Below are 56,806 nucleotides of genomic sequence, written 5' to 3' on the forward strand. Positions count from 1 at the left end.
CTATTATGGTGCGCCATCCCCTGACAAAATGCTGCGCTAGAGAAGTTTTTGGCCAAATATTGTCCAAATAATGACGTTATTAAGCGAAAGTGTTGCCTGAAGCACTGAAGATGTTGCCCTGCACAGGTGCGCCCCTCATGCGTCGAAAGCCAGTCGAAATGTACGATGATTACGCCCCTGCATCGGAAAATAACGCTCTGGTCAGATTTATCTAATCCATCCTGGAGCTCAGAAGACTGCTTTCTATTCCAGGGTTTCCACATTAACCTCATCTGACCGACCCCGGTGAAACTGTATGCCGAGATTGCTGGCTCTGCCAAATGACGAGACCATGAACGACCAAAAGCTGTTGATTGTAGACCTCGAGGCGACCTGCTGGGGCAGCCGGCACGCCCCGGACGGCGCGCCCCAGAGCATTCACAACATGGAGATCATCGAGCTTGGATGTGTGTTGGCGAGCAGACGAGGCGAAATATTGGATGCCCGCTCGTTTCTTGTCAGACCCACTCGTAATCCTTTGCTGAGCGATTTCTGCACCGAGCTGACAAGTATTACCCAGTCGATGGTGGATGCAGCACCGGCGTTTCCGGAGGTGATTCAGACAATGAACCTTTGGCTTGGCGATCTTTCCAGCGAATTCGTATGGTGTAGTTGGGGCAATTACGATCGCCTGCACCTGGAAGCGCAGAGCCAGCTGGATGGGGCTCAACCGGCGATGTTGGCTTACCCACATTTGAACTTGAAACGTATCTGGCGGCGCACCACTGGCCAGAAGAAAAAGAATGGGCTGGCCCATGCCCTCGCATTTCATGAACTCGCGTTTGTGGGCGCCCACCATCGAGGCATTGATGATGCCCGCAACATTTCAAGGCTGATGCCCTTTATGGATTGGTCTCTCGAGCGCGAGTTGCGGACACCGCCCTCGCAGTTTCCCCTTAATCAGTGAGTTAACCCTGGCTCCGCCGCTCGAGGAAGCGCAATGAAAGTGAATTACACATCGTCCGTTACCGGAAAAAGAGCGACCGTACACGTGGACCAAAGCACCTGGTCGATATTCAAAAAAACACTGGAGATCACCTGCGGTGCCAGGGCATCAACAGATCAGAGGCTATCCGTTTATTACTGGGTCACTGCTTTAGACACGGAATACCGCACTTGGGCGAAAGACGAAACACTGACGTTCGACGCCTACGTCTCAAAGCGCCTCGCTGAGGAAATTCTCATGGATCTGGATGCTATTGGTCGGCATCACCGGAAAGTTGTCTAACCGACGGGCTCTATCGTGACGGCACCAGCACAGTCCAGCCCGTTATTTACGAGTAATGTGAAGTCATCGCCCGGGTGGATTCCCTGGGAGGATGTCTGCACTTTCCGTAACCACCCTTCTGAGCAAAGACCGCTGAAATAGGCCGGCAAGCCTGTCTCTGATACATACGGCTCAGAACGTAATGGCATACTCCAGCTCAGCGGCTGGCCAGCCATGTCCAGATATTCTTCTGCGTACTGAAACTGTGATCCGCTGCCGACCCGCTCCAGGTAACCAGCCAACCGGCCGTACATATACACAACCGCTTTCGTGTGTGTTATGGCCATCGGAGTTACCTTATCGTTAGGGAATGAGTTAAAAAGTTAGAGTTCCATATTAGGCGACGAGGCATACGCAGTGAAGCTGATCTGTATTTCAGACACCCACAGTCTGCACCGGCGAATTCCGGAGATCCTGGATGGTGATGTGTTGATCCATGCGGGTGACTGTCTTGGTCAGGGCACACTGGAGAACATCACAGACTTCAACGACTGGCTGGGAACGTTGCCGCACCGATATAAAATCGTGATTGCCGGGAACCACGACTGGGCCTTCCAGGAAACGCCGCAGCATGCTCGGCAGGCCCTCACCAATGCTATTTATCTGGAGGACAGTGGTGTCGAAATCGAAGGCGTTCGTTTCTGGGGTTCACCCTGGACGCCCACGTTCCTGGATTGGGCGTTTATGCTGGATCGCGGAGAGCCGCTGCAGGAGAAATGGCAGCTCATCCCGGATAGTACCGACGTGCTGATCACCCACGGACCACCAAAAGGCATTGGCGACGAAGCTAATATGGGGTTCAAAAGCCAGAACGTTGGTTGTGCTGACTTGCTTGCCCGCATTCAGGAGCTTGCGCTCAAAGCACACATTTTTGGCCATATCCATGAAGGCTACGGGGAATACCAGCAGGGACAGGCAACGTTGATCAATGCCAGCACCTGCAACGCACGGTATGAGCCGCGGAATGCGCCGATCGTGATTGATCTTTGAGGTGGCCAACGTTGAATAGGGGTAAGTGATATGACAGCCGAAGAACTGATCGCACAGCTACAAAAGCTACCGTCAGAAACACCGGTGCTGGTTGAGGGCTACGAAACCGGCTTTGATGACATTGTCGAGCTCACCCCCGAACAGGTTGTCCGTTACCGGCATGCTCAGGAGTGGGATGGCGAATATCAGACGCTGGACCGGTTCTCCAATACAGAGACCGAAAGGCTGAAAGCTGTGGTGATCCATGGTCGTCGAGGTCACCGGAGGTAACGTCATGACAGAGAAAAAGACCTATCACCTGAATGACCTGGTAGCTCAGTGTGATCCCAGCGCGCCCATGCCAGAGGCAGTTCGGGAGTGGGACCAGGCCTTCTCGGTTGGCCTGGAACAAACCGTGATGGGTGACCAGGTGGATATTCGGGAGGCGGTGCTGGTTTTTGGCGAAAAACTGGCTGGCCGGTTCGATGCAGTTCAGCTGATCCTGTTTGGTAGCCGGGCCCGTGGTGATTATCACGACGAAAGCGATGCCGATGTAGCCGTTGTTTTGGCCGGACAGCCTGGGGACTTTGTGGACACCAAGCTGGAGATGGCGGGTCTGGCGTTTGAGGTGCTTTTGGATACCGGCGTGTTGATTCAGGCCTTGCCGGTCTGGGAGCGTGAATGGGCCAACCCGCAGGGCTACTCCAACCCAGAACTACTCGAAAACATTGTCAGGGACGGCATTGTGCTTTGGCGTGCCGGATAACTGCGCCGCAAACCTCGCATACTGATACTGTCGTAAAAATTAACCACCTCGCTGTACTTGCGCCACTCTTTCCAGCACACGATGAGCCGGCATCAACGGCACCTGACCGGTTCTCGCCAGAACGTCAATCCAGACCTGATTCCCGCGTTGAATGATCTCGGCAGTCCCGATGTGGCCTGACACCACGGCCGAGATACCCGTAATGGTTTGATCCGCACCCTGCGCGCGGTTCCAGGGCCAGGTGCACTCAATGGCAAAACGCTCTGAGAAAGGTGCCTCCTGAACGGTTCGCCAATCATCGAAAGGGCTTTGGGCATGCACCAGCCCGAGCTGTCCGCTCTCGCATTCCAGCGTCATGGTGAGCGGCAGCTGGTAGCGACACTGGGTAGCCAGATTTTTGTAAGAGGTCTCGTCCAGGCTCGCGGCCCAGTCACCGCCCATCCCCCGGTGCTTGTATCGGTTGCGGTTATCTTCAGCGCCGGCGATAAACATCAGCTCATGGTTGCCCATCACGCTGTATACCCAGTCGGTGTCCAGAACCCACTCCAGGAGAGCCCGAGATTCTGGACCACGATCAATGGTGTCTCCCAGTAGAAACAGACGATCAGCTGCTTTGTTGAATCCGGCAGCCGACAACGCTGCTTGCAGGGCGTCGAACTCGCCATGCAGGTCACCACAAACCCAGTCCACCCCGACCGGATTGGCCGCAAAAAACCGGTGTGGAGTCAGTCGCATACTCATCGAATGGGATCTCCCGCGCCTAATGGTTCACTCACCGTCAACCTCCGGCAGAACCACCACGACCCGCCCATCGACATTCAAAACCTGCCCCTCACCCAGAGGAATCAGCCAGGGCCAGTCCCATCGAGTATGGCCGAACACGGTGAGCCCTTGAAAGCCGGTTTCAAGTGACAATGCGACACCGGGATCACCCCGACGAGTCGCCCGTTCCGGGTCGGTTGGGCCTTGATGGAGCAGCAGGATATCCGGGGCTTGATCGGTCACCGATTCCAGTGCGGCCAGAAAATCGTCCTCGGCTCGCCGTTGGTTGCGATTCGGATTGCCCACGATACCGCTGACGCCACCGACGTTCAGGTTGCCCAACACCCCAACCACCTCGCCATCCAGGAGGGTGGTGTTGTCTGGAAGCGCCTCGGGGTACTCTATCTGGTCGTGGTTCCCCAGAACGCCGACGACCTCCGGCGTGATCGCAGAAAACGCCTGAAACACCTCGTCCACCGGCCCAGTACCGCCGCGTTTTCGGCAGTCGGGATAGTCGTACAGGTCACCGCACAGAAACACCGCGTCGGGCGCCGGAATGACGCCTTCCCGAGACAATGCCAAAAGTGCTTCAGCAACAGGCACGCCGAGCAGCCGATTCTGACCGCCGGCTTCTCGCCCCTGGAGGTCGGAGGTCAGCACAAGGCTCTTCGCATGACCTGGCAGGCCGGTGGCATAGGTTCGGTAAAACGGCAGCCGATTATGCAGCGGCGCACCGGCCGGGCCGCTGGTGCGGTGTGGCAAGGTGAAAAAGGGCTCCTGGTCCATCCGGGTGATCCTTAGCATGGAAAGCCTCTCGAACTGGCTCCGTATTTCCTACCACTCAAACAAAAAAGGTGACCAAACTGACCGCCCAAAATCTTGGTCGACGGGGGCTGGTTACCCCGCCCGCTTTGCATCAAAGTAGCGTCGAGTTTCCATGAGATGTTCCAAGGAGCCTCGCGTCATAAAGTCCAGGGCTGACGCCCCAAGGAAGGGAGGCTCACTGATTTCCAGTCGAACCCGGCGATTGGCGCGTTCGGCCGTTGGATATATGACCATCAAGGCTTTGTAGATGCCCAGGATGTAGCTGATGCGCTCCAGGGTATCCCGCGAGAGCTTTACGTGTGGCAGCTTCTGGTACTTGGCCAGAGTGCTCCGGGACACACCGCCGAGCATCTGCATCATCTCTTCCTGGGCGCAGTCCCACTCACGGCAGATGTTGAAGAATCCTTTGAGAGCCACCTGACCTTTGGCTTTTTCGTCATCGATAGCCATTATTCTCGTCATTTCTTGGGCTGCTCTCGATCCTCCATGAAATCGTCTGTTACGCCTTCATCGGATTCAAAGAACTCGTCCCAGACAGGATCGGTTGGCCGCTCGTAACGTTTGACTGAGCCCTTGAGGCGGTCCAGAGGTGTAAGCTCCTGAGGGAGCGGTTCAGCCAGCTCGTCGGCATGGGCAGTGTGGGCATCGAGGCCTTCAAGCAGCTCTTTTTCCGTCATGAGTTTGGTGGACATAGATCCTCCTGCAGAGTCAGATACACCTTGGTTAGTACCAATTAGTAACTGAATTTACTAATTAGTAAGTCTCGTTACTAATTGGCACTAACTGCTATCGACCTGTGTGCTGTTTGGGTAAAAACACTATCACCGTGGTTGTTCGTGGCGTGGGGCGGCTGAATCATCGACGACACTCCTCCAGAAAAGCCTGAAACCAGGTCGACTCCCGCGCCGAGGGCTGTAGATCATACAATCGTACCACCCGGACGAACCTGGCTACATAGCCACACTGGCCAGCCGGGGGCAGCCATTCATCCGGACCTTTGGCGCCCTTACTCCGGTTCAGCGAAGCCTCGACCGGCAGCAAATTCACAGGGTCATTGGCAAACCGCAACCGCTTCTCATCCGTCCACTCGCTGGCCCCGCGACCCCATGACCAGGCAAGCGGTACCAAGTGATCGATGTCGATGTTCGAAGCATTCTGGATGACGTTGCCGGTAAAGGAGCTTATCCACCGGCCGGTGACCACCCGGCAACTCCGATCGCTAGCAAAGCGGACCTGGGTGGTGGAACTGGCAACCAGGGCTTCGGCCCGGCTGTCCCGGCAATCACCGTTCGCGTCGTCCCAGCCATGACCAAAGGCCGACCGCCGATAGTTGCTCAGAGTCCCTGAGGGCGCGTGTGCAGGCTTTTTGGCCTCACCTAGGGAGTTTATCGATATTCCTTTAGGCAGCCGTCCTCCCGCACCCAGACACGCCTCAATGGTATCGAACGGTGTGTAGTTCTGAGTACGGTCATACCAGCCGCTTTCCTGGGGATGACACAAACCGCTTGTCGATTGCTTTACGATGCCGGCGGTGGCCGTTCCGCTGACACACAAGAAAGCTACGAAGACCGTAAGATGAAAACAGACAACAACGTGTTTCATAGATCCGTTGAGCTCAGCTACGTGATAGGTTATTAAACACAGCAACGCGCCAGATTCTGAACGTTTTCGCAATTCATAGCCATCCGCATTGAGCGGCCACCCAAAGCTTCAACCCTGCCGGCACGCTGAACTACGTGAGGATTATGCCAAAGGGTCGTAAGATGGGGATGAACCACGACACTCGCGCGATTTAGAGGGCCGGTTATGAATCTCTTGGCAGGCTTGTTGGGTTACTCCGCGTTCGTGCTGACGACGCTTGCCATCGGCGGTCTGGGTTACATTTACGCCGATAATCTGGAGCGCTGGGCGAAACGCAAATTGAGAATGAGTGATGCCCGGCAAAAGCCGCCCGCTTGCAGTCTTTTCCCGCTGCCTGCTTTTTTAAACAAAAGCGGACATTCTAGCCACAAGCTGTTTGGGCTAGCTCAAGAGATACTTCGTGACTGTGAATTTGCCGCGTTTTTACTATGAACCGGTCGGATCACGGATGAGAGATGGGTGAAAGAGTGGTTCTGTGATGACTCTCCTGTGTTTCTGATTATACTGGTCGCATGAAGCACTCTGAGATCGGCTTGCATATACGAACCTACGAAGACGAGGGAAAAAGCCACTCCCACGACCATCACCAACTGGTATTGCCGTTGGTGGGAACTTTATCTCTGTCAGTAGATGCCAAGGAAGGGGAGGTTGCACAGCATCGAGCGGCAATCATTCCCGCAGGAATTGGCCATGGATATGCTGCGACCGACGATAATCGGTTTTTGGTTGCAGATGTCCCCGAAGGCTTGGCCCCGGCGCTAGACAAGCTACCTTGTTTCGTAGACCTCGATCCGGCATTGCTCCATTACGTCCAGTTCCTTCACGCACAGCTCCAACATGGGACTGAGTCGGATTTTACCCAGCATCAAATGCTGCTTCTGCTGATTCAGTTGCTTCAGGAGCGCCATGGAAGTCAGCTGAAACTGGACCGCAGAGTCCTCGCCGCGAAACAATTGCTGGACGAACACTTCAGCCGACCGCTGTCCTTGGCTGAGGCGGCTGCAGTGGCACATCTGAGCATTCGGCAGTTGAACGATCTGTTTCGGCGCCAGGTCGGCATGACGCCGCATCAATACCTCACAGAGTTACGAATGAAAGAAGCTTGGCGGCTTCTGGAGCAGTCGGGGCTCAGCGTCCAGCGAGTTGCCGACGCTGTCGGCTATTCATCGTTATCGGCCTTTAGCGACAGGTTCAGAGCCCACTTTGGCAAAGCGCCCAGCCACTTCCGCCGTATTTCGAAATAGTTCCGCCAGGATTTGAAAGTTCCTACCCTTCGCACTGGATACCCTTCTGCAATCATTCACACATGAGAGTTTCGGGAGGGTTTCATGGCATCCGTTACCGCCGCAACCTGGATCGGGTCAATTTCGGTTCTGTTATGGGGCACTTTGGCATTGCTGACCAAGCTTTCCGGTGGTGAGATTCCTGAGTTCCAGCTCATGGCCATGACCTTCGGTATCGCTTTCCTGCTGATGTGCGGTCGCTGGGTCTTCTCGGGACATTCCGGTGTGCATTATTTACGGCAATCGCCGCTTGCATGGTGCATCGGCATCGTTGGTTTGTTCGGGTATCACTTTGCCTACTTCAAGGCCATGACACTGGCCCCGGCCGTTGAAGTCAGCCTTCTGGCTTACCTATGGCCGCTGCTAATCGTCCTGCTGTCGGCCTTCCTGCCGGGTGAGAAACTACGAGGTCAGTACATCGTTGGGGCCCTGGTTGCCTTGGCAGGTTGTTGGTTGTTGATCAGCCGTAATGCCGATGGATTTTCCTGGGAGAACCTGCCGGGTTACATGGTGGCTCTGTCCTGCGCTCTGATCTGGTCATCCTATTCCGTTCTCAGCAGACTGGTTCGCTCGGTACCGACCGATGCGGTGGGCTGGTTCTGCGGTGTCACGGCTTTTCTGGCGTTGATTTGTCACCTTTTATGGGAGGAAACAGTGTGGCCAGAAGGCGCACTTCAATGGATTGGCGTGGTGGGGCTCGGCCTCGGACCGGTGGGCATAGCATTCTTCACCTGGGACCATGGTGTAAAGCACGGAAACATCCAGTTACTGGGAACCCTGGCATACAGTGCGCCACTGATTTCAGTGATCCTGTTGATCATTGCCGGATTCGGGGAGGCTACAGTTGCCGTGTTGAGTGCCAGCATCCTGATCGTCATTGGTTCCTTGATCGCGGGTCGTGCGAAGAGCCGAAAGTTCGCCGAGCCAGATTTGTTAACAGACTAACTACGTCAGAGGAGCAGTGAGATGATTACCTGGGACGATTTCGATAAGGTTGAACTACGGATCGGGACCATCATTGAAGTGATGGATTTTCCTGAAGCGCGCAAACCGGCTTATAAATTGCGAGTGGATTTCGGGCCGGACATTGGTGTTCGTAAATCGAGTGCACAGATTACAAACCTCTATGGCAAGGAGGAGCTCATCGGCAAGCAGATTCTGGCCGTCACCAATTTTCCGCCTAAACAGATCGGCCCTTTTCTGTCTGAGTGCCTGGTCACTGGCGTGCAAACGGAGAAGGGCGCAGTTACCTTGGTGAGACCGGATGCGCAGGTGGATAACGGGGAGCGCTTGTTCTGAGTTTCGACGGCTTACACATCACGGGCCAACTGGTATTTAAGTCCAAGTGAGGGCGATGAACGGGACAAAGTCTCCTGTGCTGGCTATGGTGAGCGGAAAGCTCACCGTTGCAGCGCTCTAATGCACTTTCCTCCGATTCGTTGCTCCAAAATAGCCGCAAAGCTCCGCGTAATCGTCCAATGCAAATGTTCGCTTTGCGACCGAAGCAAATACTCACAGTTACTGAGCTGAAGCTCAATCCAACAAAACTCACAAAATTTTGGGTGCGCAACTTTTTTCTTAACGTAACGCCGATTATGCGCAGCCGGTTTTGAGCACTATCACAAGCATCTACCCTCCGAAAATTTCCCGCGACGACTCACCTCACCTGCAGCGTCAGAATCATAGATACTCCTGAAATCGGCACCGCTGATCATCAAAAACAGGCAGAGGCAGAGCCGATCTTCAGAAACTAATCTATATAGGTGAGCATTATGGCTAAACCAGAAAACGCACCCAGTACAACAGGCAATCCCTCTGGCGGCGGTCGCGGGAATAACCCTCCCAAGGGTAAGTAGTAGTATGCTTCTCAAGCCGCGAGAATCTTCGCGGCTTGAGACCTGTATTTTGCCCAGTACGTTGGGTAGCTTTCAAAAGCTGGCAAGGTATCGTTCAGCGCATTTATCAGGCCGCATTTCTGAAAATTGCTCAGTTCATCCAATATAAAGGCCCCGTAAATACACGCGATATCTAATTTCATCTCTGCCAAAGGCACATCGTCTTCTCTTGGGGTAAGGTTTCGAACAAATTCGCTTAGTTGCTCTGGTTTGGGTCGAGTCCCGTTACGCCACTCCAAAAGCCTCGATTTTTTGTTCTCGCGCACCCTCTCCCTCCGCTCCTCAACCGTCTGATTTCGAGCCAAGGATTCAGTGGCATCTAAGCCGTAGGGATCCGGTAAGTGCTCCGCGATCTGGCCCCAAGATAGATCTTGACCGTCGGCACCGGCACCCTTCCGCCAAGTATCGAGTAGTCTCTCGAAGGGTAAGGTCAGCCTTTCGCCATCGAACACTGGCAACATATCCCCAAAAAAGCTGTTGTCGACCAGCCATTGTTTCTCATGGCTCCGGAGAGTGTCTTGCTCGGCATACCAGCGTATGAGGTCTAGGGAGATATTGCTCAATAGGTGGTAATAGAAGTCAATTCTAATGCGGGTGTATAAACCTAACAGCTGGCCTAGCTGTTCGCGTCTAGCATAACCTGCACTGGCTTTGATGGTTCCGGCGGCCTGTAGGCCTTTTTCAATATGGCAGAAGTCCACAAGGGTATTCGCTTTCAGGAAGCCTTTTACCCTGTCCCGCCACCTCTCTTCGCACCCCGAGCACGAGATATTGCTTTCCCTAAGCTCCAAGCCGGACCGAAGTAACTCCATCTCCAGTTCGGCCCGCCTTCGAACAAATTGTTCGATAAAGGTATCGGGGCTATCGGCCGGGAAGGTCTGCAAGCTCGCGCCTTTGGTTAAGCAAAGCCAGGCCAGCCCATTGTTATTCAGCGAGGTCTCGATCCAGGGCGCTAATTCTGAGCTATTTATGTAATCGCGCAGTTCAGGCGATGGGACAGCTTCCAGCATGTTGGTAATTTTTGCAGCACTTCTAGGCGAAACTCCCTCTTTAACCGCCTTTCGTACGGTTTTGGGATCCGGTAAAGGATGGTTCAAGTGCTTTCCTAGTGCATTGATTAACCCTGCCATCCCCCCGGGCTTACCGAGATATTCCAGAAATTTATCTGCCGAAGGAATGAAAGGGAACGCAGTTTCAGTTGATCCTATACGGATTCTTTCAGCCATATCCGGTCATGGTCCTGGAACGAAATAGGTGCGAGCCGCTTCTATTGGATGATACTAAGGCTAGGCGGTGCTGAGTAGCGCTTTGGTATGCGCGAAGGCTACCGCGTCTCTAGCACTCTTTGGTCAACGAACCGAATCTTGAGTCCTTCCATTCTCCGAAAACTGTTTTTAATCATCTGCCAACGACGCAACTTGTCGCTCGTTTTAACAATAATTAGAGCACGTAGTCGTTAATTTAAGATTTGCATCTTGCAGAATGATGCATTCATGCCTAACCTGATCAACATGAAATGCATCATTGAGCATACTGCATGAGTGAACAGCCTAAACACCAGCTGCTACTGCGCAGCCTGGCCACCATCCACCCCGGCTACCCCTTCCGTGGCAAGCTGCCGGTGGACAAAGATGGCAATGCGTTCGTGGTGCAGTTTCGTCATCTGGCTGTGGGAGAGTCCCTGGACGACAAAGACGGCAAAACTCTGGATCGTGTGACCCTCCCCGGCCGGCGTCGCCCGGATTACCTCTGGCCCGGCGACATCCTGTTCATGGCCCGGGGCACCCGGAATGACGCCGCGGTGATCAAGGCACTGCCTCATAACACCGTCTGCACCCCGAACTTCTTTCATCTGCGCCTGAAACCCGAGGCCTTCAACGTGATGCCCGAGTTTCTGGCCTGGCAACTTAACCATGTGGATGCCCAGCGATACTTCGCCATGTGCTCACAGGGTTCTGCAGCTCCCAATGTGACCAAGACCCAGCTGGGCGACCTGCCCGTTGTGGTACCGTCCCCCGAACAGCAAAAGCTGATGATGAAGGTGGTCGGTGCCGCGCAGCGGGAACAAGCCCTCTTGGAACAACTCATCGAGAACCGGCAACGCATGACCGATGCGGTTGCCCGACACATACTTCGTCCGGATACGACAACAGGGAAATAACTTCTATGAGCAACGATTCGATCAAGCAGGATCAGATCAACAAAGCGGTCTGGAACGCCTGCGACACCTTCCGGGGCACCGTAGATCCCAGCATCTACAAGGACTACGTGCTGACGATGCTGTTCGTGAAGTACCTGTCCGATGTGTACCAGGATCACTACGACAACTACGTGGCCGAATACGGCGATACGCCGGAGCTGATCGAAGAGCTGATGAAGAACGAGCGTTTTGTGCTGCCCCGGGACTCCGGCTTCTACGCGCTGTATGACCAGCGCCATGAGCCAGGCAACGGTGAGCGGATCGACAAGGCCCTGCACGCCATTGAAGAGGCCAACATCGTCAAGCTGGCCGACGTATTCCAGGACATCAGCTTTAACTCCAACAAACTGGGGGATGAGAAGCAGAAGAACGACATCCTGCGCCACCTGCTGGAAGACTTCGCCCGGCCGGAGCTGAACCTGCGTCCGAGTCGGATCGGGAAGCTGGATGTCATCGGCAACGCCTACGAATACCTGATCAAGAACTTTGCGGCCACCTCCGGTAAGAAAGCCGGTGAGTTCTATACCCCGCCAGAAGTCTCCGAGCTGATGGCGGAGATCGTCGAGCCGAAAGAAGGCGATGAGATCTGTGACCCGGCCTGCGGTTCGGCCTCCCTGTTGCTCAAATGCGCCAACCAGATCCGTAAGGGCAACGACGGCTCCAAGAACTTCGCCCTGTTCGGTCAGGAGGCCATCGGCAGCACCTGGGCCCTGGCCAAGATGAACATGTTTCTGCACGGCATCGACAACCACAAGCTGGAATGGGGCGACACCATCCGCAACCCCAAGCTGCTCGATGAGAACGGCGGCCTGAAGCACTTCGACATCGTGGTGGCCAATCCTCCCTTCTCACTGGAGAAGTGGGGCTTTGAGGGCGCAGACAGCGATCCGTATAGCCGGTTCCGGCGCGGGGTACCGCCCAAGTCCAAGGGCGACTACGCCTTTATCCTGCACATGATCGAGACGCTGAAGCCGAAGACCGGCCGCATGGCGGTGGTCGTGCCTCACGGCGTCCTGTTCCGAGGCTCAGCGGAAGGCAAGATCCGGCAAAAGCTGATCGAAGAAAACCTGCTGGATGCCGTCATTGGCCTGCCCGAGAAGCTGTTCTACGGTACCGGCATCCCGGCAGCGGTACTGGTGTTCCGCAAGGACAAAACCGACAACAACGTGCTGTTCATCGACGCCAGCCGTGAGTTCCAAGCTGGCAAGAACCAGAACCAGTTGTCCGATGAGAACATCGCCAAAGTGGTCGACACCTACAAGCAGCGCGAGAACCTCGACAAGTACGCCTACTTGGCCACTCTGGAGGAAATCCAGGAAAACGACTTCAACCTCAACATCCCCCGCTACGTGGACACCTTCGAGGAAGAGGAAGAGATCGACCTGATGGCCGTGCAAGCGGAACGAAAAGAGATCGAGGCCGAGATTGCGAAGCTAAACGAGCAGATGGATGGGTATCTGAAGGAGTTGGGTTATGGTGCCTGAGGGGTGGGAAGAAGGCCGCGTTGGCGACTTACTCGAAAAGTTGGAATCTGGGGTTAGCGTCAACGGCGAGGATCGGCCTTTACAGCCGGGTGAGTTTGGCGTACTGAGAGTTAGCTCAGTGACCTACGGCACATTCAAGCCTAGCGCCGCTAAAGCTATAGTCCCAAAAGATATCTCCAGGGCGAAGTGTCACCCCCGTGCTGGGCAGATAATCATTAGCCGCAGCAATACCGATGAGCTTGTGGGTGCCAGCGCTTTTGTCGAGAAGGACTATCCGAACCTCTACTTGTCTGACAAGCTCTGGCAAACCGTTCCAAAACCTCACGCCAACATGAAATGGCTAAGCTATGTGCTTGCCTCAAAGCACACTCGATACCTTCTGTCGAACTTGGCTACGGGAACGAGCGGTTCGATGAAGAACATCACTAAAGATGAGTTGCTCACACTGAAAGCTTCCATCCCGCCCGTTCAGGAACAAAAAAAGATCGCCCAGATCCTCTCCACCTGGGATCAGGCCATCACCGCCACCGAGCGCCTGCTTGAGAACAGCCGGCAGCGGAAGAAAGGGTTGATGCAGCAGTTGCTGACCGGGAAGAAGCGGTTGCCGGGGTTTGAGGGGGAGTGGGAGAGCTCAATACTCACAGAACACTGCTCTGTCACTACTGGCAACAAGGATCTTCAAAACAAAGTAGAAAACGGTGAATACCCGTTTTTTGTTCGCTCTAGCAATATTGAGCGGATCGATAGCTATTCGTTCGACGGTGAAGCAATCCTGATTCCTGGAGATGGTCGAGTTGGGGAGATTTTCCACTACATTGACGGGAAATTCGATTTCCACCAACGAGTCTACAAGCTCAGTGATTTTGAGGGAGCGTTGGGCCTTTTCATCTACTACTACCTAAAACGCTTTTTCAAAGCTGAAGTCATAAAGCACTCGGTGAAAGCAACCGTGGATTCTTTGCGCATGCCGGTATTTACAGGTATGCGTATCAAATTGCCTTCTCTGGAAGAGCAACGACAAATTGTGAATGTTTTGTCTTGTTCCGATAAAGAGATTCAAGCGATAACCCAACGCCTATATCTTCTCAAGCAGGAGAAGAAAGCCCTGATGCAACAACTCCTGACCGGCAAGCGTCGGGTGCAGGTGGACACGGAGGCCGCATGAACACCACCCCTCAAGGGAATGAGCAGCATTCCAGCCACATCCCGGCCTTGGCCACGCTGATCAATCTTGGCTGGACGTTTCTGCCGGCCACGGAGTGTCAGGCCCTTCGGGGCAGCCAGCGGGATGTGGTGATGAAGCCGGTGCTGGAGCGGGTGTTGCGCCGTCGCAAGTTCGAGTTCAAAGGCGAGTGGTACCCGTTGTCTGAGCAGGCCGTGGATCAGGTGATCCGGGAAATCACGACACCCTCCATGGCCCAGGGGCTGATGGACGCCAACCAGTCCGTGTACGACATGCTGACCCTTGGCATCACCGTGACCGAGTTCATCGGCGGCAAAAAGGCCCAGCCCACGATCCACCTGATCGACTGGGAGAGCCCGGACAACAACGAGTTCCATGTCACCGAGGAAATGGAAGTGCTGTCCACCCAGGGCACCCACACCCGCCGGCCGGATGTGATGGCGTTCGTGAACGGCATTCCCCTGGCGGTGATCGAGGCCAAGAAAGCCGCCTCCGGCAATCCCAACAAGAACATGGTGGAGGAAGGCATCAGCCAGCACCTCCGCAACCAGAAGAACGACGAAGTGCCGTACCTCTACGCCTTCGCCCAGTTGCTCTTTGCGATCAGTCGCAACGACGGGCGCTACGGCACCACGCACACCCCGCTGAAGTTCTGGTCGAAGTGGACGGACGAGGAGTTCGACGATCGGTACGTGCAGGACATCAAGAATCGCTCATTGTCCGTGTCCGACAAGGACGCCCTGTTCAAGTACAAACCCGCGAAGATCCGGGCCTACTTCGAGCAACTCTGGTCACAGTCGGTCATGCCCACAGAACAGGATCGGCTCCTGGTCGGCCTGCTCGACCGGTACCGGTTCCTGGAATTTCTGCGCCTGTTCATCTTGTTTGACCGGAAGATCGGCAAAATCGCCGCCCGGTACCCGCAGGCCTTCGGCATCAAGGCCCTGCTGGAGCGGATCTCCGAGTTCAAACCCAGCGGCGAGCGCAAAGGCGGCGTCCTCTGGCACACGACCGGCTCCGGCAAGTCCTTCACCATGGTTTACCTGTGCCGGGCCCTGCTGCTCAGCGACGCCCTGAAGAACTGCCGTATCATCGTGGTCACCGACCGGGTGGACCTGGAGAAGCAGTTGTCCAAGACGTTCCTGACGGGCGGGGCCTTCGGTTCCGACATCGCCGGCAAGAAAAGCGGCGACTCGCTGGCCAAGACCCGCTCCGGCAAGGATCTGGCCAGACGCATCGGCCAGGGCACCGAGCGGATCATCTTCACCATCATCAACAAGTTCGCCTCGGCCGCCAAACAGCCGGAGTGCTACAACCCGTCCGAGAACATTATCGTCATTGTCGACGAAGGACACCGGAGCCAGGGGGGCGAGAACCATCAACGGATGCGCCAGGCCCTGCCCAACGCCTCGTTCATCGCCTTCACCGGCACCCCGCTGCTGAAAAAAGAGAAGAGCGAAACCGCCGAGAAGTTCGGGGCCATCATCCACGCCTACACCATGAAACGGGCGGTCGAAGACGGGACGATCACCCCACTGCTGTACGAAGAGCGCAAACCGTTGCTGGATGTGAATCAGAAGGCCGTGGATACCTGGTTCGAGAAGGTCACCGCGTCCTTGTCGGACGACCAGAAAGCGGATCTCAAGCGTAAGTACGCCAAACAGGGCCAGATCTACACCGCCCAGGATCGCATCAAGCTCAACGCCTTCGACATCAGCGTGCATTTCAGCGAGAACTTCAAGAAAGCCGGCCTGGAGCTCAAGGGCCAGCTGGCCACCGACAGCAAACTGAGTGCGATCCGCTACAAGCAGCACCTCGACGAGATGGGCCGGGTCACCAGCGCCATCGTCATCTCCGCCCCGGATACCCGCGAGGGCCACACCGACGCGGACGAGTCCAACCTGCCGCTGGTACAGGAGTGGTGGAAGAAAAACGTCACAGGCGACCCTCAGGACTATGAGAAGCAGATCATTGAGCATTTCGGTACCGACGGGCCGCCGGATATCCTGATTGTCGTGGACAAACTCCTGACCGGCTTTGACGAACCCCGTAACGCGGTGCTCTACATCGACAAGCAGCTCAAGGGCCACAACCTGATCCAGGCCATCGCCCGTGTGAACCGGCTACACCCCCAGAAGCCCTTCGGCTACCTGATCGACTACCGGGGTATCCTCAAGGAACTGGATACGGCCATCACCGATTACCAGAACTACGAGGAGCAGACCCAGGGTGGCTTTGCCATCGAGGACATCGACGGGCTGTATTCCAACGTGGACACCGAATACAAGAAACTGCCGGCGCTGCACGACAAGCTCTGGAGTTTCTTCGGCGAGGTCCGCAATGTGCTGGACCAGGAGCAATACCGGCAGATCTTCATGCCGAAATACGAGTCCGATGAGGACGGCGTGGAGATGGATACCCGGCAGGCGCTTCGAGAGGATTTCTACGAGGCCCTGACCGAGTTCGGCATGTGCCTGAAGACCGCCCTCTCCACTCAGAGCTTCTTCCAGGATAAGGCCTTCACCGAACAGGACATCCGCCGTTACAAATCCGACCTGAAATGGTTCTCCGATCTGCGCAAGGTCATCCGTCTGGATGCTCAGGAAACCGTCGACTACTCCGAATACGAGGGCCAGATCCGGGATCTGATCGACCGGTACGTAACCGGTGTAGACGTAGCACCCGGGGAACAGCCGGTCCTGATCGACGCCGTGGAGGACAACCCGGAAGACTGGTCAGAGGAAAAGACCAAGAACGAAACCGACAAAATCAAAACCCGCACCAAGAAGACGATTGAGGAAAAACTCGGCGACGATCCCTATGCCAGGAAGGTGTTCTCCGCCCTGCTGAAGGATGCCATCGAGAAAGCGGAGTCCATGTTCGACTACAAGGCCCAGTTCAAACTGTTCAGTGACCTGGAAGCCATGGTGGAAGACCGGGACGTACCGGACCTGCCCACGGATCGGTTCGAGGGCAATAAGCACGCCCAAGCCTACTACGGGGCTTTCAAGCTGGTACTGGGTGAGGCCTTCGCCGAGCTGGAAGCCGACAAAGGCGAGCAACTGATTCAGGAGGCCTTCGAGATCGACCAGGTGGTGAACCGGGCGGTGGCCGAAAACTCCCTGAACCCCGTGGGCATTGAGCAGGATGTCCGCAAAAGCCTGCTACCCCGCCTGTTCGCCCTGATTGGGCTGGACAAGGCCAAAGCCATGCTGGATGAGGTGGTGCAGATTCTTCGCAATGGAGTCGCCCGTTGATGACCTCGGTAGAGTCCCATCAGGACGAGCAACCACTGGAGTACCTGGCCCGGTACGGTGACCGGGAGTTCCGGTACCACCTTTGCTACGTGCCCGAACACAAGAAGGCAACCATAAGGGTGCATGTGCATCCCAATGGCATGGTGCAGGTCGACGCCCCGGAGAATGCCCAGCTGCCGGATATCAAATCCGCGGTTCAGCGCCGGGCGCGGTGGATACTCAAGCACCTGGACGACATCGCCGAGCGCCACCGGGATGTCCGACCGCGACAATGGGTGAGCGGCGAGAGCCAGCTGTACCTGGGCCGGCGGTACGTTCTGAAGGTCATCCAGGCCCCGGAACAGCGCAAGGTAACCTGTAAAATGATTGGCGGCCAGCTGCGCGTGCAGGGCAAGGAGCTGAATCCAGATCGGATACAGAAAGCCGTGCGCCAGTGGTACCGGGATCGAGCCGTCGAGGTATTCCAGCGCCGGCTCGACCTGATGGTTGAGAGTCTGCCCTGGACAACGACGGCACCGGCCTGGCGCATGATGGAGATGCAGACTCAGTGGGGCAGCTGTTCACCGGAAGGGGCCATCCTGCTGAACCCTCACCTGATCAAAGCACCAACGCGGGCCATCGACTACGTGCTGCTGCACGAGCTGTGTCATCTGGTGGAGCATAACCACAGCATCCGCTTTTATGGGCTGCTGGATCGGTTTATGCCGGAATGGCGGTCGGTGAAGGAACGGCTGGATAATCAATCCGAAACTATTTTATTACCGGGTTGCGGGCAAAGTGATGAATAGCCCAGACCCCATCTGTAGGGCAAACAGAGTCTGGGTTTAGCTAGCATGAGGTCGCGTTCAAAATAGAAGCAGGCTCTAGTTGGTCAGTAGTCGTAACCTTCCTGCCAATCCTCGTGCTCAGCATAAGACGAAAAAATTTCATCCTCTACGCCAGAATAGTTATGAAGACCACCGGTATCATCGTGTTCAAAGTTCTCGCCACCCTCACAGCCATAACCTGAGTGGTTAGAGATGACCCGATATTCGTTTGGGTGCTGTTCATTTATGCGCATCCTATCTTCACGCTCGAAAAACACCGACTTATCGTAAACGGGATCAATTTTCATAATGCCAAGGCTCCAATTTGTTGAACACTGACCTGCAAAGCTGACTCCCGCAGCGTTTCAAAGTGCAATTTCGCCGTATTCTCATCATCTAAGAGATGCCGATGTTCAGGGAGAATCCGTTGAGGCTCTGCCATCCATCGATCAACCCAGGACTTTACCGCTGCCTCTGCCCGAGGATCCGCTGTCTCCTCATCAATCTTAGCGGCGAAGGTGTCGAGGTATTCGAGCGCGACATCACTTCCAAGGGCGTCCAGAGGGCATAAGCTTTCTTTTTTTGCAGAATCAAAAGGTGTTATAAGCCACTTATCTAGAGATTCCGGACCTTCGAAGTCCGAAGAATAGCGTATGCACTCATGAACTAGCTTGATAAGCAGAAGCACAGCATCAACGCGCTGTTGGCCCTCTCGATAAAACCATGATGCGTCATGCAAACTTATCGGGCCATCTCTGCCAGCTACTTGAAACTGGTAGTGCAGGATCCTTGTCTGCGTGTGAGGGGGGAGCCCTGACAGAAGCATGCCCATTTGCTCCGTTGCCTGGTCCTCCTCAAATTGGTCAATATGCTCATCAATAAAAGCATCGACGGCCGCTTCATTGAGCGCATTTTGTCTCTCAAAAGCCTCGTGATCGGCTTTCATGCACTCTAAGTGCGCCCGCTCAATGGCATCATAGAGCTTTTGCGGTGACTCGTTTTTCAGGTCGGAGTAAATTTCGCCAATAGCTGACTGACTTGCACCGCGCAGCTTTGACAGCAACCGGTTCACGAGAGAGGTAGGGCCTAAGTGTTCCCAAAGCACAATCACCATTTTTAGATGACGCTTTTCGCGAGAGCCGTCGAAAAACTCTCGCAAGAGATCTTCGGCTGACTCTGTTGCAGCTCGCTCAGCAATCGAAGATTGAAGATGAGACCAAGCATTGTACCCATATTGCTGAGCCACTTGATCGAGTGCTTCTGAATGTAAGATACCCTGATCACGCTTGATGGCCTTGGCCAGGCGCTTTAGGGTGGGGATATGACTTTTGGATAGACGTTGATTCGACATTGTAATCTCCACAAAGCCGACACAGTTTCCACCTTAACTGATTGGCTGAAGATTAGAGTCAATCAACAGAGCTTGAAGAGTAATCTGCTTTCGATGAGGTTACGTTTGTTTCGCCACGGTGGGAGGCCGGCTTACCTCTAGCCTTTTTTGATTAATTCATAAATTAACCAGACTGTCAAGGATCAAGGCCGCGCCACCAGCACCCTTAGCTACACCCTCGCTTTTATTATGAGCGACATACGTTTCCTTACGGTCTGGTCTCACGATTTGCAATACGCCGAAGTGAAGCATTCAGGGTAGTTCTGGATATACCAAAGTGCTCAGCCACTTCTGTTTTAGTGATTTTCGGGTCTAAAAGCATTGCGGCGGCCTTCTTAGTGTCAGCATCGGACATTGCTGGTTTCCGACCGCCCTTACGCCCCCTGGCCCGGGCAGCCTGCAGCCCAGCTATCGTCCGTTCCCGAATAAGATCACGCTCAAACTCAGCCAGAGCCCCGAAAATATGGAATACCAGGCGACCTCCTGAGCTAGTGGTATCGATGGACTCCGTGAGGGACTTAAATCCAATACCCCGGTCCTGGAGATCTTGAACAATCTCCACCAAGTCTTTCAGAGATCGAGCTAGGCGGTCCAGCTTCCACACGATCAGGACATCGCCCTGCCGGAGCATACGGAGGCATTGAGACAACTCAGGTCGCTCGCGCAGGGTGCCGGTAAATTTTTCCTGGAAGATCTGTTCCGCTCCGGCTTTTTTCAGGGCATCGACCTGAAGTTCCGGATTTTGGTCGTTAGTGCTGACGCGTGCATAACCTATGATCATTAAAGGTACCTTTTCTGCTCATAGATTGTTGTACGTGATTGTTGGACACGAAACAAGCCGAAATTGGGTATTTTTGAGCGGTAACCGAGAGCGTCCAACAAACGACCGTTTTCATACTAGATGTATCGCTCGCAGTAGTCGTCCTGCTTCAAACTGAATGAATGAGATTTTAAGCAGCAAACAGCATGTAGCCCTCCTGTTGCATCCTAAGCGAACACGCTTATACTGATCAAAAATACAGTATCAGAGCGTTAAGAGTGGAATTTATCCTAGCTACATCAGATTTCCAAATCAGAAATCACTCTTACGAAGGTTTCCCGATCCTTTTGCAAAACAATCACAATGTGTTTGTAGAGGGGATGGAGTTTTTGGTTCATCACTGCTTAAGGCGTGGAAGTGTTCAAAGCCGACGTAGCTGGGAAACGTTTGGAAGAGATCTGTGTGACTATTTCGAGTTCATTGAAGCCAATGGGTTTGACTGGAGGGAGCTTGATCGCCGAAGTCACGAAACCCTGTTAGTCTTGTATCGGGACGTTTCATTTGATCGATTTAACCTCAGCGCTTCAACTGTAAACCGACGACTCCATCTTGTGGTTAAGTTCTATCAGTTTGCTCTCAAACAAGGCTGGGTCAGTACATTGCCATATGACCTTGAGACCGTAAGAGTCAGACAGCCCAAGGGGTTTCTCGCGCACACGGACACCTCAGGCGGTTATGTGGTGAAGCCTGATGTGCTCCTCAAAACCACGCCAACCAAGATAAAAGTTCTCAACAAAGAGCAAGTTGATGAGTTGCTCAAAACCATCGAGAACAAGACACTTCGCTTGATCGTTCGGTTGGCCTTGCTGACGGGTTTACGAAAAGAAGAGCTGCTGACCTTGCCAGTTACCTGTGTGTCGGCACCCCAATCAATCTCGACTCGGAGTCATGTGGTTTTGGAACTTGATCCTCAAAAGATGAGGACAAAGGGAAATAAGCCGAGAAGCATCCATGTCCCGGTTTCATTGATGGCAGATCTGTGGGATTACGTCATTCACGAGCGTCACGCCACAGTTCGACATTACGGGACAGAACCAAAAACCCTTTTCGTGACCGCTAAGGGCGCAACCTGGAGCATTAGGACCTCGCTGAACAATCAGCTCAACAGGTTGGATTTATCGTTTTCCTGCCATCCACATATTCTACGTCATACCTATGCGACGCATACTCTGAAATCGCTGATGTCCCGCAAAAGCATTACGTTCAATCCGTTGATTTATGTGAGGGATCGACTGGGGCACAGTAGCATCACGACCACTGAAAAATACCTGCACTTTCTGGATGACATTGAAGACGATCTCCGCACCAGCTATCAGGAGGAAATCGAGGAAACTGCTAAGGAGGCAGCAGCCTGCGCATGAAAAAAGACTTTACGTTGGGCAGTAAAGAGGCTTCGAGTCAGATTGCTGGCAAGCCTGCGGGTGCAGAGAAGGTTTGCACAACCGACCAGCTGATACCCTCAAAACCGAAAAGCACTTTAGTAGCCTTTCCCGAAAACACGACTGGTCTCAGAAAAACTAATTTTGAGCCTTTTTACGGTCAAGGGTATGACAACATCACCGATGCCTGCCAACGCACGATCGAAAAATTAGTCGCCGAGAGCGTCAAGACCAAGGGGAAATCCTTGGCGATAACCACAATTGCAAAATACTGGCTTAACGGCTTTCGTAATTTTGCGCCATTCTTGAGGTTGCTCTATATAGCCAGTGGCGAACGCCTCTCTATGAAGGATCTCAACGCCGAAAGCATCAAACAATTCCTCCAGTATCTGAGAAACGAGTCCATCGGATACGGTGCGCAGAAAACCAACTTCGCTAGCACCAAAGCTCTGCTTATGGCTTGTCATCGGTTCGGGTTCTGGCCAGAGGTGGATGTCAAAGCGATCTGGCCTGCCAATCCGTTCCCGAACTCAAACAAGCGAGCTAAGAGTGAAAAGGCGCTCAGCAAGAATGAAAAGCGCTTTCTAATTAAAGCCCTGCGCAGCGAAATGGAACGCATTGTGGCCCACTCGGAGCTGCTGAGCAGCTTCGATTTGGCCGTATGTGTCCTGTCCATTGCGCTGTCTACCGGTATGAATCCCACGCCCATTCTGGAGCTGACCACAGACTGTGTTCAGCCCCACCCGCTCAAATCCAATCTACGGCTGCTGGTAAGCTTTAAACGTCGCGGGAAAAACACGCAAGTTGTCGCCTTGAGAAAGTCTGTGGAAGTGTCCGAGATGGCAAGTATCCATCTGTATGCAGCTAATGCCATTGATCTGATCGTCAAGAGGAATGCCAATTTACGCACCCAGTTTGATGACACAAATCGGCTGCTGGTTTACAAAGGAAACGGTGGCAATAACTTGGGTAAACCATGTCGGCTGTCGAAGGCAATGTTGGACTACAACATCAAAACGTTCATTGAAAAACATCAACTGAAAACGGACGACGGTAAGGTGCTCAAATTAAACGTCAGTCGGTTGCGTCAGACGCTCCTGAATCGAGTTTGGGAAATGTCGGGTCAAGACCCTCTCGTTGCAGCCAGAACAGGACGACATACCGTTGGAACCGGCAACGCGCACTACTGGGAAGCACCACCGGAAGCAGAAACCAACATGCGTTTCATGGGCGAGGCCCTAGTGGCAGAGTTACTCAGCACACGTGCGATCATTGCCCGTGATCAAACGCCCGTCGCGTCCTGCAAAGATGTGCGCCAAGGGTATCGAGCCCCTAAAAATGGCCAATCCTGTCAGGACTATCTAGGCTGCTTCCGATGCAAGAGCTTCGTGGTGACTGGCGATGACCTTCATCGTTTGTTCAGCTTTTACTGGGCAACCCTGCGCAACTACGACACCTTCGGTGGCAAGCGCTGGACCAAATACCTCAAACAAGTTATCCGGCTGATTGATGAAGAGATCGCACCTCGCTTCGATGAAGCGCTTGTGAACGATCAACGACAAAAAGCCAAAGACAATCCACACCCTTTCTGGCGGGACTTGAGCATGGCAAGGATGGCTATATGAGCGAGATTACGGGCGCAGAGGTGCTGGCCGACCGTGAGCGTCTGCTGCGATCTATGCCCAGTGGTGAAGGACTCCACGGCATCATAACCACGGATCGAGCCGCCAAGGTGCTGTACGTACTCTCTCGGTATGAAGATCCAGTGTGGTGGTTGCCCAAATCCAACAGCCCAGACTCTGGAGTCGACAGCGCTCGAAAATTGGATTTTACTCGGATCAACGGCGAGCAACTGCGATGCGAAGCCAAAATGGTTATGGCACGCAAAATTTGGGGGGAGGGGGCGCTAAGGAACGGCTCGATCATAAATTTTTTCATCCAGATGAAGCTTTGGCTGAACTGGTTGCACGATCAGGGTATTGTTACCCAGGTGAAGGTCACGCCCCTGATGGCAGCCCGCTATGTGCATTACGTCAACAGCCTTATTTCTTCACAAAGCCCAGGGAAGCTATTAGTCAGCAAGTCGAGGATGCATAGGCTATCGGCCGTTGAGCAATGCTGGCAATTTTTGCGAGATACGCCCTTCAGTTTTGATCACCCTTGGCCTGAAAGCTCTGCCTACGCGCTATCCGGGCATAGGCGGCCAATCAATGCAAAGACCGATATCATTCCCGATCACATTCTTCGGCACCTGTTCCAGCACGCTGAATCTTTGCTCAACCGAGCCGACGAATTGTTGCAACACCGGGATGCCATAGCCTCTTTTCAATGTCTCTCTAAAAACCAAAATGATCAATGGGAAGAACAGGTCGAGTTCTTGAGAACCCGAGGATGGGATCTGGGAATACGGGTGCTTGACAAAATGCTGCAAGACCTGCGTGACGGCTGCTTCGTTATCATTCTGGCCACGACCGGCATACGAGCCCATGAGCTCGGCAATATCCGTCGAGGCGAGTGGTATAGCGAGATTCGGGATTCGGATGAGCGGTTCTACTTCCTCGGTTCACGCTCCGATAAAACTCATGCGGGCAAGACCTCATGGCTCTGTCCCGAGATCGCGATTCAAGCAGTCAAAGTACTGGAGCGGCTATCGGAACCCCTGCAGGTTGAGCTTGAGGAGGCGCTACAAGAAGCCGAAACAGCCGGAGACTTCAAGGAAGTTACGCGCCTTCAGCATTGCTCTAGGTGCATTGGGTTGGCCAAAATAAAAGCCAAGAAAAATAGCATCTATCTGCTGAGCAGCAACGGTCTATACAGAACTCTCGGGAAGTTTGCAAAGAAACTCGGGATAGATTGGAACCTCACAACACACCAATTCCGGCGTACGTTTGCCAACTATGTGGTCCATCACAAACTGGGCGATCTTCGCTATCTGAGGGATCACTTCAAACACTGGAGCCTCGACATGACTATCTTGTATGCGATGAACGAGGCACAGGACCTAGAACTCTACGATGAGATCTATGCTGCATTTGACCAAAAGCGACAAGCGATTGTCGGTCACTGGCTGGAGCCTGATACGCCGCTTTCCGGTGGCATGGCTGGTCACATCCGCCAAATGCGTAGTCGAGGAGAACAAGTCCGCACATACAAGGATCGCCGAGAGATGATTGAGGCGATCAGCGAACTGGTGTATTTGCGGTCCACCGGTATTGCCTGGTGTACCAACGATACCGGCGTGGACTGTGCGGGTGGCCAATGCGATGATTGCGCGCACGGCTGTATTGACGACAGTCACACACCGTTCTGGAAAGGACTTTACCTTCAACAGATTGAGCTACGACGAATCGATGATCTGGATGATTCGGGATCAAAGACTGTCGAACGCACCATGGAACGCTGCGAGAGGGTGCTGGCTGATCTCGGCGTAGACATCAACTGCCTCAAGGAGCAAATGGCCGATGTCGGAGCTTTCTGAGTCAGAGACTCACAAACGGATCCGCATGGCCGTCGTGCGACTCGAAAAAGGCAAGCCTATGGTAGTTGAGAAGGGGCGGAAAGTCTCGGTCGCCGCTGTTGCGGAAGAGGCCGGAGTCAGTCGAGCTCTGATTCACAGAGACTACCCCGACTTGATGGAACGCATCAGGGGCAATGCCAATAAGGTGATCCAGAAGCAGCGTGATGACAAGCAGCTCAGGCTCAAGCAAGAGCGTTTCAAGAACCGTCAGCTAAGACAAAAGATTGTGGAACTAACCGAACAGCGCAATGAACTCGCCTCAAAAAACGCGACCTTACAGCTCGAAAATCGTCGTCTGTCGGCCATATTAGAGAGCAAAAGCGTGACTATGTTTCGAGACAAATCAGGCAAAAAAACCTGATAAAGTGTAACTCACAATCTATTCAATAAATTCAGGAGCCTATGAATATGTTGCATGTAACTAGAGGGCTAATCCAATGACGGATCAGAAAAAGTCTGACCAGACCACATCCTCCGAAAAACCCTGGGGCGGCCGTTTCAGCGAGCCAACGGATGCGTTCGTTGAGCGTTTTACGGCCTCCGTCGGGTTCGACCAGCGCCTTTACCATCATGATATAACCGGCTCGATCGCTCACGCCACCATGCTGGCCAGGGTGGGTGTGCTGACCGACGCCGAGCGGGACCAGATTATTGAAGGTCTCAAAGGCGTAAAGGAAGACATCGAAGCTGGTCGTTTCGAATGGTCCGTCAGCCTGGAAGATGTGCACATGAACATCGAGGCCCGGCTGACCGACCGCATCGGCATCACCGGGAAGAAGCTTCATACCGGTCGCAGCCGGAATGATCAGGTAGCTACAGATATCCGCCTGTACCTGCGGGACGAAATCGATGTGATTGCCGAGGAGCTGGCGCGCCTGCAGGCGGGCCTGCTGGATCTGGCCGAGCGGGAGGCGGACACCATTATGCCCGGCTTCACGCATCTGCAAACGGCCCAGCCGGTGACGTTCGGCCATCACCTGCTGGCGTGGTACGAAATGCTGGTGCGCGATGCCGATCGTCTGCAGGATTGCCGCAAGCGGGTCAACGTGATGCCGCTGGGTGCCGCCGCGCTGGCGGGAACCACTTATCCGATTGACCGCAACCTCACGGCCGAATTGTTGGGGTTCGACCGGCCGACCGAGAATTCGCTGGATTCCGTCTCGGATCGGGATTTTGCCATTGAATTTTGCAGTTTCGCCGCGTTGCTGCTGACGCACCTGTCCCGGTTCAGTGAAGAGCTGGTGTTGTGGACCTCGGCACAGTTCGATTTCATCGATTTACCAGACCGCTTCTGCACCGGCTCGTCGATCATGCCCCAGAAGAAAAACCCGGATGTGCCCGAGTTGGTGCGTGGTAAGACCGGCCGAGTTAATGGCCATCTGATCAGTCTGCTGACCCTGATGAAGAGCCAGCCGCTGGCTTACAACAAGGACAATCAGGAAGACAAGGAGCCGTTGTTCGACACCGTGGATACGGTGAAAGGTTGTCTCAAGGCCTATGCCGACATGATTCCTGCCATCGAGGCCAAGGCGGACAATATGCGGGTAGCGGCAAAGCGGGGCTTTTCGACGGCTACCGATCTGGCGGACTATCTGGTCAAGAAGGGGGTGCCGTTCCGGGATGCCCACGAGATTGTCGGGAAGTCCGTGGCTTTTGGTGTGGCGGAAGGGCGTGACCTGTCTGACATGACGCTGGCGGAGCTTCAACAGTTCTCCGATGTGATCGGCGAGGATGTGTTTGATGTGCTGACTCTGGAAGGCTCGGTGCAGGCCCGTGACCACCTCGGGGGCACCGCGCCGAACCAGGTTCGGGCGGCGGTCGCCCGGGCCCGGGCGGCGTTGAAGTAAAGCGCTAACCACCAATCCGGCCGGTGGCCAGTTCCACGGCCGCCGGCTTGAGTTGTTCCAGTGGGCGCGGCCGCGATAACCGGTAGCCCTGGCCGAAGTGTATGCCCAGGGTCCGGACCTTTCTCAGCGTTTCGTCGTTCTCGATAAACGTGGCCACGGTTTCTTTGCCGGCCGCCTCGGCAATGCGGTGCAACGCATCCACCATAACCTGCTGAACCGGATCGTTCTCGAGGTGAGCCATCACCCGGCGATCCAGTTTGATGATGTCCACCGGCAAGTGGGCCGCCAGGCTATAGCTTTCCACCGACGCACCGGCACCTTCCAAAGCGACCCGGCATCCCGCCTGGTGCAGGGCATCGCACAGCACGGCGACTTCGTCCGGGTATTGCGTGGCGTGGGCTTCCCGGATCTCCAGGCAGAAGCATTCAGCCCGGAAGGGCGATGCCGCCACCAGCTGCGCCATGAAATCTGCAAAGGTGTCGTCCAGAACAGAGGCCAGCGACAGGTTGAAGCCGCAGTACTTCAGCCTTGGTTCCAGGAGCCGGTGCTGGCCCAGCCATTCCAGGGTCTGGCGGATGACCTGGCGGTCCAGTCGTTTGGCGAGGTCGAAGCGCTCGGCCAGGGGCAGGAACTGGTCTGGCAGCAGTGCGTTGTCCTCCGGAGCCTGGCCGGGAACGCGGCATAGTATTTCAATGTGGTCGCCCCAGGTTACGCTGGCAACGGGTTTCAGTGCCTGAAACTCAAGAATCAGCCGGTGCTCGTCCAGAGCCTGTCGCAGCAATTCCAGCTGTTGATCCGAGCCATTTTCGCTGGCCGCATCCTGCAGCGCGTGCGCCGTGTGAATCCGGTTGCGACCGGAGGTTTTGGCGGTATGGCACAGGTCGGCGGCCTGAGTGAGCAGGTCGTCGGCCTGCTCTGGCAGCTCGCTATCGAGAATCAGAAGGCCACCGCTGGTACTGGTCTGCAGGGTCTGGCCCTGCCATTCGAACCGGAACTGGTCAATCTGTTCACGAATTTCTTCGGCGATGCGTCTTGCTCTGGGCTCCGGGCAGTTTTCGATGAACAGGGCGAAGGTGTCGCCGGCCAGTCGGGCCAGGGCGTCACGCTGGCGTACCCGGAGCCCCAGCATGGCTGCCAGTTCTCTGAGGTAGCGGTCGCAGGTCCCGCTACCTGCGTCTTCGTTGAATTGCTCGAAGTTGTCCAGGTCCAGGAAAAGCAGGCCGTCCACGCTTTTGCGCTTTTGGCGATGGCTCATGGACCGCTGCAGGTGTTCAATGAACGAGCGGCGATTCATCAGGCCGGTCACCGGATCGTGGCGCATTCGATAATCACTGCTGCTTTGCTGGACCCGGCTGCTGATGTTTCGCGCCACGTGCACCGCGCCGATAATCTCGCCGCGGGCGTCACGAACACACTGGAAATGAAATTCGTAGATTGGCAGCCCTTCTCCCTGCCGATTCAGAGGCATTTCCGCCACGAAGTGTTCCCGGTCGAAGGCTCGCTGCCACAGGCGTTCGATCAAACGGCGTTCGTTGGGAAAGGCCTGTAGCAGAGTTCGCAGGTTATTCCCGGGTTTGGGGTCGAGATCAAAGGCTTTGCGGAACTGCTGGCTCCAGGGCAGGTTAAAGTGCAGCAGATTGAACTCGGTGTCGATGGCAACCACAAGATCCGGGGATGCCCGGGTGGTTGCCTCAAGAATTTGCAGTGCCCGCTGTTTGGCCTGGTCGTGGGCCATGGCCTCGCTGTGGTTGACCAGCACGCCGCCCAGCTTCTGTACCCTGCCGCCGTTTTTCAGCGCGCGGCCGGCCAGGGTCACCCGTTGCAGCCGCTGCCGGCTGTTCAGAATGGTCAGGTCAAGGCGGAAGGGCTGCCCGGTCCGTATGCAGCGCCTGAACATGGCGCGCACCCGGGCCTGGCCGGTCTGGCAGTAAAACAGCGCTTGCTCTGGTGTCAGTTCACTACCGGGCTTGAGCTCCAGCAAGCGATACATTCCCGGGGACCAGCTGATCTCGTTGGTTGGAAGATCCAGCTCCCAGAGCCCGAACCCGGCGCTCTGTTCCGCCAGCCGCTGGACTCGCCCATCCATGGTGTCGCTGTCCTTGAGGATGATGGACGCAGTGGCGGCCTGGTCGGAATCCCGGGTCTCAACGCGCAGGCCGAGCAAGGCGGTAAAAAAGAAGCCGTCCCTGTGCCGGAAGGTCACCAGCACGGTCTGGCCGTTGTCCAGCCTGTGCCGGTGGGCGGGTGCGAAGGGGTCGTCCTGTCTTGAGGCCAGGACCTGCTGTACTTGCTGTCCGGTCAGTGAGCTGGCGGCATAGCCAAACAAGGCTTCTGCATGGCGGTCGGCCTGAAGGATGCGGCCGTTATCGTCGACCCGGAGGCGCGTTGGTTGCACAGCCGGGCCGGCGGGATCTGGTCGGTAACGCTGGATCAGGAATTCTTTCACAACACACGCCTCATCCGGACTGGCAAGTTGTTTGCCGCCCGTTCTTTTATTTTTTTACAGGTTTTGCCACGATTCATTCATCATACGGACTATCGTACTGAAAATAACCTCTCGCCGGAGTTCTCTTGACCCTACACGCTGCGCCCATCGTTCTCGACTTCGAGGAGGGCATTGACCGCAAAACCCTCCGGCGCCTCCGGGACCGGTTTCTGGTGGTTAATGATCAGCGTTGGCAGCGAGCCTGTTCGGCGCTGACCTATCGGCAGCAGGTCGTGCTGGAACTGCTACCGTTGGTGTTTCACCGCAACCATCCGGCGTTGCCGGGATACCTCGATGGCGACTGTCCGGAGGGGGTCAGCTGCTACACCCCGGACGGCCGGGTTCTGGAGGCGGCCCGGCGTTATGCTCGCAGTTTTCATTACCGTGACAAAGGCAGCCGAAAGCCCGACCTCGACAGTCTGTTCCTGATGGGCAGTCCTGGCACCCTGGGCCATTCGGTGGCGAGTGATCTGGATGTCTGGCTCTGCCACCGTCAGGACTTGCCGGAGCGTGGTGTTCACTGCCTGGAACGCAAAGCAGATAAGCTGTCGAAGTGGGCAGCAACACTGGGCGTGGAGTTGAATGTGTTTGTCTTCTCGGCCGCTGACTGGCGTGCCGGGCGACAGCGAGTGGAGGTGACCGGCGAGAATTGCGGCAGCGCCCAGCACTTTCTGCTGTTGGACGAATTCTATCGCACCAGTATTCATCTGGCTGGCCAGTATCCGCTGTGGTGGCTGATTCCCGTGGAGCGGGAAGCCGATTACGAGCGTTGCCGGCGTCAGCTGGTTGATTGCCGCTTCATCAAAGCCGGCGATTACATTGATTTTGGCGCGGTGCCGGAGATCCCGCCGGAGGAACTGCCCGGGGCTGGAATCTGGCAGCTCTACAAGGGGATTGATGCGCCCTGGAAGTCGATGCTCAAGTTGTTGTTGATTGAATGCTACGCCACAGACCGGGACCGGCCGTTGTTGTCGGCCAGCTTCAAGCAGGCGATACATCGAGGCGTGATCAGTGCCGATGCTCTGGACCCGTATGTGCTGCTCTACCAGCGGCTGGAACAATGGTTATTGGCCAGTGGTGAAGAGCACCGGTTGCCGCTGGTGCGTCGTAGTTTGTACCTGAAATCCGGTCTGCCCCTGAGTCGGGCCAGTATGGAGGGCGATGCCTGGCGGGTGAGAATGTTGCGCACTCTGGTTGAATCCTGGGGCTGGAACCGTCCCGAGCTGAAACAGCTCGACGACCGGCAGCGCTGGCGTGCCGAAGATGTCATCGAGTTGCGCCGAAGCGTGGTTAATGAGCTGACTCACGGTTACCGATTATTGGCCAGAATGGCCCGGGAACAAGGCACCGAGGCGGCCATCAGTGCCAACGATGTTAATCTGCTGGGGCGTAAACTGTACGCCGCTTTTCAGCGCAAGGCGGGCAAGGTTGAGTTGATCAATCCCGGGCTGGTGTCCTCGCTGGCGGAAGAGAACCTGTCGTTCCACCATCGCAGCGAGCAGGGCGGGTCGGGTGACGGTTGGTTGCTCTATCGTGACCTGGAAGATCCCTCCGATGCGTTCTGGCAGCCGGTTATCCGTCGTGCCGGCAACCTCGCCGAGCTCCTGGTCTGGTGTTATTGCAACGGTCTGCTCAGTCGTAGCACCCGGTTGAATGTCCGGAGCGGACACAGCGTGGCCTCGGTGGCGGAAGTCAGGGAAACCCTGGACGCCCTGGCCGAGGCCCTGCCATATCCTCTGCCCCCGGCGCCGCGTCAGGCCCTGTCTCGCGCCGTTCGACCGCTGCGTAATCTGCTGTTGCTGAATGTCGCGGTTGATCCCCAGGCGCATTTGACCGAGCGTGGATTGCACAAGCTCAGCGCGCGCAATGACTCTCTGGGTTTCAGCGGCGCCCGGGAGAACCTGGTGGCTACCGTTGATCAGGTCACACTCAACAGTTGGCACGAGGTCAGCCTGCAGCATTATGCAGCCGGCGACACGCTGATCCAGTGCCTGAAAAATGTCCTGGCGCAGGTGGCGGTCAATCCTTCCGAACTCCCCGATATCCGGGTGACCGCCCCCAGTCGCGGGCACGGCCAGACCATTGCCCGGCGCGTGAGCGAGTTGTTTGCCGATGTCCTGCGCCAGTTTTTTGCCGGCGGTACCGGGCCGCATCCCCTGCGTTACATCATCGAGATGGACCAGCGCTATTTTCTTTTGCAGTTTAATGGCCGGGAACCGGGCTTTGTCGCGCTGGACAGCCGTTCAGCACTGATGACAGCCCTGTTGCAACCCCAGGAATGCTTCCTGCCGGTTGTGCCGGACCGTTACGCGTTACAGGATTCGCCCCTGCTAAAAGCCGTATGTGAGGCCTCCGAGGCCGGTAATGTTCAGGTTTTCTGGCACCTGCAGGAGGGGCAGGGGCAGCTGTGGGTGGTGGATGAATGCGGAAGTCTGTGGCAGCAGGTGGCGCGGGTGACGCAGCGCCGGCACTTGCTGGCGCCATTGCTCAGATTTCTCGAGAGCGTGGTAGAGCGCCGCCAGTTGCGCCAGATTGACAATGTGGAGCCGGTTGCCGGCATCCGCTGCTATGAACTGATGCGCAGAGCTGGGCGCTGGCAGGCTGATTTCCGGCCCGATATCCAGGCTGATACCCGTATTTCGGGGCTTGAGGTTCAGGCCGTTGGTGTGCAGCAGGGCGACAGCACCCTGCGCTTTGACCTGTACTGCAACAACCGGGAATTTACAGTGCAGGAATATGGCGACCGGCTGATTCCGGCGGTCGCCCACTACATCCGCTCTTCGCGCCAGAGCCCGGAGGCCTACCCGGTTTACCTGACGGACCTGCATCTGCCCCATGATCTTGATCCGCAGCTTTATCAGCGTGATATCCAGACCAGCCAATACCTGTTTTATCGAACGCAACTGGAAGACGCGCTCAACCGACATCTGGGGTAATCCGGGAATCCTCGCGGTGCGGCCCGGGTCTCGGTTATACTTCGCCGATCAGTCACTCAGGGGTATGGGTATGCAGCTTGGGCTTGTGCGCCACCTGGTGGTCGCGTTTTCGATGTTGATGGTGCTGACGGTCTCCGGCTGCGGCCAGAAAGGCGATTTATACCGGGAAAATCAGGCATCTGCCGAGGCCGTTGGCTCTGCCGCCGGGGGCGGTATGGTTACCAACAGCGAGAATGCCGACGAGAGCGCCGGCGAGCCCTGAATCAGCCCTTTCCCGACCGGAAGCTTTCAGGAATAGCATGGATCATTTTAATTACCGTAACGGCGAACTCTACGCCGAAGACGTTGCCGTTGCCGATATTGCCGAGCGCTTTGGCACGCCTGCCTATATTTATTCCAGAGCGACGCTGGAACGTCATTATCGTGCCTACGACGAGGCCCTGAAACATCGCCCTCATCTGGTGTGTTACGCAGTCAAGGCCAACAGCAATCTGGCGGTGCTCAATGTTCTGGCGCGGCTCGGAGCCGGCTTTGACATCGTCTCGGCCGGCGAGCTGGAGCGGGTGCTACGGGCCGGCGGCGATGCCGGAAAAGTGGTGTTTTCGGGCGTTGGCAAACAGGAATGGGAAATGAAACGGGCGCTCGAGGCCGGTGTCCGGTGTTTCAATGTGGAATCCGACACCGAGCTGGATCGCCTGAACAAGGTGGCAGGTGAGCTGGGCGTGAAAGCACCGGTTTCCCTGCGGGTGAATCCGGATGTAGACGCCGGTACCCATCCCTATATTTCAACCGGGCTGAAGGAAAACAAGTTCGGTATTGATATTGCCGAGGCCCCGTCCGTCTATGCCCGCGCTGCACAGCTGCCGAATCTGGACATCCAGGGAGTGGATTGCCATATCGGTTCCCAACTGACATCGGTGTCACCCTTCCTGGACGCGCTTGACCGGGTGCTTGCGCTGATCGATACGCTGGCGGAACAGGGCGTTCGCATCCGGCACCTTGATATGGGGGGGGGACTGGGCGTGACCTATAATCAGGAAACGCCGCCTCAGCCGGCCGATTATGTCAAAGCGCTGGCCGAGCGTCTGGGCGACCGGGAGCTGGAACTGGTCATGGAACCCGGCCGTTCCATCGCCGCCAACGCGGGCATTCTGGTAACCCGGGTCGAGTTTTTGAAATGCACTGAGCACCGGAACTTTGCCATCATTGATGCCGCCATGAATGACCTGATCCGGCCCGCACTCTATAGCGCCTGGCAAGCCATCATTCCGGTTCGTCCGCACCAGGACGACGAAGAGAAATCCTGGGACCTGGTGGGCCCGGTGTGTGAAACCGGGGACTTCCTTGGCAAGGAGCGGTCACTGCGCCTGAAGGCCGGAGATTTACTGGCGGTTCGCTCGGCCGGGGCGTACGGATTTGTGATGGCGTCCAACTACAACACCCGAAATCGCCCACCCGAGCTGATGGTGGACGGGGATCAGGTGCATATCGTCCGGCGGCGGGAAACGCTCGACGACCAGTTGGCGCCGGAAAGTTGCCTGCCGGAATGAGCGGGGGAAACGAGATGTCTCAAGCAAGGCGCGGGCAGGGCCCGGTCCTGAGATTTACCAAGATGCACGGGTTAGGCAACGATTTCATGGTGGTCGATGCCATCAGCCAGCCGTTTCGTTTGGCTTCTGAAGCCATACGGGAACTGGCAGACCGCCATTTTGGTATCGGTTTTGATCAGCTGCTGGTCGTGGAGCCCCCGGGGCTGCCGGATGTGGATTTCCGCTATCGGATATTCAATGCCGATGGTTCCGAAGTGGAACAATGCGGCAATGGCGCCCGCTGTTTTGCCCGTTTCGTACGTGATCAGCGATTGACCAATAAACGGGTTATCCGGGTCCAGACCGCCAAAGGTGTTATAGAGCTCAAGGTGGGGCGCGACGGCCGGGTGGCGGTGAATATGGGCGTGCCGGAGCTGAACCCACCCGCCATTCCCTTTGCGGCCGACCGGCGCAAGAGCGTGTACACGGTTGATGCCAACGACGAGACCGTGGAACTGTCCGCCGTCTCCATGGGCAACCCCCATGGCGTGTTGGTGGTAGACAATGTCGACACGGCTCCGGTGGAGACGCTCGGGCCGCTACTGGAAAGGCACCCCCGATTCCCGGCCCGTGCCAACATCGGGTTTTTACAGGTGATCGACCGCAGCCATGCCCGCCTGCGGGTGTTTGAGCGCGGCTCCGGCGAGACCCTGGCGTGTGGCAGTGGTGCTTGCGCTGCGGTGGTGGCCGGTTGCCTGCGGGGCTTGCTGGATACGCGGGTGGAGGTTGAATTGAGAGGTGGCCGGCTGGTCATTGAATGGGCGGGAGAAGGAGCCCCTGTTATGATGGAGGGGCCTGCAACTACCGTCTTTGAAGGTCAGTTCCGGTTGCCCGGAGACGGCCAGCCCCGGCGGCGCAAAAGTGGCCGCCCGGCGGCACATACTGATAAAAATCAAGCCTGAACGATCCGGAGAATACGATGACAGAACAAACGGTCCGCCAGAAGGCCGGCGAACTCACCAGAGAACAGGTCGCGGAGTATCTGAAAGCCAATCCGGACTTTTTTGTCGATCAGGATGAGCTGCTCAGGAGCCTGACCCTGCCCCACGACAGCGGCCGGGCAATTTCCCTGGTGGAGCGTCAGGTGCATTTGTTCCGTGAGCAGCGGGATACCCTGCGCCAGGAGCTGGTAGAGCTGATTTCCATAGCCCGCCAGAATGACCGCCTGTTCGAGAAGAGCAAGCGTTTGTTGATGCAGGTTATCGAGGCGCGCAGTTTGCAGGACATGGCGGCCGCTATTGATGACAGTATTCGCGGTGACTTTGGGCTGGACGCCGCGTCGGTACTGCTGTTCCGTGATAACAGCGGCATTCAGTCCCAGGGCGCGCTCCATGCTGTCGATGCGGTGGTGGCAAGAAAGCGGCTGGGAAGTCTCCTCGACGGTGAGCGGGCAGTCTGCGGCCAGTTCCGGGAAGCCGAGCGTGAATTTCTGTTTCCGGACAGGGATGAACCCATCGCCTCTGTAGCGCTGGTGCCGTTACGCCATGAGGGCCTGGTTGGGGTTTTTGCCGTTGGCAGCTGTGAAACGGGCTATTTCGATCAAAGCATGGGGTCTTTGTTCCTGACCTACATCAGTGACACGCTCAGTCGGCTGTTGCCGCCAATGCTGGCGAAATACACCGTCGGGGCCCCGGTTGCCGATCTGTCCGTGGAGTCTGAAAAAGGGTGAACGTGATGGCCCGCGGCGACAGGCAAGCGAAAGATTCGTCGGCGGTGCTGTCTGAGTTTCTGCGTCACCTGCAATCCGAGAAGCGGCATTCGCCGCGCACCTGTGACCACTATCTGCGCGATCTGGAACGCCTGGCTGCCTGGCTTTCAGACAGCGGAACGGGCGACTGGTCGGCGCTGTCGGCTCACGATGTTCGCCGCTACGTGGCCCGGCTCAGCCGGGACGGGCTGAGTGGCCGAAGCATCGCACGTCATCTCTCGGCCATTCGCCGTTTTTACCAGTACCTGCTCCGGGAAGGCCTGGCCCGGGATAACCCGGCACTGGATGTCCGGGCGCCACGCAGTGGCCGGCGCTTGCCACGGGTTGCGGATGTTGACCAGATGACCCAGTTGCTGGACGCCCCGCCGGAAGATCCGCTGGAAGTCCGGGACCTGGCCATGTTCGAACTGATGTATTCGTCTGGCCTTCGGCTGGCGGAGTTGGCCGGGGCCGACCTCTCTGCGCTTGATCTTCGGGCGGCTGAAATCCGTGTGTTGGGTAAGGGCAACAAGGAGCGGGTGTTGCCGGTTGGTGCCAAGGCTGTCGCGGCATTAACGCGCTGGCTGTCGTGCCGGAAAGCGATGGCAGCAGACGCCGAAACGGCACTGTTCGTCAGCCAGCGCGGGAATCGGCTAAGCCGGCGGAGCATCCAGAGCCGGCTGGCCCGGTGGGGCACAGTGCACGGCGCCGATCAGCGCCTGCATCCGCACCTGTTCAGACACTCGTTTGCCAGCCATATGCTGGAATCCAGTGGCGACTTGCGTGCTGTACAGGAGTTGCTCGGCCACGCGGACATCGCCACCACTCAGGTCTATACTCATTTAGACTTTCAACATCTTGCCCGGGTTTACGACCAGAGCCATCCCCGGGCGCGCCGCCGAACGACCGATCGCACCTGGCGCGAGCAGGACGAACGTGGTGACGACCACTGAGGGAGCAATGCATGGCATCTGATGATTCCTGGAAAGAAAAGTATTTCAGGGAACTGGAAGAGGCAGAACACCGGGAACAACAGTGGGAATCCGAGCGCAATCTGTTGGAGCGAATGCTGGTACGGACCAGTCTGGCCTCAGAGGGGCAGCGCCCCGAGCTGGACGAGTTACTGGCGCGATTACGAGACGACCTCCGCAAAAAACAGATTGATCTCCAGAGCTGGCGGGAGCTTCAGGATCAGATTGATCGCCAGATCACGTTGCTGGACGAACAGTCCGGGCCGGCGCCGGTTGCGCCGGAGCCCCGGGAGGATGTGAATCTGGCCGACACGGCACAGCGATTGAGGATTGCCCGTCGTATTGGCCAGTTGCTGGGCCAGCTGCTGCACCAGGTATCTCTGGAGCCGTCCGCCGAAGCCGAAGCCCGCGAATTGCAACAGACGTTGCTGACCAGTAATGACTGGGAAGTCCTCAGGGAGGGGCTGAACCGGGTGGCGGACCTGGTTATTGCCGCCATTACCCGGAGCCAGAGAGAATTCGAGGCCTTTCTGAAGCGGCTGGATGAGCGTTTGCAGTCATTGCGCCAGCACTTTTCCCAGCAAAGCGATGCCCAGTCGGACCGGCAGGGCGCCACGGCCACCCTTGACCGGGAAATTCGCGCGGAGCTGGACAAGGTAAGCGATGACCTTCGCGCCAGTCAGGATATCCAGACTCTCAAGCAGTCGGTCAGTCAGCGTCTGGAGTTTATCGACAGTGCGCTGGAACGCTTCAGCACCTCTGAAAGTGAACGAGAGAAGCTGCTGGGACAGCAACTGGAGGCCATGCAGGAAAAAATCGCGGCCATGGAGGCAAACTCCGAACAGATGCAGGTGAGGGTGCGAGAGGAGCGCCAGCGGGCCCTGACCGACCTGCTGACCCAGTTGCCCAATCGGGAGGCCTGGCAGGAACGCTTATCGTTCGAATACAACCGTTGGCTCCGGTATCACCATCCCCTGACGGTGGCGGTGCTCGATGTCGACCTGTTCAAGCGCATTAATGATTCCTATGGCCACAAGGCAGGTGATCGCGTGCTGCAGTTGATTGCCCGGGAGATGCGGGCGCGGCTTCGTTCGACCGACTTTATTGCCCGATTTGGTGGCGAGGAGTTTGTCGCGCTGCTGCCGGAAACCGGGCCAGAGGAGGCCCTCCGGGTACTTGATGCATTGCGTGGCCATGTGTCGGGCTTGCCGTTTCACTTCAGCGGCGAGCCGGTGACCATCACGTTCTCCGCCGGGCTGACAGGGTTTCAGCCCGACGACACGGAGGAATCAGTGTTCGAGCGGGCGGACCGGGCTCTGTATCAGTCCAAAGAAGAAGGCCGGAACCGGGTAACGGCCCTCTGACAGGCTGCAGTCAGTGTCGGAGTTGTGCATCCAGTTCGTCGATGACTTCCGCCCAGTCGCTGTCTTCTTCCAGGCCCTCTTCCAGAAAATGCGATTGGCTTTCGGACCAGAAGGGCGCGTCTTGAATGGCAACTTCGGTTGGCAGGGGCGAATTCCTGGCAATGAATTCCTCGATTTCCGTTTGTTCCGAGGGCAGTCCCAGTTGCTCGAACAGGGTGCTCAGGCTGTGTTTGCTGGTGTCCATGGTGCGTTACCTCCATCAGCTGAATGGCAAAATGCAATCCTGCACGATTGCAGGTATGGTTTTCTGAAATGTAGTGGACCCGCCGAGGATATCCAGTGAAGTTTCTCTTACCCTCCCTCTATTGTTTTGTCTTGCTGGTTTTTCAAGGGGGAGCGTTGGCCGATCCACCCCAGGAATCACCCGCTCCGGTACTGGGGCTTGAGGACTTGCAGTGGTTATCACAGCAGGATGGATTCAACGTTGGCGTTCGGCACACCCAGGTACCGCTGGTTTTCGATACCGGCGAGGGCCGGATGGCCGGCATCTGGGTGGATTATCTCAACCGCTTGTCGTCCAAGCTCGAATTGCCGGTTGAGCCTTTTCTGATCGGCCAGGCGCGGGAGGGCACCGCCCCTGAGCCGGACCTGATTCTCACCACCCGATTACCGGAAGCACCGGTTATTCCAGGTGTTCGACACACGGCTCCACTGATGTCGTTGACCTACGGCGTATTCGTGAATGCCGGTGACGCCGCCATCCGAAGCCTCTCTGATCTCGAAGCCGCAAAGGTGGCCATCGTCGGGGGCGATCCCAACCAGTTTCCGTTGCTGGACCCGGTGGAGAACTTTACGCCGGTGCCGGTATCCGGTCTTGGAGAAGCGGTCAGCCGAGTGATCTCCGGCGAAGCCGATGCCTTCCTCGGACCGGTGCCGGTGGTCTCTGATTATCTGGAGTCGGCCATGATCAACGGGGTCGGGCTGGCCGTGTTGCTGGACCGCCGCCCGGTGGAGGTGGTGCTTCAGGTTCCGATTGAGCAGAAGCGCTTGTTCCGGGTTTTTGATCGCACGGTCTCGGCGCTCAGCCACCAGGAACACCGCAACATCCGTCAATCCTGGCTTGCAGGTGACACGCCGGCCGTTGAAGCGCGTAACGTGCCGTTGTCGACCGATGAATTGCAGTGGCTGGCCAGTAATTCGGAAGTGACGGTCGGCATACGCTCGGATTGGCCGCCGTTTGAATTTGAAGAAGATGGCCGGCCCGCCGGCCTGGTCGCAGACCTGCTCGGCCGCCTGGAGCAGGACCTCAGTATCCGTTTCGAGAAGATCACCGTGGACAGCCGTGCCAGCGCTGAGGCCATGCTCAAATCCGGTGAACTGGATGTGCTTCCCGGAATGTCCCGCACCCCCAGGACCGATCAGGAGTTTCTCTTTACCCGGGCGTATGTGAATGTGCCCATCGCCCTGGCCATCCGCGATACCGGTCGCTTCATCGGAGACCTTCGGGAACTCCGCGATGAGCGGGTAGGGGTGGTCAGCCGCCAGGCCAGCCACGACTATCTGCTGATTAATCATCCGAATCTTGACTTGTACCCCCAGAGGACCGTTGAAGAGGGGTTGTTGGCACTGTCCAACGGCGACCTCGACGTTATGGTGACGCACATCCCGGCGGTCAGCTATACCGTAGCCCGTCTGGGGCTGTCGAATCTGCGGATTACCAGCATCACACCCTATCAGTATGACTTGCGCCTGGCGGTGAGCCCTGAGAACCCGGAGCTCCACCGTATTCTTAACAAGGCACTGGGCAGTCTGCCTGCCTCAGAGACGGAAGCGATTTATAACCGCTGGATTCATCTGGATATCGAGCAGGAAGCGGACTACACGGTAGTGCGCCGGATCATTCTGATCGCCATCGTGGTGGTACTTATCTTTCTTTACTGGAACCGCAAGCTCTCGCTGGAAGTGGATGAGCGTATCCGATCGGAGAATGCCCTGCGCCGAAGCGAGGACGAATTGCGCGCGGCCAAGCTGGAGGCGGAACGGCTGGCCCGGGAGGCCGAGGCCGCAAGCCGCGCCAAGAGCGAGTTTCTCGCCAATATGTCTCACGAAATCCGTACCCCGATGAACGCGGTCATCGGTTACAGCGACCTGCTGTACAATTCGGTGACCGATCCGCAACAGCGAAATTACCTGAATGCGATCCGCGCGGGCAGCCGCAGCCTGCTGATGTTGATCAACGATATCCTGGACCTGTCCCGGATCGAGGCCGGCAAGATGCGCCTGGATTTCGGGCCGGTGTCTGTGCGCCGGTTGCTGAGCGATGTGCGCCATATTTTCGATCTGCGGGCCACCGAGCAGGGGATTACCCTTGAGGTCAGCGTGGGCTCGGGGATGCCGTCTGCCATGATGCTGGATGAAACCCGGTTGCGGCAGGTGTTGTTTAATCTGGTGGGTAATGCCATCAAGTTCACCCACCAGGGGGGCGTGACCGTGCGGGCGGTGGCCGAGCCCCTGGGTGAACCGGAAGATCAGGATGCCGAGGTATGCCATTACCGGCTGGTGGTGACGGTTGCCGACTCCGGTATCGGCATTGCCCCAGACCAGCGGGAGCGCATATTCGAGGCTTTTGAGCAGCAGGAAGGGCAAAGCTCCCGCCGCTATGGTGGTACCGGGCTCGGGTTGGCCATCAGCCGGAAACTGGCGGAAATGATGGGCGGCGAGCTGACGGTGCAAAGCGCGGCCAATGAGGGCTCCACCTTCACGGTGGTGTTGCCCAGGGTGGAGGCCACCGTGGAACAGGCGGACGACGATGGCACGCCGGAGGAATCCGAGCGCCTGCTGGCCCGGACCATGAGTATGCACGAGCGTGGCTGGCTGCGGGAGAAACTGGCCGAGGACTTCGGCAATGAATGGCAGGAGGTGCGAGAGAGTGGAGATCCGGAGCAGATGAAAGATTTTGCCGCTCGCATCGTCGAGTGGGGTCGGCGGCACCGGTCTTCTTCAGTGACGCGTTACGGTGAAAAATTGCTGGCCGATGTGGAGGCTTTCAATCTGGACGCGGTCAATACCGCTCTGGACGCGTTCCCCCGGTTGCTCGGGCAGGATTAGGTGTGCCGGGGTGTGCTAAAGACAATCGAACTGCGAATGGCGGTCGAAGGCAACGGCGACCATATCGTAGCCGGAATCGGACAGTGACTGGATGAGCTCACGGTCTTTCAGCAGTGCCATGCAGACCTTGTGTACGCTGGCCTGCAGCTGGTCAGTGGCGGGCTGATGATTGTGGAGGCGAAAATCGACGATCAGATACTTCCGGTCGACGCTGGCCTGTACCGGGATGTCTTCGCGTTCCACGCTTTCATAACCGATGTAGGTAGCCTCATGCGCCTGGAAGACCTGGCTCATAAGAATATCCAGATTTTCAGCAAAGGCCTGGGTGGATACCAGACAAAACATCAGGCCGGTAATAACGGCTTGGCTGATGGCGCGCATAGAAAAGCTCCCCGGGGCACTTGAAGTACGAAGCGTCTGTAACGGAGTGTAAACTTTGGTTACAGTTGATTGTTGCAGACTGAGTCGCGTTTTTCCTCCCGGAGCGTTTCAATTTTTCAATTGTTTGCAATGCCGCAACAATCGCGTGCCGGTTGCATCCGTGTTGCCGGGCCCTGTGGCGAGCGACGATTTCAGCTATTATTGGGCCACAGTTGTTGTAAAAAAGCAGAGGGATAGCCATGTACCAGCTCGTGTTCAAGGGAGAGTGCACACCGGGCACCGATTTGGAAACCGCCCGCCAGAATGCCCGGGCCCTGTTCAAGGCCAGTGTGGAGCAGGTAGACCGGATGTTCAGCGGGCAACCGGTGGTCATCCGGAACCGGCTTGAGCAAGTGCAGGCCGAGAAATACCTGGCCGTGCTGAAAAAACACGGGATGGTCGCCTACGTTCAGCCAATGTCCGGGGCGAGTGCAGGCAAACCGTCTTCCTCTGCGCCCGCACAAACGCCGGCGTCCAGACCGGCCGAGCCTGCCCCGGCGCCCCGGGAGCCTTCGCAAGCAACCTCGGGCGCCGGCCAGGCGCCAGCTGTGGAGCCGGGGGACCGCCTGCCGGTGGCGGGCGAACAAGTGGATCGTATCCTTGCCGGTTCCGGGCTCAGCCTGGACCCGGTGGGGGTAACGCTCGCAGAACACGAGGAGCCTGAAGCGCCGATGTTCGAGCACCTGGATGACTGGAGCCTTGCGCCAGCGGGCAGCGACCTCGGAGTCAGGCGGGATCTGCCGCCACCGGTCGCGCCGGATACCTCTCATCTGTCCCTGGCAGACGATGATAACGCGCAGAGCTCGTGACAGGTTCGTGAGAGCCTTCCTTCAACTGCTTTGTTTGCTGGTTGTTCTGCCCTGGTTCCAGCTGGCCCTGGCCGAGCCCCGCGAGGACAACACACGCCCGACCATTGGGCTGGTGCTCAGTGGTGGTGGAGCCAAAGGAATGGCCCACGTCGGCGTGCTGCGGGTTCTTGAGGAAATGCAGGTGCCTGTTGATGTGGTGGTGGGCACCAGTGCGGGTTCCGCCGTGGCTGCGCTGTACGCCACGGGTATGCCGGTAGAGGAAATTGAACAGCGGTTTATTGCCCTGGACTGGCTGTCCAGCTTCCGTGACGACCCCGGGCGAGCCTACAAACCGGTACGCCGGAAGCAGGATGACTGGCGCTTACCGCTGGTACCCGGTGTCGGCATCAATTCCGAGGGCTTTCAGTTTGGTGGCGGGCTGGTCACCGGCCAGAACCTTGGCTTTATCCTGAATGAACTGACTCGCAATGCGGCGTTGGTTAACGATTTTGACCAGCTACCTATCCCCTTCCGTGCCATCGCGACCGATCTGGAGACGGGGGTTGAAGTGGTGCTTGGCGATGGCAATCTGGCCGATGCCATTCGTGCCAGTATGAGTATTCCCGGCGTGTATGCGCCGGTTGAGCGGGGCGGCCGGTTGCTGGTCGACGGCGGCGTTGCGAATAACCTGCCGGTGAGCGTAGCCCGGGAGATGGGTGCTGAGGTGGTGATTGCGGTGGATATTACCGATTCATTGCTGGCCACCGAAGATGTTCGCGGCGCGTTTTCGGTGGTCGGGCAGCTGACCACGCTGATGACCCGGCGTAATACCGATTTCCAGCTGGGATTGCTGACCGGTCAGGACATTCTCATTCAGCCGGATTTGCAGGGCCATACCTCTTCGGATTTTTACGATGCACCGGTTTTGTTCGAGTTGGGTGCTACCGGCGCCCGAGACCATGCGGTTGACCTGAACCGATTGTCGGTGTCCGACACCGAGTGGCGAAAATACCGGAACCGGCTCCGAACCGGGCACGGGCCCCTCGCTCCGATTGCCCGGATAGAGTTGCGCAAGGGCCACCGGCTGGCCAGTGATTTTCTGCGAGAGCGCATCAGCCAACCGGAGGGTGAACCGCTGGACGTGCAGCGGTTGGAAGCGGACCTCAAACGTATCTACGGGCTGGGCTATTACGAATCGGTGTCCTGGTCGTTGCAGCCCTCGGATGAAGGGCCGGTTTTGATCATTCAGGTGCGGGAGAAAAGCTGGGGACCTAATTACCTGTCGTTTGGCCTGAATTACGAGGATAACTTTGACGGCGATACCCGTTTTAACCTGGCGACGGGGTTGCGGATGACGGAACTCAACCGGCTTGGCGCCGAATGGCAGACGAGTTTTCAGTTGGGCACCCAACCATGGGCACGCAGCCAGTGGTATCAGCCGCTGGACTATGGCTATGACCGGTTTGCGGTGGCGGGGGTGGAATACCGCCGGGATGATTTCAGCATATACGATAACGGCGAGCGTATTGCCGAGATTGATGTGACTTTCCGCCAGCTGGATCTGGCGGTGGGCCTGGAACTGGGCGGAGATGGCGAAATCCGGTTGGGCTACGTGCGTGGCTACGCCACGGTGGAAGAGCAGGTTGGCGAATCGGTGGCGCCTTCGGGCAAGGTGCATCAGGGCTTTGGTAGCCTTCAGCTGGTACACGATTCGCTCAGCGATGCCTTCTACCCGAAGTCCGGCGCGTTTGCCGGTATCCGCGGCCGGATGGAGCGGGAAGCGCTGGGCAGTGACAGGGAATTCGATGCCCTTACCGGAATGTTATTGGGGACCGGCACCTGGCAACGATTCAACCTGACCGGTTTGCTGTATACCCGCCAGGTGATCAGTGGTCAGCCCGGTGTCGAGAATGTGGTGCGCCTGGGTGGTTTCCGTCAGTTATCGGCCTATGCCCCGGGAGAGATTACCGGCAATGATGCAGCACTAATGGCAGCCTGGGCCCGGAGGGAGTTTGGCGGCCCCATTCTGCCCTGGTTCACCGGCGTTGGTTTCGAAACCGGTAATGCCTGGGAGGGCATGGACGAGGCAAGCTGGTCCGGGCTGGTTCGCTCCTGGAGTGTCTTTGCCGGCGTGGATACGTTTCTCGGGCCGGTGCAGCTTTCGGCCGCCTACAACAATCAGGACGAGTGGGCCGCTTACCTCAACATTGGTTTCTCATTTACCCAGCTGTTCTACTAAGCGGCGCGCCGGACAGGGCTCATTTCAGTGCAGACAGCACTTGCTCGCACTGTTGAATGGCGTAGCGATGCAGTATGTCTGCCAGCGCCTGCTCGTCGCGCTCCCTAATGGCGCGGATGGACTCTTCCATGTGAGCAAGGTTGTCCTCCAGCACTTGCTTGCCTCCGTGACGGAAGGCCACGAAGGCGCAGCGTTTGGCCGAGGGCCAGAGGTCCTCAATGGCAGACACGATGAAATAGTTGTCGGCGTAGACCAGTGAGGCCTTGGTGTATTCAATGCCCAGTTCGAGAAACGCCATCAGGTCGTTTTTCTGGAAGCAATCGCGCATCTGTACGTGCAGGGATTCCAGCCGCTCCATGTCGGCCGGTTGCCACTGCCTCACCAGTTTTCGCCCGGTGTGTGTCAGATACAGTTCCAGAGTTTCGTAGAGGCTGCGGACAAAATGCTCGTCCAGGGGCGTGACAAAAGCGCCCTTGCGCGGAATGTTTCGCACCAGGTGGCGTTTCTCAAGCAGCAACAGCCCTTCACGGATCGACCCGTGGCTGACATCCATCTGCTTGGCCATGGCGCTTTCGTAGATGCGTTCCCCGGAATGGAGTTGCTCGAAAGCGATCAGGTTTTCGACATGGCGAGCGACCTGTTCGGTCAGGGTTTCTCTGGGTTTGAATGCGGTCATGAAATGGTCGTTTACAGCGTCAGTCGTGGCCTCATATTCGCACAAGCGCTGCTTCGGGGCCAGATCAAAGTAGTGGTGCCAGCAAGCGCACGGCCCGGCAGCACAGCCGGAACAGAATGGAACGTTCGCGATAGTCGTACTCGGTCATCAGGCGGCAGGCCTCCAGGTCATCTTCCAGCATGCTTTCCACCTCCCGGATAAACGCCGGGCAGGTGTTGATGGTGGTAATCTCGAAGTTGAGCCGCATGGAGCGGTTATCGAGGTTGGCGGTGCCAATCGCCGCATAGCGGTTGTCCACCAACACGACTTTCTGATGCATGAAACCGGGCTGGTAACGGTAGATGCCAATACCGGACTGGCTGGCCTGAACCAGGTAGGAATAGGCGGCCAGTCGAACCAGCGGGCTGTCGGTTTTTTCAGGAATCAGGATACGTACATCCACCCCCCTGAGAGCGGCCAGTTGCAGGGCGTTCATAATCTGGAAGTCGGGCACAAAATAGGGCGATGCAATCCACACCCGGTAGCGGGCATTGTTGATGCAGTTCAGGAAAAACAGGGCGCAGGTTTCCCAGGTGTCGGCCGGCCCGGTAGGAAGAACCAGAACTTCCTGATCGCCCGGTGGCGGTGCGTTCGAAACCCAATCAAGCTCGGGCCGGATATTGCTGGCCCAGTTCCAATCCTCCAGCCAGGCCAGCTGAAGGCCGGTCACTGCCGGCCCCTCGATCCGGCAATGGGTGTCGCGCCAGGGTTCCTGATCCATTGCGGTGCCCAAATACTCGTCGCCGAGATTGATGCCGCCAACAAAACCCACCTGACCATCGCAGACCAGCAGTTTCCGGTGATTCCGGAAATTGATCTGGAATCGCCGCCGCCGGATATTACCATCACCGAAAGAGGCGATGCGGGCGCCAGCAGCGGACAGTTCATTCAGCCACTTGCGAGACAGAAACGCGCTGCCAATATCATCGTAAAGAAACCACACCTCAACGCCCTGAGCCAGCTTTCGTTCCAGGATGGCCTTGATGCGCCGACCTACGCGGTCTGACCGGACGATGTAAAATTCCAGCAGCAGATAGTGACGGGCGTCTTCCATCGCGTCGAAAAGGGCCTCGAACGTGGCCTCGCCGTCGCGCAGCAGCGTGCAATGGTTGCCGCTGGTGAAAGGCTGTCGCCCCAGTTTCCAGAGCACCTGCAATTCATCGCTGAGCGACTCCTGGCCCGGGTGGGCGATGGAGGTGGTCTGGCGCTCGAAACGATCCAGCAGATTGCCCAGTGATTGGTCGCCCATCCGGCGCGCTTTCACATAGCCACCAAACCGTGACCGGCCAATCAGCAGGAACATGGGTACCGCAACATAAGGCAGGCCGATCAGCGCGAGAATCCAGGCAATGGCTCCTTGTGTTGTCCGGTAGGTGAGCAGAATCCGGTAGATACAGGCCAGTGCCGACAGGTACAGCGCACCCAGAAAAATCGCCAGCAGAGACAGATTGTCATCAACCATGGTTAACCCCTCGATGTGAGGCACGGAACTGCACCGGCGCAACACCGGTCCAGCGCTTGAACGCCCGGCTGAAGGCGCTCAATTCGGAGAACCCCAGCAGGAAGGCAATTTCCCCGAGGGCGTAACGATCTTCAGCTACGTAGCGCAGGGCTTTATCTTTGCGCACCTGTTCCACCAGATCGTGGAAACTGAGTCCTTCTTTCCTGAGCTTGCGATACAGGGTTTGCCGGCTCATGTGGCACTGCCCGGCCAGGGTGTCGGCGTCGATCCGGTCGGTTGCCATCTGGCGGGAAATCAGCCGCCGCACCTTCCGGCTGAAGGTGCGGCGGCTCTGCAACCGGGCCAGCACTGCGTTCACCTGTTTCAGCACCGCGGAATAGACGTACGGGTTCCGGTGCGGAATAGGGTGGCCCAGGTGTTTGCTGTCGAAGGCCAGCCGGGTAATGCCGGAGCCAAAACTGACGGCGCCACCAAACAGTTTGAAATACTCGGCGGCGTAGGGTGGTTCCGGGTGCGCGACTTCCAGCCAGTCGGCCCGGATACCACGATGGATAAAATGTCGGGTGCGGCACAGGGCGGCGGCGAGGGTGCGGTCCATATCCTGGCGACAGTAGTGGTCCGGGTGATCCGGCTGCCAGGTGAGAATGGCCTGGTCCGGTGTCTGTTCGAAGCTCAGGGTGACCGATTCGTTGATCAGTCGGTGTAATCTCACGTATTGGACTACCGCCTCGCCCAGTGTGTCGCAGTTGAAGAAAACGTGGCCGACCAGCCCCATGCGCTCGGGGTCGATCACTTGCCCGGCATGAAGGCCAACGCCGGGGTCGCCGGTCAGTTCCTCGGCCAGCGCCCAAAGCCGGTAGTGGGCGTGCGCCGGCACGCGCAGATCCGGATCGCTCAGGGTGTCTGGCGCCAGCCCGGTCACGGCTGTTACCCGGGCAGTATCCAGTAATCCCCGGGTGTCCAGATAGTGCATCAGTGCCAGGGTGCTCGACGCCGCAACCTGGGGGGCTTCTGTGTGTTCAGACTGCGCCTGCATACCTGGATTCGGCTCCCGGTGACGTGCTGCGAATTGATACAAAATGTCAAACGATTGGGACAGTGAGTCAACGGCCTGTGTTGTTATCAACGATACCATGTCGAGTAGCAGGTTGAAGTAGGGCAACGCAAAAAGGAGGCGTTATATGGCACAAGAGATTTTTGTACCTCACAGTGAATTTGAACGTAGAAACGTAATGGCGCTTGCAGAGTATCTTGATGGCATCTTTTACTGCTGATACTCGGATGAGACAGTGCATTGATGTGAAAGCCGGGCTTGCCCGGCTTTTTTATGCCCGGGAGGTCGCCTCGATTGCCCCTTGCCCCCGGGGCTGGCGGTGGTAGGGTATCGGGTCTGATTCGATAACCGGAGACTGCCTGCCCATGAGCGTTGAACTGAACCATCGTATTACCGGCCAGGGGGAGCCGTTGGTGCTGCTGCACGGACTGTTCGGCTCGCTGGAAAACCTGGGGGGGATTGCCCGCCGGCTTGAAGAGGAGTGGCAGCTTCATGCTCTGGATGAACGCAATCATGGCAGTTCGCCCCACACCGATGACATGGATTATCCGTCCATGGCGGCCGATGTAGTGGCTTATCTGGATGCCCAGGGTATTGAGAAAGCCAGCCTGCTTGGCCATTCCATGGGAGGCAAGGTTGCTATGCAGGTTGCCCTGAGCCACCCCGAACGGGTGCGCGCGCTGATTGTGGCGGATATCTCGCCGGTTACCTACAAGGCGCACCACGATGCAATCCTGGACGGTATGCAACAACTGGACCTCCGGGGCGTCAAATCCCGTACCGAAGCGGATACAAGGCTCGCCGAGTTTGTTGAAATCCCCGGGGTGCGCCAGTTTCTGCTGAAAAATCTTGAACGTATTCCGGCGGATCAACAGACCGACAGCGAGCTGGCGTTTCGTTGGCGGCTCAACCTGCCGGTGATTGATGCCTGCTACCGCAAGCTGGCGGCAGCTCCCGAGGGCCAGGGCCCGTTCGAGGGGCCGGTACTGTTTATCAAGGGGGCCGATTCGGCTTACATCCAGGAAAAACACCGGGACACAATTCGTGCCCTGTTTCCCGCCGCTGAGCTGAAAATTATCGAAGGCACCGGGCACTGGCTGCACGCCGAGAAGCCAGAGGCCTTTGCTTCACTGTGCCAGCGTTTTCTGCAACGGTCCTGATCTTGTAAGCAACCCTGTGATCTCTGCTAAGGTTAGTTCCACAGGATTCCGCCGGCGGGTCTGCGGATTCAGAATCACAAGAAAAGGGAACGGTCGTGCATGATGAAATGGCTGCTGGTGAGCTTGCTGGTTATCTTTGTATTGCTTGGCAGTTTTCTGCTGACGCCGTCCCCGATTGACAGCAAAGCCTGGCAGGCACCTTCTCGGCCCGCCATGACGGGCGTCCTGGCCCCCAATGAACGGCTGCGTCTGGCCGATCTGCTGGCCCGGGGCCAGGTCTATGGCCCGGAAGACACCACCGTTGGCCCGAACGGCGTGCTGTACACCGGTACCCAGGATGGCTGGGTGGTTCGGGTGCACCCGGACGGAGAGGTAGAACACTGGCTGAAAACCGGTGGCCGCCCCCTGGGCATGGTCTTCGATGGCAACGGTAACCTGGTCGTAGCTGATGCCTGGAAAGGGTTGCTGTCGATTGCGCCCGATGGCGAGATCACGGTGCTGACCCGGGAAGCCGAAGGCACCCCCTTCCGTTTCACCGACGATGTGGTCATTGCCGGGGACGGCCGCATTTACTTTACCGATGCCAGTTCCCGCTTCCAGCCACCCGACTATGTGCTGGATCTACTGGAGATGCGTCCTCATGGTCGCCTGCTGAGATACGACCCCGACAGCGGAACGACGGAAGTGCTCCTGCGCAATCTGCATTTCGCCAACGGTGTGGCCCTGTCGCCCAAAGGTAGTTATGTGCTGGTGAACGAAACCTGGAAATACCGGACTCTCCGGTACTGGATCCTCGGCCCCAAGGCCGGGCAGGCAGACGTCTTCGCCGACAATCTGCCGGGTTTTCCCGATAATCTGGCGGTGGATCGCGAAGGGCGCTATTGGGTGGCTTTCCCGACATTGCGCAATCCCCAGGTGGATGCAATGCACCAGTCCGCCTGGCTCAAGGATCTGGTGGCCAAATTACCGGACAGCCTGCAACCCAAGCCTCAGAGTTATGGTCTGGTGCTGGCTTTCGACAGCAACGGCCAGGTATTGACGAGCCTGCACGATACCCGAGGCAAGCATCTGCAGGAAATTACCTCGGTGAATCCCCACAACGGCGTTCTCTACTTTGGTTCACTTCACAACGACCGTATCGGGCGGCTACCGTTGAAGGCCATTCCTGGCCTTGGAGCAACAACACCATGAACGACACGCCCGATCTGAACTGGGATTTACCCACGCCGTTCACGCTGGACATTACCGTGCAGGCGGAAGATACCGACCGCCTGGGGCACGCCAACAACGTGGTGTATATCCGTTGGCTGGAAGACGTCAGCTGGGCACACATCGAGAGCCTGGGGATGACCTGGGCCCTGCATGAGGAAACCGGCAAGGCCATGGCCATTACCCACACCGATGTGGATTATCTGGCTGCCGCCAATCGCGGCGACCGGCTGGTGCTGGGCACCTGGTTGACCGATTGCGATGGCCGGTTCCGCTCGGCCCGCCAATTTCAGCTGATCCGCCCGGCCGATGGCAAAACCCTGTTGAGGGGAATGTCGACCCATGCCTGCGTCGACATGACATCCCAGCGTCCCTCGCGGGCGCCGAAGGCGTTCCTGGACATCCTTTCCGGTGCCCTGGTGGCCGGCGGTCGCGGGTTGTCTCGCTGAGGCCGGATGCGGGAATATCTGCTAGTCTCATCTTTGATGTCCGCCAACGGGCATCTGACCCATGCATTCCGGAGGCGACCATGGAATCATCCGAGGTAATTGACTCAACCCGAATGAAGCATGTGATCTATGGCGAGTTCGGCGAACGGGCGGTTTTGCAATTAGCTGACGCCCCGGTACCCTTGCCCGAAGATGGCAAAGTGCTCATCCGGGTGCATGGTGCCGGCCTGAATCCGATTGACTGGAAAACCCGCAAGGGGCTGGGTTTCGCTGCCCGACAGATTGAACACCGATTACCCTGGATCCCGGGGTACGATGTGGCCGGAGAGATTGTGGCGGTCGCCGAGGGCGTTACCACACTTGCACCCGGTGACCGGGTCATGGGCATGATCGGCTTCCCGTCAGGTGGTGGTGCCTATGCCGGGTATGCCCTGGCTGAGGCGGATGAGCTCGCCATCGTGCCCGATGAGCTGGATCTGGTGACGGCCGGTGCGATACCCCTGGCCGCTCTGACAGCCTGGCAGGCCCTGTTCGAAATGGCGCGGCTGGAATCCGGTCAGAAAATTCTGGTTCATGCCGGGGCCGGCGGTGTTGGTCATTTTGCCGTGCAGTTTGCGCTTGAGCGGGGCGCCCATGTGGTGGCCACGGCCTCCCCGGCCAATCGGGATTTTCTGGCGGAGCTGGGCGTACACGAAGTGATTGACTACCACACGACGGATGTCGCCGAGGAGTGCTATGGGCTGGATGTGGTGCTGGACCTTGTTGGCGGCGAGACCGGCAAGCGTTCGCTGCATACCCTCGGGGAATCCGGCGTGCTGGTGACGATACCCACCGTAACGGCGGATGACATTGTCAGTGCCGCCGAGGCTATGGGGTTGCGGGCCCATGGCATGACCGTGCGGCCGGATGTTTTTCACCTGGAGGAAATCGCCGAACTGATAGAAGACGGCGATGTGCGGGTGCATCTTGAACAGGTATTTCCGCTGAGCCAGGTGCAGGCCGCCCATGAATTGCTTGAGACCGGCCATGTTCGCGGCAAGTTAGTGCTCGACTGCCGTTGACCGGCAGCCGGAGCCTCAGGCCGGGGCTATGCCGCCGGGCATCTTGTCGCTGGCGCTGTCATTCCGCTCTTTGCGCTCGCGCTGGGGTTGTGGAGGCACCAGGCTGATCAGTACCCAGTCGTCGCCCGGTTCCAGCGTGTCCATGTCTTTCACCGGGTGAGTGTGGTCCCGGCTGTCGCGGACAAACAGCACCAGGGCCTGATTCTGGTACTGGTCCAGAAACTGCTCAAACCCGAACTCGTCGCTCAGTTGCGTGGTTTTCACCGTATAGCCCTGGCTGACCAGGCTGGCGAGCTTGGCATAGCTGACGCCATCAAACAGACCCCGGGTGCGCTGTACTTTGCCTGCGGTCTGCAGCCGGGCTCGCTGATCCTGATCGCCCTCTGCCAATCCGAAAACCGAATTGTCGCCGAACCAGTCCAGGAAATGATAGGTCGCCAGGCTGTTCATCTGTTTGTAGGGCGACAGTATCAGCAGGTTGCCGATACCGGTCAGGTCCATGTGGGTCGCGGCATGCTCGGAGACCGGGTTGCCGAAATACACCGGCAGATTTTCCATGCGTGCCTGGCGGACGTTTTCCCAGTTGGTATCGGTCAGCATGGTGGGAATCTCGTGTTTTTTCAGTGCCTGGGCAACCAGCCGGGCGACCGGATTGGCGCCCAGAATCAGGAAACCGTGCGCGGGCGGTTCCTGCACCCGAAGCAGTTTCGCCACGGGGCGGGCGGTCAGACTTTGCAGGGTAACGGTGGTGATGATCAGCATGAACACCAGTGGCACCAGCACGCCGGCGCTCTCGTAACCGATCCGTTCAAGCTGGAACGCGAACAGGGCAGACACCGCTGCCGCGACAATGCCCCGGGGCGCGATCCAGCTCAGATAAAGCTTTTCCCGCCAGTTCAGGGTGGTGCCGATGGCCGAGAGAAAGATGCTTACCGGGCGCGCAATCAACATCAGGCAGGCCAGCACGGCTACGAGCCCCCATCCCAGGTCGGCAATGGCGGCAAACTCCACCCGGGCGGCCAGGATGATAAACAGGGCAGAGATAAGCAGGACGCTGAGCGATTCCTTGAATTCAAGAATGCTGTCGACCGGCACCTGTTTCATGTTGGCCATCCAGATGCCCATCACCGTTACCGTGAGCAGCCCGGACTCATGGGCCAGCTCATTGGAGATCGCAAACACGCCCAGCATGAACGTGAGGGTGCCGGCGTTGTGCAGGTACTGGGGAATCCAGTGCTTTCTGAGTACCAGGCCATTCAGGTAGCCCGCCGCAGCGCCGATAGCAAAGCCGACCAGAAGGGTTTTGGCAAAAATGTAGAGCGAGTGACTGAAGACATTGCCCTGGCCCCAGGACACGATGCCCTCAAACACCAGAACCGCCAGCAAGGCCCCCACCGGGTCGATGATGATGCCTTCCCAGGTCAGGATGTTGGCGAGCTTGGAGGTGGGCCGCACGGCCCGCAGCAGCGGTGCGATAACCGTTGGCCCGGTAACAACGGAGATCGCGCCGAACAGTAAGGCGACTTCCCAGGAGACTTCCAGAATCCAGCGTGCGGCCAGAGTGCCGATCAGGCAGGTTACCAGTGTGCCGACCGGTATCAGGTTGCGGACCATCTTGCCGTGGCCCCGGATTTCTTCATAACGCAGGGTCAGACTGCCTTCGAACAGGATGATGGCGACGGCGAGGGAAATGACAGGAAACAGCAGGTCGTTAAAAATGGCTTCCGGCTGAAGAAATCCGGTGACCGGCCCGGCCAGAATGCCCCCGGCCAGCAGAAACAGGATAGCCGGCATACGTAAGCGCCATGCCAGCCACTGACAGACCAGGGAAGAAACGCCGATACCGGCGAGAATTAACGTCGTGCTAACGGCCATAAAAGGGCCTCGATGGTTGGTTTAGATATTGGCCCTGCGGGCAATACGGTTCAGTAGCCGGGATGCCGCAAAAAAACCAAAGCTCGCGGTGACCGGGCTTGCAGCTCCGAAGCCGGTGGCGCAGTCCAGACGAACCGGGCCATCGGTTGTCGGTTTCTGCTGGCAAACCTCGCCATCTGGAGCGGGGTAGGTCAGTTGCTCCAGTGAGTATACTGCCTCGACGCCAAAGCGCCGTTTGGGATTGCGGGAAAAACCGTATTCCCGGCGCAATAAATTACGCACTTTGGCCAGTAACGGATCCTGGGTCGTTTTCGCCAGATCGGCCACCTGAATCTGGGTCGGGTCCATCTGCCCCCCCGCACCTCCGGCGCAGATGATGGGAATCTTGCGGCGCTGGCAGTGGGCAATCAGCGCGGCTTTGGGTTTGACACTGTCGATCGCGTCGATCACTCCGGTCATCTCTTCGCTGATCAAATCGGCAACATTCCTGACGGTCACAAACCCGAAGTGAACGCGAATGTCGGCCTGGGGGTTAATGGCTCGCAGCCGGTCGGCCATGGCCTCGGTTTTGGTGCGACCGTACTGGCTGGTGAGGGCGTGGAGCTGGCGATTGGTGTTGGACACGCAGATATCGTCCATGTCGATCAGCGTCAGGGTGCCAATGCCGCTGCGCGCCAGGGCTTCGGCCGCCCAAGAGCCGACTCCGCCCAGGCCGACAATGGCGATGTGGGCATGGCGAAAGGCGCTCAATGCGGTTCTGCCGTACAGTCGTTCTATGCCGCCAAAGCGGAAATGGTAGTCGTCGGAGGTCATGCCGTCTCTGTTGAAGTGTCAGAATCCAGGGGACATTGTACTGGTGGACTGCGAGCGGCGAAAAGGATTGATAAAAAAAGCCGCGCAAAGCGCGGCTTCAAGAAGGTACCAGCCTCATGCAGAGGCTGGTTGGACTAGTTCAGAGACACTAATCAACGTGATCATTATTGAATGCCTGAGCTGTCCTTCTGAAGGTCACAAGTTGCCATTTTCCGGTCATTTCCGGCCAGGCTCCGGAGCCTGACCGGTTGAACGGATCTTTAGGCGACCCAGTGCTCGTCGTCCAGCCCCATCAGGCTATCCTTGCCGGACTGGATGTCTTTCAGCAGCCAATCCGCTTCCGGCATCAGCTTTTCAAAGTAGAAGCGGGCGGAGACCTGTTTACTCTCCAGCAGGGGCGTGTTGCCTTCACCGGCCTCAAGCTGCTTGCCGGCTTCTGCCGCCATCCGCGACCACAGGTAACCAATTACGGTCAATGCGGTCAGGCGCAGGTAAGGTGAGGCTGCCGCACCGGCTTGTTCCGGATCTTTGGGGGCATTCTGGGCCAGCCACATGGTGGCCTGCTCAAGCCCCTTGATGGCTCCTTTCAGCTCTTCGCGGTAGGGCGCATCCGGGTTGTCCTTCAGGTAGCCGGTGAGCTCGCCGAACAGCGCGCGCACCAGTTGGCCACCCTTGAGAGACAGCTTCCGGCCTACAAGGTCCATCGCCTGGATGCCGTTGGTGCCTTCATAAATACGGGCGATACGCCCGTCGCGCACCAGCTGCTCCAGCGGCCAGTCCTGGGTAAAGCCAGATCCGCCCAGCACCTGCTGGCCCCAGTTGGCATTGTTGTAGCCTTCGTCGGTCAGGAAAGACTTGACCACGGGGGTAAGCAACTGCACCAGGTCATCGGCGTTTTCACGCACTTTCTCATCCGGGTGGGCCACCGACAGATCCAGCTGATGGCCGGTAAACAGGGCGAGTGCACGCATCCCCTCATTCAACACCTTCTGGCGCATCAGCATACGGCGCACATCGGGGTGAACGATGATGGGATCAGCCGGGCCGTCGGCGTTTTTCGGGCCACTCAGAGAACGGCTCTGCAGGCGCTCTTTGGCAAATGCCAGGCTTTCTTGGTAAGCCATTTCGGCCAGGCCCAGGCCCTGCATTCCAACCATCAGGCGAGCTTCGTTCATCATGGTGAACATGGCGCTCATGCCCTTGTTCGGCTCGCCCACAAGCCAGCCTTTGGCCCCTTCAAAATTCATCACGCAGGTGGCGGAGCCCTTGATGCCCATTTTGTGCTCCAGGCCGCCGCAGAAAGCCGGGTTGCGCTCTCCGGAATCCGGCAGGATTTTCGGAACCGCAAACAGGGAGATGCCCTTGGTGGTGTCCGGCGCACCCGGCAGTTTGGCCAATACCAGATGCACGATGTTGTCCACCAGGTCGTGTTCCCCACCGGTGATCCAGATCTTGGTGCCTTCGATGGCATAGCTGCCGTCGTCGTTCGGCGTCGCCTTGGTCCGGATCAGGCCCAGATCGGTTCCGCACTGGGGCTCGGTCAGGCACATGGTTCCGGTCCACTCACCGGAAATGAGTTTTTCCAGGTAAGTCTGCTTCAGTTCGTCTGAGCCATGGGCGTACAGTGCGCTGATGGCGCCATGGGTCAGGCCGGGGTACATCCCCAGCGACAGGTTGGTGGAGCACACCATTTCGTCGACCACAAACTTGAGTGTGTGTGGCAAGCCCTGGCCGCCAAACTCGAGAGGTGCGTCCAGTGCGGTCCAGCCGCCTTCGACGAACTTCCGGTAGGCCTCTTTGAACCCGTCCGGCGTGGTCACCGCTTTCGTCTCCGGATCGTAGCTGCAGCCCTGCCGGTCGCCGGTCTGGTTGGTCGGCTGAATGACTTCAGCGGCCAGTTTGCCGGCTTCGTCGATAACCGCAGACATCAGGTCCGGCGTGGCATCGGCGTATTTTTCCAGTTCGTGCAGTTTGTCTGCGCCCAAGACATCAAACAACAAAAAGCGAAGGTCGTTCGCGGGTGCCTGGTATTGCATGAATACTCTCCTGCTTCAATGTCGCGATCCTGCTGATCGCGGAATGTCGTCGTGT

The 56,806-nt window shown here is 57.4% G+C and carries 52 protein-coding genes; 33 read left to right on the forward strand and 19 right to left on the reverse strand.

The annotated features are described in order from the left end of the window. Positions 1-295 precede the first annotated feature (295 nt). On the forward strand, positions 296-946 hold the full coding sequence (locus ACP2AU_RS05895) for an exonuclease domain-containing protein (RefSeq protein WP_426375182.1): 651 nt from the start codon (positions 296-298) through the stop codon (positions 944-946). Between the two features lie 33 nt (positions 947-979). Continuing rightward, a complete protein-coding gene (locus ACP2AU_RS05900; protein ID WP_426375183.1) occupies positions 980-1,267 on the forward strand; it encodes a hypothetical protein in 288 nt (95 codons plus the stop codon). Here ACP2AU_RS05900 and ACP2AU_RS05905 read toward each other — a convergent pair. Further along, positions 1,264-1,593, reverse strand: coding sequence for a HipA N-terminal domain-containing protein (locus tag ACP2AU_RS05905; RefSeq protein WP_426375184.1), 330 nt, complete (start codon positions 1,591-1,593; stop codon positions 1,264-1,266). The two genes, ACP2AU_RS05900 and ACP2AU_RS05905, sit on opposite strands and share 4 nt — an antisense overlap. Before the next feature lie 70 nt (positions 1,594-1,663). Here ACP2AU_RS05905 and ACP2AU_RS05910 point away from each other — a divergent pair, with 70 nt between their 5' ends. The 3 genes from ACP2AU_RS05910 to ACP2AU_RS05920 are packed head-to-tail and all read left to right on the forward strand — an operon-like array spanning position 1,664 to position 3,041. Continuing rightward, the gene (locus ACP2AU_RS05910; RefSeq protein ID WP_426375185.1) at positions 1,664-2,296 is read left to right on the forward strand and encodes a metallophosphatase domain-containing protein; all 633 of its coding nucleotides are present in this window, start codon (positions 1,664-1,666) and stop codon (positions 2,294-2,296) included. 30 nt (positions 2,297-2,326) lie between these two features. Continuing rightward, on the forward strand, positions 2,327-2,566 hold the full coding sequence (locus tag ACP2AU_RS05915; RefSeq protein WP_426375186.1) for a hypothetical protein: 240 nt from the start codon (positions 2,327-2,329) through the stop codon (positions 2,564-2,566). A gap of 4 nt (positions 2,567-2,570) precedes the next feature. After that, positions 2,571-3,041, forward strand: coding sequence for a nucleotidyltransferase family protein (locus tag ACP2AU_RS05920; RefSeq protein ID WP_426375187.1), 471 nt, complete (start codon positions 2,571-2,573; stop codon positions 3,039-3,041). A gap of 39 nt (positions 3,042-3,080) precedes the next feature. Here ACP2AU_RS05920 and ACP2AU_RS05925 read toward each other — a convergent pair whose 3' ends face one another. From ACP2AU_RS05925 to ACP2AU_RS05945, 5 genes are all read right to left on the reverse strand, one after another. After that, the gene (locus tag ACP2AU_RS05925) at positions 3,081-3,782 is read right to left on the reverse strand and encodes a metallophosphoesterase (RefSeq protein ID WP_426375188.1); all 702 of its coding nucleotides are present in this window, start codon (positions 3,780-3,782) and stop codon (positions 3,081-3,083) included. Between the two features lie 27 nt (positions 3,783-3,809). Beyond that, positions 3,810-4,607: a metallophosphoesterase family protein gene (locus ACP2AU_RS05930; RefSeq protein ID WP_426375189.1), complete on the reverse strand. Its 798-nt coding sequence runs from the start codon at positions 4,605-4,607 to the stop codon at positions 3,810-3,812. Positions 4,608-4,700: 93 nt separating this feature from the next. Continuing rightward, positions 4,701-5,090, reverse strand: a complete 390-nt coding sequence (locus ACP2AU_RS05935; protein WP_426375190.1) for an antitoxin Xre-like helix-turn-helix domain-containing protein — start codon at positions 5,088-5,090, stop codon at positions 4,701-4,703. After that, positions 5,087-5,320: a hypothetical protein gene (locus ACP2AU_RS05940; RefSeq protein WP_426375191.1), complete on the reverse strand. Its 234-nt coding sequence runs from the start codon at positions 5,318-5,320 to the stop codon at positions 5,087-5,089. The genes ACP2AU_RS05935 and ACP2AU_RS05940 overlap by 4 nt, the downstream gene beginning before the upstream one ends. Before the next feature lie 163 nt (positions 5,321-5,483). Beyond that, entirely contained in the window at positions 5,484-6,230 is a 747-nt protein-coding gene (locus ACP2AU_RS05945) for an HNH endonuclease family protein (protein ID WP_426375192.1), read from the reverse strand. 204 nt (positions 6,231-6,434) lie between these two features. On the opposite strand from ACP2AU_RS05945, the gene ACP2AU_RS05950 reads away from it, so the two are divergent. The 4 genes from ACP2AU_RS05950 to ACP2AU_RS05965 all read left to right on the forward strand — a co-directional run bounded on the left by ACP2AU_RS05950 (position 6,435) and on the right by ACP2AU_RS05965 (position 8,851). Next, a complete protein-coding gene (locus ACP2AU_RS05950) occupies positions 6,435-6,701 on the forward strand; it encodes a hypothetical protein (protein ID WP_426375193.1) in 267 nt (88 codons plus the stop codon). Between the two features lie 80 nt (positions 6,702-6,781). Then, the gene (locus tag ACP2AU_RS05955; protein ID WP_426375194.1) at positions 6,782-7,513 is read left to right on the forward strand and encodes a helix-turn-helix domain-containing protein; all 732 of its coding nucleotides are present in this window, start codon (positions 6,782-6,784) and stop codon (positions 7,511-7,513) included. 84 nt (positions 7,514-7,597) lie between these two features. Further along, the gene (locus tag ACP2AU_RS05960) at positions 7,598-8,497 is read left to right on the forward strand and encodes a DMT family transporter (protein ID WP_426375195.1); all 900 of its coding nucleotides are present in this window, start codon (positions 7,598-7,600) and stop codon (positions 8,495-8,497) included. A gap of 21 nt (positions 8,498-8,518) precedes the next feature. Further along, positions 8,519-8,851 carry a tRNA-binding protein gene (locus ACP2AU_RS05965; protein ID WP_286255845.1) on the forward strand — a complete coding sequence of 111 codons (333 nt, stop codon included), beginning with the start codon at positions 8,519-8,521 and terminating at the stop codon, positions 8,849-8,851. 568 nt (positions 8,852-9,419) lie between these two features. Here ACP2AU_RS05965 and ACP2AU_RS05970 read toward each other — a convergent pair. Next, positions 9,420-10,673, reverse strand: coding sequence for a hypothetical protein (locus ACP2AU_RS05970; protein WP_426375196.1), 1,254 nt, complete (start codon positions 10,671-10,673; stop codon positions 9,420-9,422). Between the two features lie 311 nt (positions 10,674-10,984). On the opposite strand from ACP2AU_RS05970, the gene ACP2AU_RS05975 reads away from it, so the two are divergent. Genes ACP2AU_RS05975 through ACP2AU_RS05995 form a run of 5 tightly spaced genes read left to right on the forward strand, consistent with a single transcriptional unit; the run spans position 10,985 to position 18,359 of the window. Further along, complete coding sequence (locus ACP2AU_RS05975) at positions 10,985-11,608, forward strand: hypothetical protein (RefSeq protein ID WP_426375197.1); 624 nt, start codon at positions 10,985-10,987, stop codon at positions 11,606-11,608. Between the two features lie 5 nt (positions 11,609-11,613). After that, entirely contained in the window at positions 11,614-13,131 is a 1,518-nt protein-coding gene (locus ACP2AU_RS05980; protein WP_426375198.1) for a type I restriction-modification system subunit M, read from the forward strand. Further along, positions 13,121-14,296, forward strand: a complete 1,176-nt coding sequence (locus ACP2AU_RS05985) for a restriction endonuclease subunit S (RefSeq protein WP_426375199.1) — start codon at positions 13,121-13,123, stop codon at positions 14,294-14,296. Before ACP2AU_RS05980 ends, ACP2AU_RS05985 begins: the two co-directional genes overlap by 11 nt. Further along, positions 14,293-17,571, forward strand: coding sequence for a type I restriction endonuclease subunit R (locus ACP2AU_RS05990; protein ID WP_426375200.1), 3,279 nt, complete (start codon positions 14,293-14,295; stop codon positions 17,569-17,571). Before ACP2AU_RS05985 ends, ACP2AU_RS05990 begins: the two co-directional genes overlap by 4 nt. Further along, complete coding sequence (locus ACP2AU_RS05995; RefSeq protein ID WP_426375201.1) at positions 17,571-18,359, forward strand: M48 family metallopeptidase; 789 nt, start codon at positions 17,571-17,573, stop codon at positions 18,357-18,359. The genes ACP2AU_RS05990 and ACP2AU_RS05995 overlap by 1 nt, the downstream gene beginning before the upstream one ends. An 83-nt stretch (positions 18,360-18,442) precedes the next feature. Here the strand turns inward: ACP2AU_RS05995 and ACP2AU_RS06000 are convergent, their stop codons facing one another. The 3 genes from ACP2AU_RS06000 to ACP2AU_RS06010 form a co-directional block, all read right to left on the reverse strand. Continuing rightward, complete coding sequence (locus tag ACP2AU_RS06000) at positions 18,443-18,685, reverse strand: hypothetical protein (RefSeq protein WP_248237144.1); 243 nt, start codon at positions 18,683-18,685, stop codon at positions 18,443-18,445. Next, complete coding sequence (locus ACP2AU_RS06005) at positions 18,682-19,728, reverse strand: hypothetical protein (protein WP_426375202.1); 1,047 nt, start codon at positions 19,726-19,728, stop codon at positions 18,682-18,684. Before ACP2AU_RS06005 ends, ACP2AU_RS06000 begins: the two co-directional genes overlap by 4 nt. A gap of 247 nt (positions 19,729-19,975) precedes the next feature. Further along, positions 19,976-20,548, reverse strand: a complete 573-nt coding sequence (locus tag ACP2AU_RS06010) for a recombinase family protein (protein WP_426375203.1) — start codon at positions 20,546-20,548, stop codon at positions 19,976-19,978. Positions 20,549-20,805: 257 nt separating this feature from the next. Here ACP2AU_RS06010 and ACP2AU_RS06015 point away from each other — a divergent pair, with 257 nt between their 5' ends. From ACP2AU_RS06015 to argH, 5 genes are all read left to right on the forward strand, one after another. Next, complete coding sequence (locus ACP2AU_RS06015) at positions 20,806-21,948, forward strand: tyrosine-type recombinase/integrase (protein ID WP_426375204.1); 1,143 nt, start codon at positions 20,806-20,808, stop codon at positions 21,946-21,948. Next, positions 21,945-23,591, forward strand: a complete 1,647-nt coding sequence (locus ACP2AU_RS06020; protein WP_426375206.1) for a hypothetical protein — start codon at positions 21,945-21,947, stop codon at positions 23,589-23,591. The genes ACP2AU_RS06015 and ACP2AU_RS06020 overlap by 4 nt, the downstream gene beginning before the upstream one ends. Continuing rightward, entirely contained in the window at positions 23,588-25,444 is a 1,857-nt protein-coding gene (locus ACP2AU_RS06025) for a hypothetical protein (RefSeq protein ID WP_426375207.1), read from the forward strand. Before ACP2AU_RS06020 ends, ACP2AU_RS06025 begins: the two co-directional genes overlap by 4 nt. Beyond that, a complete protein-coding gene (locus tag ACP2AU_RS06030) occupies positions 25,428-25,844 on the forward strand; it encodes a TetR family transcriptional regulator (RefSeq protein ID WP_426375208.1) in 417 nt (138 codons plus the stop codon). Before ACP2AU_RS06025 ends, ACP2AU_RS06030 begins: the two co-directional genes overlap by 17 nt. A gap of 76 nt (positions 25,845-25,920) precedes the next feature. Further along, positions 25,921-27,330 carry an argininosuccinate lyase gene (argH, locus tag ACP2AU_RS06035; protein WP_426375209.1) on the forward strand — a complete coding sequence of 470 codons (1,410 nt, stop codon included), beginning with the start codon at positions 25,921-25,923 and terminating at the stop codon, positions 27,328-27,330. Positions 27,331-27,334: 4 nt separating this feature from the next. Here the strand turns inward: argH and ACP2AU_RS06040 are convergent, their stop codons facing one another. Continuing rightward, positions 27,335-29,776 carry an EAL domain-containing protein gene (locus ACP2AU_RS06040; RefSeq protein WP_426375210.1) on the reverse strand — a complete coding sequence of 814 codons (2,442 nt, stop codon included), beginning with the start codon at positions 29,774-29,776 and terminating at the stop codon, positions 27,335-27,337. 125 nt (positions 29,777-29,901) lie between these two features. Here ACP2AU_RS06040 and ACP2AU_RS06045 point away from each other — a divergent pair, with 125 nt between their 5' ends. The 7 genes from ACP2AU_RS06045 (at position 29,902) to ACP2AU_RS06075 (ending at position 38,362) form a co-directional block, all read left to right on the forward strand. Then, entirely contained in the window at positions 29,902-32,751 is a 2,850-nt protein-coding gene (locus ACP2AU_RS06045; RefSeq protein ID WP_426375211.1) for a class I adenylate cyclase, read from the forward strand. Between the two features lie 70 nt (positions 32,752-32,821). Next, a complete protein-coding gene (lptM, locus tag ACP2AU_RS06050; protein WP_426375212.1) occupies positions 32,822-33,013 on the forward strand; it encodes an LPS translocon maturation chaperone LptM in 192 nt (63 codons plus the stop codon). 37 nt (positions 33,014-33,050) lie between these two features. Beyond that, entirely contained in the window at positions 33,051-34,301 is a 1,251-nt protein-coding gene (gene lysA / locus ACP2AU_RS06055; RefSeq protein WP_426375213.1) for a diaminopimelate decarboxylase, read from the forward strand. A 14-nt stretch (positions 34,302-34,315) separates the two neighbouring features. After that, positions 34,316-35,242 (forward strand): diaminopimelate epimerase, encoded by a 927-nt coding sequence (gene dapF, locus ACP2AU_RS06060; protein ID WP_426375214.1) that lies wholly within the window; start codon positions 34,316-34,318, stop codon positions 35,240-35,242. A 17-nt stretch (positions 35,243-35,259) separates the two neighbouring features. Next, positions 35,260-36,009: a DUF484 family protein gene (locus ACP2AU_RS06065; protein WP_426375215.1), complete on the forward strand. Its 750-nt coding sequence runs from the start codon at positions 35,260-35,262 to the stop codon at positions 36,007-36,009. Positions 36,010-36,014: 5 nt separating this feature from the next. After that, a complete protein-coding gene (xerC, locus tag ACP2AU_RS06070) occupies positions 36,015-36,980 on the forward strand; it encodes a tyrosine recombinase XerC (RefSeq protein ID WP_426375216.1) in 966 nt (321 codons plus the stop codon). An 11-nt stretch (positions 36,981-36,991) separates the two neighbouring features. After that, positions 36,992-38,362 (forward strand): diguanylate cyclase, encoded by a 1,371-nt coding sequence (locus tag ACP2AU_RS06075; RefSeq protein ID WP_426375217.1) that lies wholly within the window; start codon positions 36,992-36,994, stop codon positions 38,360-38,362. 10 nt (positions 38,363-38,372) lie between these two features. Here ACP2AU_RS06075 and ACP2AU_RS06080 read toward each other — a convergent pair whose 3' ends face one another. Continuing rightward, a complete protein-coding gene (locus tag ACP2AU_RS06080) occupies positions 38,373-38,606 on the reverse strand; it encodes a DUF2789 domain-containing protein (RefSeq protein ID WP_426375218.1) in 234 nt (77 codons plus the stop codon). A 155-nt stretch (positions 38,607-38,761) separates the two neighbouring features. On the opposite strand from ACP2AU_RS06080, the gene ACP2AU_RS06085 reads away from it, so the two are divergent. Then, the gene (locus ACP2AU_RS06085) at positions 38,762-41,470 is read left to right on the forward strand and encodes an ATP-binding protein (protein WP_426375219.1); all 2,709 of its coding nucleotides are present in this window, start codon (positions 38,762-38,764) and stop codon (positions 41,468-41,470) included. Between the two features lie 15 nt (positions 41,471-41,485). Here ACP2AU_RS06085 and ACP2AU_RS06090 read toward each other — a convergent pair whose 3' ends face one another. Then, positions 41,486-41,851: a hypothetical protein gene (locus ACP2AU_RS06090; RefSeq protein ID WP_426375220.1), complete on the reverse strand. Its 366-nt coding sequence runs from the start codon at positions 41,849-41,851 to the stop codon at positions 41,486-41,488. A gap of 239 nt (positions 41,852-42,090) precedes the next feature. Here ACP2AU_RS06090 and ACP2AU_RS06095 point away from each other — a divergent pair, with 239 nt between their 5' ends. Together ACP2AU_RS06095 and ACP2AU_RS06100 are read left to right on the forward strand one after the other, a co-directional pair. Continuing rightward, positions 42,091-42,699: a hypothetical protein gene (locus ACP2AU_RS06095; protein ID WP_426375221.1), complete on the forward strand. Its 609-nt coding sequence runs from the start codon at positions 42,091-42,093 to the stop codon at positions 42,697-42,699. Positions 42,700-42,838: 139 nt separating this feature from the next. Beyond that, positions 42,839-44,917 carry a patatin-like phospholipase family protein gene (locus ACP2AU_RS06100; RefSeq protein ID WP_426375320.1) on the forward strand — a complete coding sequence of 693 codons (2,079 nt, stop codon included), beginning with the start codon at positions 42,839-42,841 and terminating at the stop codon, positions 44,915-44,917. Between the two features lie 19 nt (positions 44,918-44,936). On the opposite strand, the gene ACP2AU_RS06105 is transcribed toward ACP2AU_RS06100, so the two are convergent. From ACP2AU_RS06105 to ACP2AU_RS06115, 3 genes are all read right to left on the reverse strand, one after another. Continuing rightward, positions 44,937-45,593, reverse strand: a complete 657-nt coding sequence (locus ACP2AU_RS06105) for a GntR family transcriptional regulator (RefSeq protein WP_426375222.1) — start codon at positions 45,591-45,593, stop codon at positions 44,937-44,939. A gap of 64 nt (positions 45,594-45,657) precedes the next feature. Further along, the gene (gene cls / locus ACP2AU_RS06110; protein ID WP_426375223.1) at positions 45,658-47,094 is read right to left on the reverse strand and encodes a cardiolipin synthase; all 1,437 of its coding nucleotides are present in this window, start codon (positions 47,092-47,094) and stop codon (positions 45,658-45,660) included. Continuing rightward, complete coding sequence (locus ACP2AU_RS06115; RefSeq protein WP_426375224.1) at positions 47,087-48,130, reverse strand: AraC family transcriptional regulator; 1,044 nt, start codon at positions 48,128-48,130, stop codon at positions 47,087-47,089. Before ACP2AU_RS06115 ends, cls begins: the two co-directional genes overlap by 8 nt. 383 nt (positions 48,131-48,513) lie before the next feature. On the opposite strand from ACP2AU_RS06115, the gene ACP2AU_RS06120 reads away from it, so the two are divergent. From ACP2AU_RS06120 to ACP2AU_RS06135, 4 genes are all read left to right on the forward strand, one after another. Beyond that, positions 48,514-49,308 carry an alpha/beta fold hydrolase gene (locus ACP2AU_RS06120; RefSeq protein WP_426375225.1) on the forward strand — a complete coding sequence of 265 codons (795 nt, stop codon included), beginning with the start codon at positions 48,514-48,516 and terminating at the stop codon, positions 49,306-49,308. Positions 49,309-49,410: 102 nt separating this feature from the next. Then, positions 49,411-50,499: an SMP-30/gluconolactonase/LRE family protein gene (locus tag ACP2AU_RS06125; protein ID WP_426375321.1), complete on the forward strand. Its 1,089-nt coding sequence runs from the start codon at positions 49,411-49,413 to the stop codon at positions 50,497-50,499. Next, a complete protein-coding gene (locus ACP2AU_RS06130) occupies positions 50,496-50,966 on the forward strand; it encodes an acyl-CoA thioesterase (RefSeq protein WP_426375226.1) in 471 nt (156 codons plus the stop codon). The genes ACP2AU_RS06125 and ACP2AU_RS06130 overlap by 4 nt, the downstream gene beginning before the upstream one ends. Positions 50,967-51,046: 80 nt before the next feature. After that, entirely contained in the window at positions 51,047-52,027 is a 981-nt protein-coding gene (locus tag ACP2AU_RS06135; RefSeq protein WP_426375227.1) for an NADP-dependent oxidoreductase, read from the forward strand. A 15-nt stretch (positions 52,028-52,042) separates the two neighbouring features. Here the strand turns inward: ACP2AU_RS06135 and ACP2AU_RS06140 are convergent, their stop codons facing one another. From ACP2AU_RS06140 to ACP2AU_RS06150, 3 genes are all read right to left on the reverse strand, one after another. Beyond that, a complete protein-coding gene (locus ACP2AU_RS06140) occupies positions 52,043-53,902 on the reverse strand; it encodes a cation:proton antiporter (RefSeq protein WP_426375228.1) in 1,860 nt (619 codons plus the stop codon). Positions 53,903-53,923: 21 nt separating this feature from the next. Continuing rightward, positions 53,924-54,715 carry a tRNA cyclic N6-threonylcarbamoyladenosine(37) synthase TcdA gene (gene tcdA / locus ACP2AU_RS06145; RefSeq protein WP_426375229.1) on the reverse strand — a complete coding sequence of 264 codons (792 nt, stop codon included), beginning with the start codon at positions 54,713-54,715 and terminating at the stop codon, positions 53,924-53,926. A 260-nt stretch (positions 54,716-54,975) separates the two neighbouring features. Then, positions 54,976-56,751, reverse strand: a complete 1,776-nt coding sequence (locus ACP2AU_RS06150) for an acyl-CoA dehydrogenase C-terminal domain-containing protein (RefSeq protein WP_426375230.1) — start codon at positions 56,749-56,751, stop codon at positions 54,976-54,978. Positions 56,752-56,806 lie beyond the last annotated feature (55 nt).

This window comes from Marinobacter sp. VGCF2001 (assembly GCF_049943275.1).
Lineage (GTDB): Bacteria > Pseudomonadota > Gammaproteobacteria > Pseudomonadales > Oleiphilaceae > Marinobacter.

Excerpts from the sequence above, each read along its gene's own strand:
- ACP2AU_RS05895 (WP_426375182.1), top strand. The coding sequence starts at position 296 with ATGCCGAGATTGCTGGCTCTGCCAAATGACGAGACCATGAACGACCAA.
- ACP2AU_RS05900 (WP_426375183.1), top strand. The coding sequence starts at position 980 with ATGAAAGTGAATTACACATCGTCCGTTACCGGAAAAAGAGCGACCGTA.
- ACP2AU_RS05905 (WP_426375184.1), bottom strand. The coding sequence starts at position 1,593 with ATGGCCATAACACACACGAAAGCGGTTGTGTATATGTACGGCCGGTTG.
- ACP2AU_RS05915 (WP_426375186.1), top strand. The coding sequence starts at position 2,327 with ATGACAGCCGAAGAACTGATCGCACAGCTACAAAAGCTACCGTCAGAA.
- ACP2AU_RS05920 (WP_426375187.1), top strand. The coding sequence starts at position 2,571 with ATGACAGAGAAAAAGACCTATCACCTGAATGACCTGGTAGCTCAGTGT.
- ACP2AU_RS05925 (WP_426375188.1), bottom strand. The coding sequence starts at position 3,782 with ATGAGTATGCGACTGACTCCACACCGGTTTTTTGCGGCCAATCCGGTC.
- ACP2AU_RS05930 (WP_426375189.1), bottom strand. The coding sequence starts at position 4,607 with ATGCTAAGGATCACCCGGATGGACCAGGAGCCCTTTTTCACCTTGCCA.
- ACP2AU_RS05935 (WP_426375190.1), bottom strand. The coding sequence starts at position 5,090 with ATGACGAGAATAATGGCTATCGATGACGAAAAAGCCAAAGGTCAGGTG.
- ACP2AU_RS05940 (WP_426375191.1), bottom strand. The coding sequence starts at position 5,320 with ATGTCCACCAAACTCATGACGGAAAAAGAGCTGCTTGAAGGCCTCGAT.
- ACP2AU_RS05945 (WP_426375192.1), bottom strand. The coding sequence starts at position 6,230 with ATGAAACACGTTGTTGTCTGTTTTCATCTTACGGTCTTCGTAGCTTTC.
- ACP2AU_RS05950 (WP_426375193.1), top strand. The coding sequence starts at position 6,435 with ATGAATCTCTTGGCAGGCTTGTTGGGTTACTCCGCGTTCGTGCTGACG.
- ACP2AU_RS05955 (WP_426375194.1), top strand. The coding sequence starts at position 6,782 with ATGAAGCACTCTGAGATCGGCTTGCATATACGAACCTACGAAGACGAG.
- ACP2AU_RS05960 (WP_426375195.1), top strand. The coding sequence starts at position 7,598 with ATGGCATCCGTTACCGCCGCAACCTGGATCGGGTCAATTTCGGTTCTG.
- ACP2AU_RS05965 (WP_286255845.1), top strand. The coding sequence starts at position 8,519 with ATGATTACCTGGGACGATTTCGATAAGGTTGAACTACGGATCGGGACC.
- ACP2AU_RS05970 (WP_426375196.1), bottom strand. The coding sequence starts at position 10,673 with ATGGCTGAAAGAATCCGTATAGGATCAACTGAAACTGCGTTCCCTTTC.
- ACP2AU_RS05975 (WP_426375197.1), top strand. The coding sequence starts at position 10,985 with ATGAGTGAACAGCCTAAACACCAGCTGCTACTGCGCAGCCTGGCCACC.
- ACP2AU_RS05980 (WP_426375198.1), top strand. The coding sequence starts at position 11,614 with ATGAGCAACGATTCGATCAAGCAGGATCAGATCAACAAAGCGGTCTGG.
- ACP2AU_RS05985 (WP_426375199.1), top strand. The coding sequence starts at position 13,121 with ATGGTGCCTGAGGGGTGGGAAGAAGGCCGCGTTGGCGACTTACTCGAA.
- ACP2AU_RS05990 (WP_426375200.1), top strand. The coding sequence starts at position 14,293 with ATGAACACCACCCCTCAAGGGAATGAGCAGCATTCCAGCCACATCCCG.
- ACP2AU_RS05995 (WP_426375201.1), top strand. The coding sequence starts at position 17,571 with ATGACCTCGGTAGAGTCCCATCAGGACGAGCAACCACTGGAGTACCTG.
- ACP2AU_RS06000 (WP_248237144.1), bottom strand. The coding sequence starts at position 18,685 with ATGAAAATTGATCCCGTTTACGATAAGTCGGTGTTTTTCGAGCGTGAA.
- ACP2AU_RS06005 (WP_426375202.1), bottom strand. The coding sequence starts at position 19,728 with ATGTCGAATCAACGTCTATCCAAAAGTCATATCCCCACCCTAAAGCGC.
- ACP2AU_RS06010 (WP_426375203.1), bottom strand. The coding sequence starts at position 20,548 with ATGATCATAGGTTATGCACGCGTCAGCACTAACGACCAAAATCCGGAA.
- ACP2AU_RS06020 (WP_426375206.1), top strand. The coding sequence starts at position 21,945 with ATGAAAAAAGACTTTACGTTGGGCAGTAAAGAGGCTTCGAGTCAGATT.
- ACP2AU_RS06025 (WP_426375207.1), top strand. The coding sequence starts at position 23,588 with ATGAGCGAGATTACGGGCGCAGAGGTGCTGGCCGACCGTGAGCGTCTG.
- ACP2AU_RS06030 (WP_426375208.1), top strand. The coding sequence starts at position 25,428 with ATGTCGGAGCTTTCTGAGTCAGAGACTCACAAACGGATCCGCATGGCC.
- argH (WP_426375209.1), top strand. The coding sequence starts at position 25,921 with ATGACGGATCAGAAAAAGTCTGACCAGACCACATCCTCCGAAAAACCC.
- lptM (WP_426375212.1), top strand. The coding sequence starts at position 32,822 with ATGCAGCTTGGGCTTGTGCGCCACCTGGTGGTCGCGTTTTCGATGTTG.
- lysA (WP_426375213.1), top strand. The coding sequence starts at position 33,051 with ATGGATCATTTTAATTACCGTAACGGCGAACTCTACGCCGAAGACGTT.
- dapF (WP_426375214.1), top strand. The coding sequence starts at position 34,316 with ATGTCTCAAGCAAGGCGCGGGCAGGGCCCGGTCCTGAGATTTACCAAG.
- ACP2AU_RS06065 (WP_426375215.1), top strand. The coding sequence starts at position 35,260 with ATGACAGAACAAACGGTCCGCCAGAAGGCCGGCGAACTCACCAGAGAA.
- xerC (WP_426375216.1), top strand. The coding sequence starts at position 36,015 with ATGGCCCGCGGCGACAGGCAAGCGAAAGATTCGTCGGCGGTGCTGTCT.
- ACP2AU_RS06075 (WP_426375217.1), top strand. The coding sequence starts at position 36,992 with ATGGCATCTGATGATTCCTGGAAAGAAAAGTATTTCAGGGAACTGGAA.
- ACP2AU_RS06080 (WP_426375218.1), bottom strand. The coding sequence starts at position 38,606 with ATGGACACCAGCAAACACAGCCTGAGCACCCTGTTCGAGCAACTGGGA.
- ACP2AU_RS06090 (WP_426375220.1), bottom strand. The coding sequence starts at position 41,851 with ATGCGCGCCATCAGCCAAGCCGTTATTACCGGCCTGATGTTTTGTCTG.
- ACP2AU_RS06095 (WP_426375221.1), top strand. The coding sequence starts at position 42,091 with ATGTACCAGCTCGTGTTCAAGGGAGAGTGCACACCGGGCACCGATTTG.
- ACP2AU_RS06100 (WP_426375320.1), top strand. The coding sequence starts at position 42,839 with ATGGCCCACGTCGGCGTGCTGCGGGTTCTTGAGGAAATGCAGGTGCCT.
- ACP2AU_RS06105 (WP_426375222.1), bottom strand. The coding sequence starts at position 45,593 with ATGACCGCATTCAAACCCAGAGAAACCCTGACCGAACAGGTCGCTCGC.
- cls (WP_426375223.1), bottom strand. The coding sequence starts at position 47,094 with ATGGTTGATGACAATCTGTCTCTGCTGGCGATTTTTCTGGGTGCGCTG.
- ACP2AU_RS06115 (WP_426375224.1), bottom strand. The coding sequence starts at position 48,130 with ATGCAGGCGCAGTCTGAACACACAGAAGCCCCCCAGGTTGCGGCGTCG.
- ACP2AU_RS06120 (WP_426375225.1), top strand. The coding sequence starts at position 48,514 with ATGAGCGTTGAACTGAACCATCGTATTACCGGCCAGGGGGAGCCGTTG.
- ACP2AU_RS06125 (WP_426375321.1), top strand. The coding sequence starts at position 49,411 with ATGAAATGGCTGCTGGTGAGCTTGCTGGTTATCTTTGTATTGCTTGGC.
- ACP2AU_RS06130 (WP_426375226.1), top strand. The coding sequence starts at position 50,496 with ATGAACGACACGCCCGATCTGAACTGGGATTTACCCACGCCGTTCACG.
- ACP2AU_RS06135 (WP_426375227.1), top strand. The coding sequence starts at position 51,047 with ATGGAATCATCCGAGGTAATTGACTCAACCCGAATGAAGCATGTGATC.
- ACP2AU_RS06140 (WP_426375228.1), bottom strand. The coding sequence starts at position 53,902 with ATGGCCGTTAGCACGACGTTAATTCTCGCCGGTATCGGCGTTTCTTCC.
- tcdA (WP_426375229.1), bottom strand. The coding sequence starts at position 54,715 with ATGACCTCCGACGACTACCATTTCCGCTTTGGCGGCATAGAACGACTG.
- ACP2AU_RS06150 (WP_426375230.1), bottom strand. The coding sequence starts at position 56,751 with ATGCAATACCAGGCACCCGCGAACGACCTTCGCTTTTTGTTGTTTGAT.